Genomic DNA, 45,289 nt, shown 5'->3' on the forward strand with positions numbered 1-45,289 from the left:
CGATCGTGACACCAACACCAACGCCGATCGTGACACCAACACCAACGCCGATCGTGACACCAACACCAACGCCGATCGTGACACCAACACCAACGCCGGTCGTGACACCAACACCAACGCCGATCGTGACACCAACACCAACGCCGGTCGTGACGCCAACACCAACGCCGACTCCGTCGCCGGAAGCAACGCCAACGCCGACTCCGTCGCCGGAAGCAACGCCAACACCGACACCGTCGTCGGAAGCAACGCCAACACCGACATCGTCATCGGAAGTAACGCCAACACCGACGCCAATACCGGAGACTCCGGTGTTCCCGACACCAACACCTTCATTTGTAATTGGCACTATCGTTGTTAATGATGATCCTGTGCCGCTGGGCCCTGTAGCTTCGCCGACTCCAGCACCAGTACCGACACCAACACCAACACCGTCGAGCAACACAGAGATACTTGTTGATGATGAAGAGATTCCATTAGGACCAGTACTGACAGTAACACCAACGCCGTCACCGGAAGATATTGCTGTAGTGGATGATACAATCCCGCTAGGTAATCCACCTGTGGATGAACTTCCAAAAACGGGAGAATCAAGTCCAATCCCTTATTATGAAGCTGGTCTAGGTTTTGCGCTTATCGGATTGCTAATGAGAAATAGATTCTCGAACAAGAAATAATAAACGGTGATTGTAGCGTGAACACAAGCTATGCCGTGAAGAGTAGAAGAGCCGCTTTCGGGACATATTCCGATGGCGGTTTTATTTTGTAATGATTGTTATATTTTGGCGCACTCTAAGTAGATGCTATACTGAATTACAACAGATATGAGGAAAGGACGGGGAAGATGAATTGGTATGGTTTTTCATTATCGCTGTCATTGTTATAGGAGCTCTGATCTATGCTGGCTTTTTCTTTTATGGAATTGCTATTAAACGAGCGCCTAAGGAATTCTTGAGTAATAATCGTGATTTGAAGGTTGATCCCCCGGTTGCCGGGGCTTCTTGGGGTGAAGGTAAGGATTGGATCTCCAGTCAGAACTTTGAAAATGTTGAGATTACATCTGGGAATGGACTACAACTTAGAGGATACTTGCTCCTTTCGGATCGTGCTGAAGGACGTACAGCGATTCTAGCCCACGGTTATTCTGGAAAAGGGAAGGATATGGGGGCTTACGCCAAAATTTATTACGAGAGAATGGGCTTTAATATCCTGATTCCTGATGCCAGGGGGCATGGGGAAAGTGCTGGGAATTATATTGGTTTTGGATGGCATGAACGTAAGGATTATTTGCAGTGGATTGAATATATGATTAAAAGCACTGGACCCAGTGCTCAAGTGGTGCTTCATGGGGTCTCTATGGGTGGTGCTACAGTGCTAATGACCTCGGGAGAAAATCTCCCACCGCAGGTCAAAGCAATTGTCTCAGACTGCGCTTACAGTTCAGTTAAAGCACAATTAGCCTACCAACTACGGCGTATGTATCGCTTGCCAAGCTTCCCTTTTATCCAAAGTGCGAGTCTGGTTACTCGTCTGAAGGCAGGGTATGGTTTTAGTGAGGCGTCTGCCTTGAAACAGGTGCGTAAAGCGAAGGTGCCGATTCTTTTTATTCATGGCGATGTGGATAACTTTGTACCGTATAGTATGATGAATGAATTGTATGAGGCATGTCAAAGTCCCAAAGAGAAGTTCGTAGTGCCACAAGCAGGGCATGGGTTAGCTTATGATATGGATAAGATGGGATATATAAACGCAGTCACAGCTTTTGTGAATCGGTATGTAAATTAGCTGCCCTGAACGTAGACAGCGCCCGATATCCGCTAGGTAGCGGTTATCGGGCGCCTATATTTTTCCACACATGGCATGTGTCCTTATGTAAGGTTCGTACAGCCATGCTTTTTCGTTATATTCATCCCCCGCCGTTCGTGAGTAACGGGTGTCTTAATTCCTTGTTATTTCCAGCAGCCGTGTGGCGAGAATAATCCTTCCAATACGACAAAAGCCCTACCTCTCTTTTGCCCTTGCGGCTCCATTGACCGCGCCAGTGTGAATCGGAATGCTATATTTCGAATTTAGTCTCATAAAAAGGAAAGTTTCTGCAAGAAAACATGAAGCCTCTGTGTCCAAAATGCCGAAGTGTAAATAGTCGGCCTGACATCTTCTTGATGGGGATATTCAATATATCGAAAAACAAATACGATATAAATATAACACAGTATTGTTTAAAAGGCAAATATAATAATGAATTCCAAGATAAGGGTGGTTTGATTTAGGAGGGGAACAAGTAGAGCAAGAGAAAGTGTTTGATTCAAATATAACGTGTGCGGGATTATTTGTGGATTAATTCGGAAAAGCTAGAAAGCCAGAGTAAATGGGACTGTGGGGCTTATTTTGCGTGCCTATTTTGTGAACTGTTCTCTAAAACTTACATTAAACACCAACATTGATTGAAGGATTGAGGGTAGACCGTTATAATTAATAAGTCTGGATTTTAATTAAAAAATAAGGGAGATTTTTATGAAACGCGCAGATGTGTGGTTGATTTCCATCGTGTTGATTGCTGCGCTCGCTTTTCTCGCACCGAGATGGTTTTCGGACAATGATGATAAAGGTGGGGCCGGTAAAAATCTCGTAGCCAATGTAACTGTGGACGGCGAGTTATTTAAAACGGTAGAGCTAACGAAAGAAGAACAAACCATTGAGGTCCGTACCGATCGCGGCTACAACATCTTGAAGGTGCATGATTACGGGATTGAAATGTACGATGCCGACTGCCCGGATCAAGTATGTCTAGGTTTTGGTTTTATTACCCTGCCCAAACAGACGATTGTCTGCCTACCGCATAGAGTATTAGTGGAAATCACAAGTGCGTCGGGGGAGGATGATATAGATGCCTATGTCCAGTAGTGAATCAGCAACAGCTTTGAAAAGAACGGTAATTATTGCGATTTTTGCCGCAGTAGCGGTAGTGCTTAGTCTAATAGAGGCACAGATTCCGTTGTCAGGAATGGGGCTGGTGCCAGGCGCTAAACTAGGATTAGCTAACATCATGATTTTGACCTGTATTTACTTTTTACGTGGACGGGACGCATTCCTGCTTGTCATCCTCAAAACACTGCTTACTGCATTTCTGCTAGGTACTTTTTCAAGCTTGCTGTTCAGCTTATTCGGTTCTCTGTTTAGCTTTGTTGTAATGTTCGTGTTAATGCTGATTAGTGGCAAAGGTAAGAGTATAAGCTTGATCGGCATTAGTATAGCTGGCGGAATTGCACATAATATCGGTCAGCTGCTGGCAGCTTCTATGGTATTCTCATCTCTTAGTATTTTTTATTATCTTCCCATGCTGCTGATCACTGGAGTAGTAACAGGAATTGCCGTGGGCTATGCAGTCCGTTATTTGGTGGCTTCATTGTCAAAAATATCGTTGTTTGAAGAGTTTTTGGACTGATTAGTCACATCAGCGGAAGGATGACTAACATGAACGAATCATATGAAGGTCAAGAATTAGAGGGAGAAGGACAAGCTATCATCTCTCTGGATGGGGTATCGTTTGGTTATGATCCTGAGCATCCGATTCTTCAAAATATAACGTTATCTATCTCCCAGGGACAATGGGTTAGCTTGGTTGGTCCCAATGGCTGCGGGAAGTCTACGCTAGTTAAGCTACTGAATGCTCTGCTGCCTAAGGGTGCTGGCGAGATTGTGGTTAGTGGTATGCAGCTGAGTGAGGAAACGATTGGAAGCATTCGGCAATGCATCGGTATGGTATTCCAAAATCCAGATAATCAGTTTATTGGAGCCACTGTAGAGGAAGATATCTTATTCGGCCTGGAAGGGCTTTGTTTGTCGTATGCAGAAATGGCTGAGCGGCTGCACTCTTATACGACGAGGCTGGGAATAAATCATCTGTTGTCCAAACATCCAGGTGAGCTGTCTGGAGGCCAGAAGCAGCGTGTCGCTATTGCTTCCATTCTTGCTATGGAACCAGGCATCGTCATTTTTGACGAGGCCTCTTCTATGTTGGATGAGGGGAGCAGAAATGAGCTTCTTGGCATTTTGCAGGATATGCGAGCGGAAGGAAAGTATACGATCCTTATGATTACGCATGATGCAGATGAGATTCTGGCATCGGATCGGGTACTTGCGCTGCATGGAGGTGGTTTGGCTGCTGATGTTACACCGGCGGAGCTGTTCCGGAACGAGGAGCTTCTGCAAAAATGCCATCTGTGCGAGCCGTATCCTTGGCGTCTTGCGCGCGAGCTGCAGAATCAGGGTATTCATGTGGATGTTCCCGCCAGTGAAAAGGAGTTTATAGACACGTTATGGCCATAGAATTACAGCAAGTAAGTTACTCCTATGCTGACCGAAGCCTATGGAAGCTGACGGCGCTCCGCGATATTAACCTCAGTGTTCCACTAGGCTCCATGGTTGGTATTGCTGGGGCGACAGGCTCTGGTAAATCGACGCTGCTGCAGTTGTTTAACGGGATATTGAAACCAACGGAGGGCACGGTAAAAGTACTCGATGTAACCATCCAGGCCGGTGAGAAATCGCCTAAGCTAATGCCACTGCGCCGTAGAGTCGGATTGGTATTTCAATTTCCGGAGCAGCAAATGTTCGAAGAGACCGTCGAAAAGGATCTCATCTTCGGCCCTCTTAACTTCGGCATGAGCCTCGAAGAGGCAAAGGCACGTGCAAGACAGGCGATGCTGGATATGGGTCTGGATTTGGCGCTGCTAGAGCGGAATCCTTTTAAATTGAGCGGTGGGCAAATGCGCAAGGCAGCTATTGCATCCGTGCTAGCTATGGACCCTGAGGTCATTGTTCTGGATGAACCTACGGCTACGCTTGATCCCATCAGCCGTGCAGAGCTAATCCGCTTGCTGGAACGATTATGTCGTGAGCAGGGCAGAACGATCATTGTTGTCACGCATCGGATGGATGAGCTATTGCCTTACGCGGACAACTGGCTTGTCCTTAAAGAGGGGAGTACGGCGTTTCAGGGCAGCGTGAAGGCGCTGGCAGATGACCCTTCGATTCTAGAACAATGTGGCTTGACGGTTCCACAGTCCCTTCGTTACTGGCGTGCAGTCGCTGATCGCTTTGATCTTACGGATGAAGCTCCCCGCTTGACGGCAGAGAGCTTAGCAGAGCTGATCGCTTCGCTGCCATCGGGATCAGGCAACTCCAGCGAGCAGCACGAAGGAAAGAGGGATGACTATGAATGAGAAGCTAATCATAGGGCGTAGTATTGAGACCGGTTCATGGGTGCACAAGCTGGATGCTCGTGCCAAAATCACCGGAATGCTATTATACGTAGCCGTTATCCTGCTCTCCCGTTCGTGGATGGCTATGGCGCTGCTGGCTATTTTCTCAATAGCTGTTATGGCTTCCACTCGGATTCCGCTTAAATACTTCCTGAAAGCAGCCAAGCCTTTACGTTATTTAATGCTATTTATCTTTATCGTACAGCTGCTGTCTGTGAAGACGGGTGAGGCGGTGCTAACTCTTGGTTCGTGGTCTATCTATGAGGGAGGGCTAAGATTAGGCGCATTCTCGGTCATCCGTATGTTTTTTCTGATCACTTTCACGGCGCTACTAACATTCACCACAACGCCAGGTAAGCTGAATCAAGGATTAGAGGGGATTTTGGCTCCTTTCAAAAAGTTTGGTTTGAAGCCCGACCGTATCACACTGATGATCAGCATTTCACTTCGTTTCATTCCTACGATTCTCGACGAGTCGCAGATTATCATGAAAGCGCAGGCCTCGCGGGGTGCTGATCTGAAAGAGCTACCTTTGAAGGAAAAGGGACGAATGTTAGTATCCTTGCTGGTTCCGATTATTGCTAGTGCGTTTAGGCGTGCACAGGATCTGGTATATTCCATGGAAGCCCGTGGCTTTCGTATGGATGCTCCGCGTAGCCAGTATCACCGCCTAAGGTGGGGCATATTCGATACTATTTTTATTACTATGTTTATTGTAATGGGGATTGCAGTAGCTTTGGTGTAAAGTACAACTTGTATGGAGAGTATCAACTTGGGAGGGAACTTGAATGGCACGTTATTTTAATGGTAGAGAGATTGAATTATTAGCACCCGCAGGAACGTTTGAGATTTTCAAGGAAGTGATCCAGGCACGATGTGATGCAGTTTATTTTGGTGGGCCTGTATTGAATATGAGAATGATGCGTAAAGGATATAATCTGTCTCATGAGGAGATCGTAGAGGCACTAGATATTGCTCACCGTCTAGACAAAAAAGTGTATATCACAGTGAATAACCTATTTAGTGAAGAAGATGTGGAAGAGGCTAAAGAATATCTGCGCTTCCTTGACGGTGCTCGTCCTGATGCATTGATTGTTCAGGATATGGCCGTGCTGGAGTTAATTCGCGAGATGGAGCTTGATCTTCCTATTCACTCTTCGGTCATGATGAATGTTCACAATCTGGAAATGATCTACGCATTGCGTGATCTGGGTGTAAGTCGTGTGGTTACATCGCGGGAAATGGATCTGCAGACAGCTAAGCTACTAGGTCAGCGGAGTGGGATGGAACTGGAGTATTTTATTCACGGGGATATGTGCTCGGTTCACGGTGCGAATTGTTACTTCAGCTCCCATGTATTCGGTATGAGCAGTAACCGGGGGAAATGTATGAAGCCTTGTCGCTGGGATTATCGGGTTAAAAAAGACGGGTATGTATATCCGGCTGAATACCCCCTAGCTGTAAAAGATATGTTCATGTATGAGCATCTTCCGGAATTGATTGAATCAGGGATTACCTCCTTCAAAATAGAGGGCCGCATGCGGGATAAGGATTTTATGGTGATGCTGGCGAATAGCTACGGCGAAGCCATTGACCGGTATATCGATGATCCGATTGGCTTTGATCGTACGGTAGATACGAAAGAGCTTTATAAAAACCGTAAACGTGACTTTTCGACGGCGTATGCATTCGGCAAACCAGGACTGACTAACATTAACCGCCGTTATGAAGGAACTGGTAAATTCTATAGCACTGGAAAAGTATTCAGTACACCAACTGCAGAGCGTGAGCTGTCTGAGAAACGAGTGGAGCAGTTACGGGAAAGATTGGCTGAGGTCGAGCAGCCGCAGAAGACAAAAGCTAAGTTAGCTGTACGTGTGAATAATATGGAACAGGCACGGATGGTCTTAGAGCTTGGTGTAGATAGCCTGTACTTGCCAGGGGATGTATTTGAACCAGATAAACCTTTTACAAAGCGTGACATCAAGGAACTGGGTGAGCTAAAGGGCGATAGCAAAATCTACTTGGGTTTACCACGTATGATGACCGAGCTACATTTTGACCAATATGATCAATTGCTTGGCGGAGAACGCTTGCCGATTGACGGTATTATCGTTACAAATTTGGGAGCCATTCGTCGTTACAACAATACAGGTTATCCGTTAATTGGGGACAGTAATTTAAATGTATACAATCATCTTTCAGCGCAATTATATGCTAACTTAGGTTTGACTCAGCTTTCAGTATCGCCAGAAATGACGCTAGAGCATTTTGCTACTTTTGCCTCTCGTTGTGAAACACCTTTGGAAGTTGTTGTTCATGGTACACCTGCACTAATGTATATGGAACATGATCTTTATGAGAATACTGAGTTAATGGAGCCTATTGCTGAAGAGGATAATCAATATGTACACAATAATGTATTGGTTCTAAAGACAGACCAAGGTGAGAATCCGGTATATCGTGATCAGCACGGCCGTTGCCATCTTTTATTCGCAAAAGAGCTCTGCTATTTACCTTTATTGAGTGAGATGAATGGACTAGGGATATCAAGCTTCCGTATTGAAGGAGCAACCTATAGCGTCGAACAGCTACGTGAAATTATTATTTCATATCAACAGGCAATTAACGGATCCGATAGGAAGGATGACATGCTGGGGGGCCTTAAGCCGATCTATGCTGGCTATACTTTGGGCTCGCTGCAGTTTAATTAATTGTATTTTAATGGGAAAATAGTTACCGCTGTGTGATAGGGTGGTGCACAGGACTCTATGAATAAGTTACTATTTTCACAAAAGGAGAGAGAACCCTTCATGGAACAACAAGACTTCATCGGAAGAGAAGCAGTAGCATCTAAACGTAAGCAATATTTCTATCCTTGTACACAGCATTTTTATCGTGATGCACCTCAGCTTGTTCGTGGTTCAATGCAGTTTGTTTATGATGAGGAGGGTAAGTCCTATACGGATTTCTTTGCGGGTGTATCTGTAGTCGCATGTGGTCACTGTAATCCGGCCATAACAGTACGCACGATTGAACAACTGCAGCAGTTGCAGCATACGACAACTATTTATTTAACTCAACCAAGCGTAGATTTGGCTGAACGTTTGGAAGAGGTTATGCCGGGTGGGCTACGCCGGACCTTCTTCGTTAACAGTGGCTCTGAGGCTAACGAGGGAGCTCTGCTGCTGGCTCGGATGTATACGGGACGTAAAGGGTTTATAGCGCTGGAGAGTGGCCTACATGGCCGTACCAATCTAACTATGAGTGTGACAGGCCTGCCTATGTGGCGTACTGATAAATACTTGGATCATGACGTTGAGTTTATTCCTCGCCCTTATCATCCGGATTTATCTCTGGAGGAAGCGGCATCGTTATCCCTGGAGTCACTAGAGCGGGTGCTCGAGGAGAAGGGGAATACTATCGCTGCGATGATCGTAGAACCGATCCAAGGCAACGGCGGAATGATTATGCCAACCCGAGCCTACTTCCGTGATGTAAAAGCATTGCTCGAGAGATACGGTGTACTCCTGATTGCTGATGAAATTCAAACTGGATTTGGACGTACTGGCAAAATGTTTGCTATGGAGCATTTTGATGTTGTACCCGATATAATTAGTATGGCCAAAGCACTCGGTAACGGAATTCCAGTAGCTGCCTTTGCTACAACTGATGAGATTGCCCTTGCCCTGAACCGCCCGTCAGCGTCCACGTTTGGGGGGAATCCGGTATCTGCTGCAACAGCGCTGGCTGTGCTTGACTATATTCGAGATGAACGGCTTCCTGAACGCTCGGTACAGCTCGGTGAACGATTGAAGGCAGGTCTGAAGGCTCTTCAAACCCGTTATCCTTCGTTAATTGTTGATGTACGGGGAACTGGCCTTATGCTGGGAGCGGAGCTAGCTGGTGCAGATGCTGAAGGTGCAGCGGCACTTACAGATCAAGTGCTGGAGGCGATGAAGGACCGGGGTTATCTAATCGGCAAAAATGGCATAGGACGCAATGTACTAGCCTTCCAGCCACCGATGATTATTACGGAAGAGGATATCGACGGGATGCTTAACGTCCTGAATGAAGTCCTTGCAGACCATAATGATTAATGGACTTAAACACAGTAGTGAAGAAAGAGGAATGCACGAATGGCGATTCTAAACATATGTAAAACTGCAGGTCTAAAATTTAAAATGTTCAGCGAATTGGTAATGTTCTCTCATACGCTTTTTTCGCTGCCATTTGCTATTATATCGATGGTATGGGCCGCAGGGGGCTGGCCATCGGGACATGTAATGATCTGGGGATTGATTGCATTGATAGGCGCCCGTAATGGCGCCAATGCATTCAACCGGCTGGCGGACCGTACGTTCGATAAACAGAATCCTCGTACGGCACATCGGCATCTGCCTCAACGCTTACTGGCAGAAAAAGAAGTTGTTGTCTTTGTTATTGTTAACTATGCCATTTTCATTGTGGCTTCAGGTATGCTTAATTTACTCTGCTTGATCTTGTCACCGGTGGCTATCGTATTGATATCAACCTATTCCTACACGAAGCGATTTACCTTTCTCAGCCATTTATATTTAGGGTTTGTTATTGCTTCTGCACCGATTGGTGCATGGTTTGCCGTAACTGGAAATATCGCATTTACACCGTTTGTTATCGGAACAGTTGTTATGCTATGGATTGCTGGCTTTGATATTATTTACGGCACGCAGGATATCGAATTTGATCGGCGGCATGGGCTATGGTCTATTCCAAGCTTCTTCGGACTGGAGAATGCCCTGCGTATTGCAAAAGGTCTACATTTCATCATGATTATGCTGCTATTGTTCCTATATTTATGGCGTGATCTCGGCTGGATGTATCTGGTGGGGATTGGTATTGCGACGCTGCTCCTGATGACCGAGCATAAGATTATAAAACCATCGAATCGTAAGCTGATGAAGGTGGCCTCTTATAATCTGAATCAGGTGATCAGCATAGTGATTTTGTTGTGTACGCTGATTGATTTTTTTTATGTTAGCTAGGAAGAGTTAGTTTGATGGTTAGGAGGTTAGGAAGCTGCACTGCGTGGAATGTTGGACTGTAGGGTCGCTGTTATTCTCGGATTTCTTTGATTTGAACCGGCTGTCTGCGGTAGAAATCCGAGAATAGCGTATGCTTTCGAAGTGAGCTTTCCTACGGAAAGCTTTCGGGCGAACACTTCGTTTCTACAGTTCCAAAATTCCACTCCATTCCGTCCTAACCATTGGCGCATTGCCTCCAAGCTAACAACAAAAGACAACAGCCTATCCAAAAGAGGGTAGGCAAAGGGATCGGAAAGCTGGTTACGCGGCTTTCCTTTTTTTGTTTTGCGAGTATCTGCGAGGGGGGCTAGAGCAGTGTAAGAGGGCTGAACTTATCCAAGGCAGACTTATAGGGAAAACCTCCCTATAATCCTGAGTTTATTGAACTTTAGGGTTTGTTATAGGGAAAATCTCCCTATAATTTGGCTGATTAGTCTATAAACGATACTAATTCAGATATTTAGAGGGAGTACAAATCCCTATAATCATGGATTTCAAGCGATTATTAGCTAATTATAGGGAGGTTTTCCCTATATGTTCGATGGAGTAAAGCTTGGAAGCGAAAGAGCTAAACATACTCACGTTCCGCTGCGCTACGGTCGGCTTGTTTAGCTAACCAAACAAAAAAACGGATACCTTCCCAAGTAAGTGGGTGGTATCCGTTTTTGATTGCTGCGATAGCATATGCCTAGCGGTCGCGACCAGCAAAATACTGCAGCAGTGTATCCAGATCGGCATGTGCCGGATAGGAGGAGAGCTGCTGAACAATAGCTGCGGCTTGATCCAGATAGCTCTGACTGACCTCTTCAGAGCGTGATAGGGCATTGCTGCTCTTAATAAGGGCGAGCACATGGGCCACCTCTGCATCAGAAGAGTCAGGGCCAATTGCACGGATTACAGGTGATAGCGCTGGATCCTGTAAAGCAAAAAGTACAGGCAAGGTTACCTGACCATGACGCAGGTCGCTACCGGCTGGTTTACCGAGTACCGCCTCAGACTGCGTGAAATCCAGCAGGTCATCTTGTATTTGAAACGACATCCCTAAGGCTTCACCAAAGGTATACAAGAGGTTGGCCACTTCCTCTGAGCTTTCAGTAGATAATGCACCAACACGTAAGCAGGTAGCCATAAGAAGAGCCGTTTTGTTTAAGGACTTCTCCAGATACTGCTCCATTGTAATGTCATAATCAAAAGCATGTTCCATCTGCTGATATTCACCCAGACATAGCTGTGCGGTAGCTACCGAGGATAAGTCATGGACGTACTTATTTTTGTCACCGGTATATTTACTTAGCAGTTCAATGACTCGTGCGGACATATAATTGCCGATATGCACAGCTGGCAATGTACCCGTCTTCATATGTAAGGCGGGGCCACCCCGCCGTAACTCAGAACCGTCAATGATATCATCATGAATTAATGAGGCAACATGAATAAATTCAGCGGCAGCAGCTAATTGGAGTGCTCTGCGGCCGGTATCTTTGAGGCCAAAACGGCTGCCAACAATGACCATGAGAGGGCGAAGACGTTTACCACCTGAATTTATAAGTTCAAGAACACTCTGCGCAAGCTGAGATTTCTTAGGAACATCTTTATCACGTGCTACAAGGTTTACGATTTCGCGATTGATTTCATTTATGTCTATATTTAAGGCTTCATGAAGCTTCATTTATGAAATCCCACCTGTCAAATGGCTTTACTAGTGCGACTGCGCTGTCTGCACTCTTGAATCAAGAACTGTTCGATTCCAGCCGCTGGATCTTGTTCCGCGAAGTCTCCATTTGACCGTCTAATCTGCATTTTTTTGATCGAAGGAGCCAGGTAAGCAACTAGGTCGAGCTCACGGCATTTCACCGCGAACTGCAGGTAAAAGCTGTACAAATAATCTCCATCCAAAATGTTGCGGGTAAGGTCGGGATGATGTGGGATACATTCCATATGGCGCTCTGCTGCCAAAGTGAGAATAGTGTAAATACCCAGCAAATTGACTTTGCGGTTGTATTCCAGATCATGGCGTTCCAGTACCGAGAGTAGCTGTTCACATGCTGCCGGAGAGGGCTGAAGCTGAATCCCGGCAATAGGTGACATTTCAGTATGCAACAACCGGAGGGTATCTTCTATGAGTTGTTTGTTCACAAGATTCTCTCCTTCTTGTCGGTTTTGCCGGAAAAAACCATACCCCTGATCATCCCTACAAAACCATTCATTAAAAAGAAATAAACCATTTCCTGATATTAGGAGGGTTATTTTCTTCTTGTAAATAAGGAGAGTAATGTGTCCTAGGGACACATTACTCTGAAGTACATCCATATTTAACTTTACTGACATGTAATCTACATATGGGCTTTATAATCAGTCGGTGTATAGATACCAGCGTCTGACGATCGGAACTCTCTTCCAATGTTTCTTAAGCCAAGGAAGTACATAGTAATCTAGGCCGAACGTGCTGCCAGATCCGCCGATGCAGGCGATACCCGCACCAACATACCATAACATTTCTGTAGAAGCCATTTTGGTCGACCAGATCATGACGGACATGGCTATCGTCGCTATAGAAGCAATAGCTGTGAACAGACCAACGATGAGCATAATACCGAACACGATTTCTGCACACACCATACCGATTTGGAACCATTTCGCGAGGAAAGTATAACTTCCGTCGTTGTTGTAGAACATCAAATCCATGAACCAGTTCGTAATATCATATACGAAGCCAGGAACTGGCAATGCTTCAACCGCTTCTTTTGCAGTGGAAACTGCTGAAGCTGCAGATTGTGCGTCTACTGTTGTTTTAACTGCATCCACCGCTACGCTGGCTGCTGATGAAGCATCCGTTGCAAAAGGAGCGGCTGGAATTAGGAATATCTTATTCGGATCTTCCCATATTTTCCGTAGCTTATCTATACCTTCATATAACCACATTCCACCAAGCAGCATGCGAAGCGGAACGAGCCAGAAGTTAGGTGAACGCTTGGAGAAGTGTCCGCCCAAGAAGCTCTTACGGTTCTCGACATGGAAGAACTCATGCATCATATAAGTCCATACTTTATTGAAACCGACAACCTGTGACAGGTAGAACATATTGATAAAGTGTTTGGATAACATTGCCATAAATCCAGTAAGCATAAAGAACTTGCCTGGCAGACCAACGTTTGCTACACCGTAGCGGCTACCAATGGATACCATGGTACCGTGGAAACCTGGTTTGTAAGCTTTTTTAGCTGTGTTCTGAATGTCAGCAGCAATGTTGCCAGCAACAATCGGAGCTGCTTGTTCAGCATTCTCAACCATTTGTGGTACAGGACGAGTTTCACCTTCAGGAATGAAGAAAATGTTGTCCCCTACTACATATACGTTCTTATGATCTACACTTTCAAGGTTCTCATTCGTAACAATTCGTTTGCGTCCTTGTTGTTGTACTTCAAGTCCACCCACGATTTCAGAACCTTCAACACCTGCAGTCCAAACGATGGTTTGTGAAGCTACGACGTTTTTCTCACCCAGGGCAACACTTCCTTCGCCTACTTCAGTGATCTTAGCGCCTGTAACAATTTCCACGTTCAGCTTGCGAAGGCGAGCTTCAGCTTTTTGAATCAGCTTATCTGGAAGGATAGGCAGAATCTTCGGAGCCATATCAGCCACAATTAATCTTACTTCGGATGGGTCGATATAGAACTCCTTACATAATTCCTCACGTTGCTCAGCCATTTCCCCAACAAGCTCGACACCTGTAAAACCGGCACCAATGATAACGAAAGTTAACATTGCACGACGTACAGTTGGATTTTTCTCCATAGCGGCTTTGGTATACATGTCGCGGATTTGACGTTTCAATACTACCGCATCATCGTAAGACCAGAAGGAGAAGGTATTCTCTTCTGCACCTGGAATGCCGAAGAAGGTTGGTTTGCTACCTGTACCGATTACAAGGTAATCGTACGCATAGGTAGTTTTATTGGATTTGAGTTTCTTACCCTTGAAATCAATATTGCTGATTTCGTCAAGAACAACATTCACTTTAAGGCCAGCAAAGATTTTCTTAAGATCGATCTTGATTGAATCCTCTGGAGCACGGTTCGCAGCAACCTCATGCAGCTCAGTCAATAGAGTGTGATATGGATTCCGGTCGATCAGTGTGATTTCAACATCTTTGTTTTTCTTAAATTTCTTTGCCAGTTTCTTAGCCGTGAGTACGCCGCCGTAGCCGCCGCCCAAAATGACTATTTTTTTCAAAAGAAATTCACCTCATTCGTCTGATTAACTGCAGAAGGCTATGCGAAATTATTTCGCGCCTTCGAGTGCTTTTTCAGCAAGTGTAAAATATTCACCAACATGAATACTCACGCCGGAAATTGCATCTGTTTTTCCTTCAGCTGTAAGTTCTGGAGCAGCGCCTTTTTCAAGGTAGTATTGCTCAACTTTAGCGATCTCTTCATGCCATTCAGCTTGAGCACCGCCAGCTTTCATACCGTATTTACCGTCAACGGAGAATTGTTTTTTGTCGTCGCCAGCAGCATTTACACCGCTGAATTTAACAGCCACGATATTGCCGTTAGCAACAGTCAAGTCAACTGTGGATTTCCAACCGGAGTCTTTATCCATTTCGCCTTCAGCACGGTAGCCTCCGTCTTTGTATTGGCCAGCTTCTACAGGGCCAGCGGCCAGAGCAGCTTCAGCAGCTTTTACAAAGTCAGTAACGTGTACAGATACTCCCGAGATAGCATCAGTTTTCCCCTCAGCGTCTAAAGTTATAGCTGCTGGATCTTGTTTCTCAATCAGGAATGCTTCAGCTTTAGCTGCTTGTTCGTGCCATTCAGAAGAAGCGCCGCCAGCTTTCATGCCATACTTACCATCTTCGGATACTTTTTTCTTCAGGTCGCCTGAATTATTAACGTTAAAAGCATTCCAATCAGCTTTAGTGATTTTTCCACCTTCTACAGTCAAGAGTGCATAAGTTTGCCAGCCAGTTTTAGCATCAGCTTCAACAGTAGCGTAGTAAGCTCCATCTTTGTACTTCGCTGCTTCAGTTCCTGTGTTGCCGGAATTAGCTGCTGCATTTGTTTCAGTTGGAGCGTTTGTAGCGGCCGGAGCCTTGTCTGTGTTGTTACCACAACCTGCAAGCAAACTACCTAGAATAAGGGCAGTCGACAAGATTACTGTTGTTTTTTTCATTTGTTATGACCTCCAAAAATATAGTTTAAAATATATATATTAAAATGTAAAACATTTTAATAGTAATGCGAAGTGATAAAAATCACTTTATAAATGATATTTGTCACTTTAATCTCAGGGTTAAGAGCCGAACTCCAACACTATCATGACTTATATCGGCATACAATAGAAAAAAATTTAATGATGTTGTTTTATCTCCGAGGGCATTCTAGCACATAGAGCAAATAACTCATGTGAAAAAAATCACTTAAAAAATTAAATGTTTAATTTATACATTGATTATATCAAATTTTAAAGGATTTGAATACCTTTTTTTAAACTACTATTTGACAAATTGTGACTTTCCATAGACTCGGTAAGATTCATGGCGAAAAGGACAGGGTAATGTAACGATAACACAGGTTAGAATTCTACCCTGCTTAATTCAGCTAAGGAGATGAGCATATAATGGATAACAATGTGTTTAAAGGAAAATGGAAACAGCTCAAAGGCGAGGCGAAAAAGCAATGGGGCAAGCTTACAGATGATGATCTTGATGTGATTGATGGTGAAAAGGATAAGTTGGTAGGTAAACTACAAGAACGTTATGGCCATTCGAAAGAAGATGCGGAAAAAGAGTATCAAAGCTGGGGACGTTCCTACCGCGATTAATTCAAATTAGCTTATACTCTAAGCATCCAAATATAAAGTGCATAGGAAGAGCGCAAATCGTATACGATTTGCGCTCTTCCTATGCAACAATTAAGTGGATGGAGGTTAAGCTATGGTATTATTGTGAGATGAAATCTTTACTTTATCTTGTGCAGTAGGAGCGTATCTATGGGGTATCTTAAAATATTTTTCGGCAATACCGCAATTCTTATAGCGGTGGCCTATTTGGCTAATCTGATCTATAAAAATACAATTTCAAATGCAACTGTAGGGATAAAGAAGGCGAGCTGGGTGATCCTAGCGATCTTTGCTGGTTGGATCAGTTCTCTTTTTGGTTATAATCTGGACGACCACGTGATCTTTGATTTGCGGTTTGTACCCCTAATCATCTCGACACTGGCGTATCCTAGACCCATCACACTGATATTGATCGGTATAGGGACGGGGCTTACAAGGTTAACTTTTGGAGTGACAGAGGCAGCGGTGGCAGGAACGCTAAATCTTTTTATTTTGGGAGTTATTTGCGCGGCGCTTAGCTACTGGGTCAGACGCTCAACCTTCAGTATTGTGAATCAAGGTTTGATCGTTATTCTAATCGTTAATCTAATGAATGCTATAAACATTATGGTATTAGGCGTTATCCCTGTGGAAGAGTACATAAGAGAGATTATGCCAATTACGTTCCCTGCGGGGCTAATTTTAAGTATTTTGTTCTCATTAATTATCCGTGATTTTCAACTCGGTCTTCTAAGGAATGAGCAGATCCAGCATGCTAACGAACAGTTGTCTGCTCAGACTGAAGAATTACATAAGAACAAGCTTGATCTTGAAGAGCGTGCTAATCAGTTAATGATGGCGTCTCAATTCAAATCGGAATTTCTAGCCAACATGTCACATGAGCTTAGAACTCCACTGAATAGCATCATTAATTTATCGCAATTAATTGAAGAGAATGATGATTCGCTTACGGAAGCAGAAATTAGAGAGTATGCAACCATTACTCATCGTTCGGGTGAAGAGTTATTGATGATCATCAGCGATATTCTGGATTTATCCAAGGTAGAGGCAGGCCGATTAGATATTATAAATGAAGAATTAAACGTTAGCGAGATTCCAGATTTGCTGGCTATGCAGTTCGCTGTAACGGCCAAGCAAAAAGGACTGGAATTTAACATCTCTATGGATGAGAATGTCCCTCCAATGATTCATTCCGATCCACATCGAGTGCAGCAGATTTTGCGTAATTTGCTCTCAAATGCTTTTAAATTTACAAAGACAGGTTACGTATCGCTGCATATCCACGCGCAGGAAGGTAGGGGAGGGGATGCTGTGCAACATTGGCTTGTATTTGATGTGGAGGATAGTGGCATAGGAATCGCACCGGAGAAGCATGCCATGATCTTTGAAGCCTTTCAACAGGCAGACAGAACTACTAACCGGAAATATGGTGGAACGGGACTAGGACTTTCTATTAGTAATGATTTGGCCAGATTGCTCGGCGGGTTCATTTCTATGGAGAGTGAGGAAGAGAAGGGAAGTCGATTTTCGCTTTATCTTCCTCTTGAAATGGATAGTGAGTAAAGCTCCAATATTATTTGGTGAATTGGCGTATTGACAGTAGATTGATGCGGAGTAGAATGAAGCCAATGCCGCATCAAAGGAGTGTTATCGCCTCTATGGACAACATGGAAAATAAGCATAAGGTTACGGTTTCAAAACGTGTTCGTAAACCTTCAGTGCATCGCAGAAATCTGCGTATAGCTACGCTGGAAGGTGTACCGTCAACTATTTTTCAGGTACTGCTGCAAGGGCAGTTCCTAACGGGATTCCTACTATATCTTGGAGCCTCCTCTAGTCAAATTGGATTTGTGCTAGCGCTTACTACATTAGTTAATGTGGCACAGATTGGTGTAGCTTTTCTGATTCAGAAGCTGCCAAGTCGCAAATGGGCCATGGTTACTTTTATCGGTCTGCATAGGATACTTTGGAGTTCTACGGGTCTAATCCCGTTTATTTTTCCTAAAGAATATTGGGTTATCGCATTTATTGCCTTGTACACTACTGCTTTTATTGCCAATACCGCTGGTGGTGTGCTGTGGAGCTCTGTGATTAGCGATCTAGTTCCAGCACGTGTACGTGGACGTTATTTTGGGATTCGCAACACGGTCCTGAATGCACTAGGAAGTTTGGTTATGTATGGCGGGGGTATTATTCTGGATCGTTATCCCGGCGGTCATGGTTTTCTGATTCTATATATTGTCGTTTGGATCTTCTCGATATCTAATGTCGTAGTGTTCTTTTTTTATCCGGACGTGCCGTTCGAGAAATCAGAAGAGCATAAATTTTTACCCATGTTTAAGAAACCGCTTAAAGATACATTGTTTATGAAGTCAACCTTATTTCTGGCTGCCTGGCTGTTGTTGCAGAACCTAACGGTTCCACTATATTCTTATGTCATGTTGCAGTTACTTCATATTAATTATGAAACGTTGTCACTATTAAATGTGTCCCAAACCGTCTTTATGATGGCTAGCTTCTACGTTTGGGGTAATTTAAATGCGAAATACAGCAATAAGCGACTATTGTTCTTTACTTTGCCGATTATTGCGTTGTCTTCATTGATGTGGGGACTCTTGTCTGTAATGCCGATGCTGCTAGTGTTATTTGCGGCCCATATTGTTTTTGGTGTTGGTGTAGGCGGTTTCAACCAGCTGGCGTTTAATTTTATTATTGGAGACACTCCGAAAAAAGAACGTCCGATGTATATGGCCACATATGCTGCGCTTACGGGTTTATCGTCTTTTTTTGGCCCGCTTATTGGCGGTCAGTTATATGAAAAAATTGCGCACTGGCCGCAATGGACTCAGGTATATGGAATGCAGCTAGTGGTAGGGACGCTGATGATTGCACTTGCGTTTCTGCTAGGTCGCCGTATTCTAAAGGACGAATAGAGGTGAAGGAGGTTATTCCTTGTTAAGGATAGCGATGGTATTAGGTGCCACCGGATTGGTAGGCAAAGCGGTTACGGAGGAAGTGTTAAATCGCGATGGCTGGGAAGAAGTGAGAGTGCTTGTACGGACACCGTTAGCTATAGAACATCCTAAGCTTAAACAAATCGTTATAGATTGGGAGAACCTAAGAAACTATTCAGAATTGTTCGAAGGGGTACATTCCATCTTCTGTTGTTTAGGGACTACGATAAAAAAGGCGGGTTCCCAAGAAAAGTTCGAACGAGTCGATCTACATTATCCGCTTGATGCTGCAGCTATAGGAAGAGAAAAGGGTGTTAACCAGTTTTTGGTTGTCTCTTCGTTAGGGGCAAATGCAAAGTCCCGTAATTTTTACAGTCGAACTAAGGGGAGAGCGGAAGAAGGTTTAACCGCTATTGGCTTTCCAGGTTTGCATATATTTCGCCCTTCCTTGCTACTGGGCCAACGTGAAGAATTCAGATTAGGGGAGAAAGTCGGAGCTAGATTGATGAAAGCGCTGGATTTCGTAATGGTGGGTAAGGCGGCTCAATATCGTGCCATACCTGGCACAACAGTAGCAAGAGCTATGGTTAACATTGCGTCTGCAAATACCCATGGATTACATATTTATACGAATGAAGTGATACATGTGATTGGGAAAAGCTAAACTTTCTGGGTCTTTAATAAATTTGCATTAAGATGAGAACAGGACTTACAATGAACAATAAATGATCAGCGCATAGTGGAGAGGGGTAGTAAGATGAGCAAAAAACAAGTAGCTACAACCAAAGCACCCGGAGCAATTGGTCCCTACAGTCAGGCAATAACCACGGGGAGCTGGGTATATACTTCAGGACAACTTGGCCTGAATCCGGAAACGGGAAATTTGATGGAGGGCGTACAAGAACAAGCGCGTCAAGCGCTTAATAATGTACAAGCCATTCTTGAAGAAGCTGGTGCAACGCTTGACCATGTAGTAAAGACAACTGTATTCCTAAAGGATATGAATGATTTCGCGGCCGTTAACGAGGTTTACAGCACCTTCTTTAAAGAACCTTATCCTGCCCGCAGTGCCATTGAGGTTGCGCGTCTGCCTAAAGACGGACTTGTTGAGATTGAAGCGGTAGCTAGGAAGAAATAAGGAGTAATCCTTTTGCACTTTTATTATTTTACAAAATGGCAGGCTAAGGTGGATAACCCTAGCCTGCCATTTTTTTAATTAGAATTAGTAACTTCTGTATCTTCTGTACCTACTACGGCGCGGTTTGAACAGTAACCAAATGCTGTAGAGCAACAAGAGTCCTGCTGTAACCAGTCCCATTAAATAGACATTGCTGGCCTCCTTTTGTTCCAAGGCAATCGCGATGAAAGCCCATACGAATACGAGTGGATAGATGCTATCTCGGTAAGGATAGCTGACCACAATCGCAAGCAGAGTCCCCACGCAGAGCATGATAACGGCCCAAGTGCTACCGCTAAGGCCCCAACCCTCCCAATGATTCTTCTCCAGAACAACGCTGACGTTCACGATAGTGGCCACAGAGATCCAGCCAAGGTATATACTGAAGGGCAACTTTACCAGCCAATTCTCACCTGAAGTAGGATTTGCGATCAGGCGTGTTTTTCGATAAATGACAATCAGTGTGATTAACATCAGCACCATAGCAACCAGAGAAAGCTCAATGTATAAATACTGCCAGAGGAAGAGCCAGCTCATATTAAAAATACAGCTCAGAACAAACCATATACCAATGGCTTGTATAGAATCACGAGTGCCTGTATTTGGTCGGAATTGATAAATGACGAAGCCGGCTAGGAGTAGATAAATCAGTGACCAGATGGAGAAAGCGTAACCAGCAGGGGTCAAGTAGGTATGATATTTGTCGGAAATTTCACCGGTGCTGTTTCCACCTAATGGCAAGGTCACTGAGAGTACATTGACAATGATCACACCTAGAAAGAACAGAAGATTCCACCACTTATAAGGATTATAACGTCTCAAAGAATTCACTCCCTAGCTTTTTAATAGGGTGATGCTTACTTAGAATATACCCGCTTTCGGCATAATTAAGACTATAAACAAGAAAAGAAGTGACTAGTGAGTCATAATGTTCATGGATAGCATGGTAGTGATGCAGGGTATTTTACGATGGTGGGTAGAACTTTTATTGAAAATATGCTGAAATGAATCAAATTCGTAGGTGTTTCTATGTACTTCAACTTTATTTGCATAAAAATCTACAGAAAATATGCAGAAACGTTTTTAAATCAGCGCTTTTTCGTATAAGATGAAGAGATGAAGATTCAAGAGCAGATAAGTTTTATCCTAGTTCTTTATCCTTATATTTATTACAGGAGCGTATCTCATCTCTAAAAGGATGGAGAAACTACTTCTACTTGTATAGCTTCAAATTGTATAGCTTCAAAATTTATTTCTCGCTAAAAAGGTTGCAGTTACCACCTGATGGTGGCGGACTGGTTCTTTTTTTGCTTGCTTAAAAGACAGGAGATCACCGATGACTAAGCATCTTTATGCAATATGGTTGGGGGATGTGTTATTTTGCTTCTCTGGCGAAACTTCGGAGCCGAAGGTTGACGCTTGGACCCGAGTGGTGAAGCGTATGGAGCTGCAGGGAGGAGTTCGCCCTTTTGCGGGAGCTGCTCTGCGGCTCGCAGAAGTGAAATATCCGGCTCCTCCTGTAGAGGGGAAGCCAGCACGCCGTGGATTGCCCGGAAGAACATTCGAAGGGCTCGCCTTAGTCCCAAGCGATGCATTTGAACTGCTTCTGGCATGGGATGAGACGTTATGCCGAGATCAGGGAGTAGAGCCTGGCGGCGAATTGCGCTATTGGGCGGCGGCAGCTCGCTTTGCGCTGGAACTGATGGGTACAGGAGGAGTTACACCAGGAGCCTTGCCCCCACGCCCGGTAGGTTCACGTCGTCGTGGTGGTGAACAGGCGGCAACGGTCTGCTGGTCTCCGGCTTTTCGAAAGCAGGAGGATAAGGAGATCTTTCTGCAGCTGGCGGCGTCCATGCCGGTACTGGCCTTAGGGACGCATATCGCTGAGGCGGGGGATTTATCTTCGAGGGAAGAGGCTGGCGCCTATGTGCTTTACTCCTTTATGCAGGCAGTAATGACTGCAGAGATTAAGAAAGTGATTGCGGGTATTGAAAGTGAACTTACCCCTTACAAGGCCAATTATCGCCGGGGTTACTCCCCTTTAACTGAGCTGTGGTGGAATAGTCTTCTTACGGGTAGCCGGGATATACCCGTCCAGGGAACTCAAGCAGAGGTGACAGATCTTCTGGCTACCGTGAATGAGACAGCTGGAAGTGATGTGCCACAATCAGAGCCTGTAGAAGCGCGGAGTGGACAGCTGGGTCTTGGGCTACGTCTGGAGCCACCTGAAGATAATGATGAAATCTGGCGTTTAACCTTCTGGGCAGAGAACAAGGAAGAAGGGGAATTCTGGATTCCGGCAAACTCCATCTGGCGCAGTAAGGAACGAGAGTTTACGTTATGGGGGAAACGCTATCGCAATATACAGCAGCAGCTTCTTATTGCGCTGGGGCGAGCAGCAAGAATCTCACCAGATATTCAGCGCGCTCTTGATAAGCCTGCACCTACGGGAGCGGATTTGGAACCAGAGCGTCTTTATTTCTTCTTGAAGGAGACGGTGCAGCAGCTGCGTGAGCGGGGAATAACCGTGCAGATGCCATCGCGCTGGAGCCGTGAGGGACGCCGCCGGATTGGCATGAAGATGAAAATGCAGCCGAACGTGAGTGGAATTGATAGTCCTGCACCTGTGGCTCTTGGGATGGAAGAGCTGATTTCATTCCGCATTGAAGCTTCACTTGGGGAGAATACAATCAGCGAAGAAGAACTGAACGCATTAGTGGAGGCTGGCGTACCCTTTGTACGTTTTCGCGGGGAATGGATTGAAGTAGACCCTAAAGAAATTCGCCAGGTTCTTAGATATATGAAACGCCATGAAAATGGGGAAATGACAGCAGCCGATTGGATGCGGCTAGAGGCTGAGGATGGCGAAGAGCGGCTCTGGAAAGGGATGTCGGTCACGGGGATGGAAACATCCGGACTATTGTCATCGCTGATGCGAGGTGACATATTGCGTAATCTTCCAGTCCGATCTGTGCCTGAAGGTCTGCATGGAACTCTAAGACCTTATCAGGAGCGCGGTTATCAGTGGCTTTCAGTCCTTAGTGGCCTGGGCTTTGGAGTATGTCTGGCCGATGACATGGGTCTCGGTAAGACGGTGCAGGTCATTACCTGCCTGTTGGATCGGGCATTAAGTGCTCCGCCTGAAGAGAAGCAGGAGCCCGTGCTGATTCTATGCCCAACATCCCTTCTGGGGAACTGGCAGCGGGAATTACAGCGCTTTGCGCCTTCGCTCAAAGTTCACATTCATCATGGTGGACGCCGTGTGCGGGGGGACAGCTTTTTAGAACTGGCTGCCAGTCATGATATTGTATTGACGACCTACCACTTAGCGGGTCGTGACAGCGAAGATTTAGCGAATGTTCACTGGTCCACTGTGGTGCTGGATGAAGCTCAGTATATTAAGAATCATCGGACGAAACAGGCGCAAAGTGTGATGAAGCTATCAGCGCCGCATCGCATAGCTATGACAGGGACTCCGGTAGAGAACAGGCTAGGCGAGCTATGGTCTATTTTTCACTTTTTAAACCCGGGCTATTTAGGAACCTACCATTCCTTCCGGCAACGTTATGTGTCTGGTGAGGGTGGAGAACGTCTGCGGGAATTACATCGCTTGGTATCCCCATTCTTGTTACGGCGCCTGAAAAGTGATCCGGATATCTCTAAAGATTTACCGGAGAAGCTGGAGCTGAAGTCTTATTGTCCGCTGACGGAAACACAGGCAGCCCTGTATCAGGGTGTCGTGGATGAAATGCTTGGTGTGATCGGAGAGAGTAGTGGGATGGCTCGCAGAGGACTCGTACTGTCTTCTCTGACGAAATTGAAGCAGATTTGCAATCATCCTCAGCTATTCCGCAAAGAAGAAGGCCGGGGTCCACGAAGTGAGCATTCCGGTAAAATGGAGGTCATGTTCGAGATTCTGGACAGCATTGCGGAGGTCGGAGAATCTGTGTTGATTTTTACTCAATATGTAGCGATGGGTGAGCTCTTGGTTAGCAAGCTGACTAAGCGTTATGGAACAGCGCCGCTGTTCTTGCACGGCGGAATTCCAAAGCGGGAACGCGACGAGATGGTTCATGATTTTCAAGAGGGGAAGGGCCCATCCTTCTTCGTACTTTCTCTTAAAGCGGGTGGCGTAGGGCTGAACCTTACAAGGGCTAATCACGTGATCCATTACGACCGTTGGTGGAATCCGGCAGTTGAGAATCAGGCGACAGACCGGGCATTTCGAATTGGTCAGGACAAAAATGTTCAAGTCCATAAGCTGATTTGCCAAGGCACGTTGGAAGAGCGCATTGATGAATTGATTGAGCGTAAGAAAAATCTTTCCGAGCAAGTTGTTGGCTCTGGCGAAACATGGTTGACTGAGATGTCTAATCATGAGCTGAAGGAGCTTATTGAACTGCAGGATCAGGACTGGATGTAAGGATAGATATGAGTGTTACGGAGGGATCAAACAATGAGTGAACGGTTAGAGATGCGGTTGGAAGTTGTGCCAGGATTAGTAAAAGCAGCATGGACGGTGCTACCTGGGAAAGTGACGGGAGGGTCACGGTCAAAGGGTGAATCGAATGCCGGCGCTCCTGCTCAGGAACAACAAGCAGATCGACCTCTCTCTCTGAAGGTTCCGGTATGGCATGCTTCTCGAAGAAAAGAAATATTGCGAAGTCTAGCACTAAGTCCAGGGGAAGTATTTGCTCTGCTGCAAGGGCGTTTGACAGGTGAGCTGGCTGAACTTGAGCTTCTACCTACAGATAGAGAGCTGGAGCAAGCCCTTGGTGAGGGAGTGGAGCATAAGGCGGAGACTCTGAGGCTTATTAAAGAACGTCTTGCTGAAGAGCCACTGCTGGCGCTTTCGCTGAGAGGATTTACTAAAGGTGAGCTCTTGGACGGAATTTTTGCCCTTTGGGCTGAAGGGGATATATCTGGCGACGAAGCTGAAACAGAGGAAGAAGAAGTTTCGGTTAGTGATCTTTTTACGGAATTGGCTCGGCTTGAACGTAAGGGACCAGCCATTACCTCTGGGGAATGGTTGGCAGAAGCGGCTGCTGAAGGTTCGCTACATCAGCCTGGCCCACAATTCCATGAGATCGCGGCTAGACCGTTTCCTTCGCCGGTAATAGTAGCTGAGGTTACAGAAGACTGGGAAACGTTGCTGCCGCAGACACCCAAAGCCATTGAGGGATTAACTTTGATTATGCAGCGTGTTGCTGAATCAGCTGCGCGTCGGGCGAAGAAGGGTCTGATTAAGCAGTAAGTGGAAATACGAAAGAGGCTGTCTCAAAAGTAGTAAGTTCTACTCTTGAAACAGCCTCTTTTTTTCCCTAATGCTACCCAGCGGAAGGGGATTCCCCTTCTGAAAGCTCTAGAATTTCGCGGCGAAGACGCAGCATTTTTTGATCTAGTTCATCAGCGGCGCGCGCGGCTTCTTTCAATTCCTCGGCAACATGCGAAGGAAGTTGTTTATCGAATTTATAATACAGAATATGTTCCATGCTTGCCCAGAAGTCCATAGCGAGGGTGCGCAGCTGTATCTCAGCCTTGACCCAGCGTGTTCCTTCCAGCAGGACGAGTGGGATCCCCACAATAAGGTGAAGGCTTTGATATCCATTTGGTTTAGGATGAGCTATATAATCTTTAATCTCAAGCACGCGGATATCTTCGCGTGTACTAAGATGATCTACTAAACGGTATATATCTTTAACGAAGGCACAAACAATCCGCATCCCGGCAATATCGTGAATGTATTGTTCCATGTTCTCCAGGCTGAAACCGTAGCCTTTGCGCTCCATCTTTTGAAGAATACTCTTTGGTTCTTTGATCCGGCATTTGACATGTTCGATGGGACTGAAGCCGTCGCGGGATTGCCATTCCGTCTTGATCACATCGATTTTATTCTGAAGATCATTTAACGCGTGGCGATAGAGTGCTGGCAAAGCTTCGAACTCGTTTACCAGTTTAGCGAAATCCTCGTTGCTGTTACCTTGCCACTGTTGCAGATCCTTTACGTGTACCTGTAGCTGACTAAGCGTAAGCTGTGTGCTCTCATGTTCTTCCACTGAAACTCTCCCGATTTCGTTATTTGTGATAATTCTATTTTAACCGATGTAGAACCCTTGACGCAAAATAACATTCAAAATCAGGAAAAATAATCCATAAGTGTAAGAGTGAAGTGGTATAAATCAATTAGTATGGATTTTATAGGAACATTCTCCTCTAAATCGCGTATTAAAGCACATTAATGAATCTACTCGATACATTTGGTATGATATAAACACGTATCGCTGGAGAGGGAGGAACTGTAATGAGTTTTATCAAAAAAATTAAAGATAGCGCGAGCCGGGTTACCGAAAAAGCCCAAAACTCAGTAGAGATTGGCAAGCTGAACGGACTTATTTCCGATGTTGAGCAAGAGATGGAAGTTGAATTTACGAAAATGGGCAGACTTTTTTATGAAGGATATCGTTCAAAGGATATGTCGGTAGCTGAAGGTAAAATGGTGGAGCTGTCCCGTAACTGTTCCAAGCTTCAGGAAAAGATCGAAGTCCTGCGGACACGAATTGCTGAGCTGAAAAATGAGCGGTTATGTTCATGTGGTCATATTGTGGCGCTTGATGCAAACTTTTGTCCGAAATGCGGAAGTAAGCTGGAACAGCTGTCCACTTCAAGAAAGGTGCCTTCTACACCGGTATTCGTTCAATCTGTGAATGATGATGATGAAGAGGATCAATATTATGGCGCAGATGAGCTTACGGCTGAAGAGAAGGAACTTGCAATGAAGCTGCATCCGCAGAGTGTGGTATATACAGAGGTTCAGCATCCGGATGATGAGCTGCCACTCGAAGAATATAAGGCGAGTGAACGAGATATTGAGCGGGAACGTAAACAAGCCGAGCAGCTCGAACGTGAAAGAAAAAGACAACTTGAACTGGATCGTCGCTTCGGTGAATGGCACAAGAATGAGCATCAAGAGGAATCTGCGGTCACTGAGGACAATGGTGTACGAGATATGATCCAGTGCCAAATCTGTCGGAATGAATTGCCCAAGGGCTCCTTATGGTGTCCGCGATGTGGGTCAGAGCAAATATAGTACGGATTTCAGTCAGCTTAGGGGGACAACAAGATGGAACAGCTGCTGCTGCACCTGAGGAATTTGGGCTTCACGGAGATGGAGTCCAAAATTATGGTAGAGCTTGCGACTAAAGGTCAGGCTTCTGGCTATGAGGTTGCCAAACAGCTCGGAGTTTCAAGATCGAATGTGTATGCGGCGCTACAACGCCTTACGCAGCAGGGATATGTACGATGTGGCGAAGGAGAACCTGCGCGGTACAGTGTTCTTAATCCAGAAGAGCTCGCGACTATGATTTCGGGACGGGTTCAGGCTTCGCTGGCCTATATGGAAAGTGAGATGCCTCGCGGTGGACCTGTTAGCCCTTCGTTTTATAATGTGGAAGGTGACCGCAATGTATTGGGCGCTCTTATTCGCCAACTTAATATGGCTGAGCAAGAGATCGTAGTGGATATGTGGCGTGAGGAAGCGTCACTTCTGCGGAGTGAACTTGAACAGGCGGAGTTGCGAGGCGTTAGACTCTTATGGGCGTTTGACGGTGGCAATGCTGCTCCTGCCGCCTATCCGGTATGGCCGCCTCTCGGAGGAGATTCTCAGCGAACAGATGGACGGAAGTTCTCATTCGTGATCGATCGGAGCTGGTGTATGCTCGGGATGCGTTATGAAGATGGATCAGCGCAAGCGGTTGTAACCGAGCACCCAGTGTTAGTAGATCTGCTATTAAATCATTTTTCGCAGGAAATGGTGCTGTTCGAGCTGGAGCAGGATATCGGCGCAGAATTAGAAGAGCGTTATGGTCAACGTTACAGCAAAATTCACAGCAAATATGTGATGTATGATCAAGACGATGATGAGGAAGAACAGGCGCAGTAGCTATTACAGGGAGGTGAAAAGCATGGAATGTATCGTACATTTTGAAGTGGTGCATGAGGATGGTCCTAAGAAATTGCGTGGACTGCTGTTTCTGGATAAGGGAGCAAGTCCCGGAGAAGCAGAGCTAGTTGAAATGTTCAAGGACATGAAATTTAATGTGAGATTAGAAGACCGTGAGAAGTTGATCTTTAAGCCGGTAAATCCGGGTGATTTCTTGGAGATTCGAATTACGGGTTATGATAACGGGCAAGAAAAAAGCAAAGAGGACCATAATTTAAAATCTATCGTAGGAAATTTATTGCCACAGAAACCGACAGGTCTATAAAGTGGGGAGAAAGGATTCATTGATGGGAGAAGGAGGAGCACAATGGAGCTGTTGAGACAAAAAGTGTTAAAAGAAGGTATTGTACTCGGGCAAGGCGTGCTCAAAGTGGATTCTTTTCTGAATCATCAGATGGACCCCTTTCTAATGCGTGAGGTTGGCCGTGAGTTTACCCGCCGTTTTTCCGGCGAAGAGATTACGAAGGTACTGACGATTGAGTCTTCGGGAATTGCTCCGGGGATTATGACGGCATTAGAGCTGGAGGTTCCGCTGATTTTTGCCCGTAAGCAGAAATCGTTGACGCTGACAGAGGATATTTATGTAGAAAAGGTTTACTCCTTCACGAAGAAAGAAACGAATGAAATTACTGTTTCCAAGAAGTTCATTGCTCCGGGTGAGCGGGTTCTGATTGTCGATGATTTCTTGGCGAATGGCGAAGCCGCCTTCGGACTTGCTCGCATTGTTGAGCAGGCAGGGGGTAGTGTAGTTGGGATTGGTATTGTGATCGAAAAAGCGTTCCAGCCGGGGAATCGGCTACTTCAGGAAGCGGGTTACCGTGTAGAATCACTCGTGCGGATCGCTTCACTGGAGGACGGAAGAATCTCTTTCGTGGAAGAAGAGGAAGGGCTGCTTAGCTAAGACTCTTTAGTGTAGATTCAGAATGAGTTAACATTAAAACAGCAAGAGACAGGTTTATTAGCCTGTCTCTTGCTGTTTTTTTTGTGATGCACGGGTATGGTTTACCCGTTGCCGCCGCATGCCGCTGCAGGATCGGCGTGGCGCTGCGCGCTAACCGCCGCCAGCGGCGAGAGCACCCGCAGCGCCCCTGGCTCGCAGCGCACGGCAAGCGGCCCTTTGCCGAAGCTCTCGCCATCGCCGATCGCCGGCCGGGCCTCTGCGAAGTTGACGGCGATGCTACGTCCACGCAGCATCGACACGAAGGGCAACGCTACATGCTTGCCCTTCAGTACCGTTGGGAACAGCCGCAGCAGTTGCCCGCGGCTGCACCCATGCACGACGCAGACGTCGAGCTGGCCGTCATCGGCCTTCGCCTGCGGGCAGATCAAGAGCCCGCCGCCGTAGCTGGGCAGGTTGCAGACCGAGACCAGCCATGCCTTCTCAAAGACATGCTCCGTGCCGTCGCAGGCAACGCTCACCCGGCATGGCTTAAACGTCATCAGCGTATGCAATATGCCGATGATATAAGCCAGTTGGCCTGCGCCAATGGCATTGCACAGCCGTTTGTAACGGCTGGCATTCACATTCTCGGCCACCTGAGCATCAAAGCCGTTGGCAACGGCTGTTAAAGTCAGCCCGTTTGCGCCTGAGAGCAAATCGGTTTCGATATACCGTTCGCTAAGTGCAGCTTCCAGCGCGGCTTCAGTCGAAAGCGGAATACCGAAGCCGCGTGCGGAGTCATTACCGGAGCCAGCAGGGATGATTGCCATGGGAATATCTTTGCCGCGAAGGGCACCCAAAATGCTGTGGAGCGTGCCATCGCCACCGATGACAATCGCGGCTTTCCAGTCCTCACGGTGTATAAGTGTATTTAGAACAAGGGCTTCTGCACCCTCTGCGCTATGCGTAAACAAGGTCATATATGGCAGCATCCGCTCTTTCATGAGCGCCTCTACAGTATGCCAGGTCCTCCCGCCTGCGCCCCCTCCGGAACGTGGGTTTATGATGAATAGATACATTTAAATTCCTCCAGCCTGTAGAATTCCGTTGATGCCCGTCTTTCCATTGTAAGGAGTGGATGGGTAAAAGGGAATACTTTTCAGCGATAAGAGGTGTTAGTTCAGCGGTGTTTATAGATGCCGAATCTGACTTTCTGCGATATCCCCAACCCAAGGAAGCTTATACCATCTGCTGCTTAAAGCCTGATAGATCATAAGTAGCCATATAGCAAAGCTGCAAAGAGAAAGGATTGCACTCAACAGGGAACCGAGAAAAGGGATAAATCCGGTTAGAACATGGAGAATCATCAGCACGCCGAACGTAAGCAATGATTGCAGAGCATGGAACAGCACGAAGCGGTTGCGTTTCTCCAGAGCGAGAAAGACCACGCCGCCAATAAAAGGGAAAAAATAGCACAGCGCGCCCGCAATATTATCGGGCAATCCGGTGGATGATTTGAATGGGGACAAAGGGCTCACTCTCCTTCTACTTGGAGAAGAAGGGGGTTGGTTCGCTATTCCTTCTTCCTTAAAAGCCTATGACTTGTCAGGAAAAAGTATGTTTAGCTCATTGTGGGTATAATATACTTTTCCAGCAGCTTGCGGGGGCTCTTCCAATTGTTTGTCTTACTCTCTGCTGTAAAGACCACAACCGCATCTAACTTGGGTAGGAGAAGGATTTGCTGTCCGCCATGACCGTGGGCAAGCTTGTAGGGTTGGCCGCTCATCGTACCCATCCAGAACTGATATCCGTAATCTCCAAAAGCCGGATATCCCGTAGTCTGTGCGGTCAGTGCTTCTTGCAGCCAATGCTTCGGAATGATCTGCTGGTTCGCAAATACACCGTTATTAAGCAGACAGATACCGAATTTAGCCATATCTCTTGAGTTCAAGTACAGACCAATATGTCCCATACTGTGTCCTTCGGGACTCTGTAACCAAGCGGTATGAGCTATTTGGAGGGGGCTAAATAAATGCTCAGCAGCATAGGTGAATGCATCGAGACCTGTAGATTCACTAAGGATCATCGAAATCAGATGGGAGTCGATACTGCGGTACTGAAATTGACCGATGTGCTCCGGGATAATGTTCATACTAAGGGCAAAGGATCCCCAGCGGCGACTGCGGTGTAGGTTCCGGACGAAAGGTTCACCTAGCTTCTTGCCCGTGATCCAGCTAAATCCGGAAGTCATGGTAAGCAGATGACGGAGAGTGATTTTTGATAAATGAGGGGAGTGCAGGTATGGAACATATTTACGAAGTATTTTGGAAACTGAGACATCGATATTATGGATATCTCCCCGATCGATAGCGATTCCGGTAATTGCGCTGATAAAGCTTTTAGTCGCAGATCGAAGATCATTTAATGTCCCGGCATGATAGTTGCCGTAATAACGTTCGAAGATGAGCTTGCCATGGCGAGCAATAAGCATACTATGCATCTTTGGATATTCTTTCTGAATAGCAATATGAGCTTGTTCAAGCCCCTCCAGGCGCGTTGCAGTTTCCTCGGGTAGCGCGGTAGTCATCGCGGGAACTACGTTATAAGATGAAGTCAGTAATGGTGTAGGTTGGCCCATAAAGATCTCCTTTTCTTGCTGTAGTAAGTGATGAGTGTGGCCTGCTGTAGTACATATTGTATTTTAACCCGACACGAGCAATATGACTTACGGAGATCACTATAAAAAATAAAATTTTTCCAATTAGCACATTTTACAAGGAAAGGTGGAAGTTGGACCGGAATATGATACAATATAACGATAAGGCCCGAAAGGGGTGATTCAGTAAGTGGCTCTTCGGGTAATAAAAGTGTCAAGGAGCTTTCGTTCAACAGGCGTCCTTACTCTCAGCCCAAATCACGACGAACCTGCTTCACCGGCGAACCAGTATCTCAAGGCTTTGAAGCTTTGAATTTTACGTTTTGGCGGATAATGCAAGCCACGTATGTGTAATGGTTACTTCACTTGCATTCGAGGTTACGGCGTACTTTTCATCATGCATTCTCTACAACGGAGCATTCATTTTCAATGTTTTGGGAGGGAACTGATCATGGCAAGTAAAGGTCATAACGAAGTCAAGGAAAGTTTACGGGAAATGACACGCATTTTCCGTCCCAAAGATCCCAAGAAATTCGTAAAGGAGTACGTCCGAAAATATCGGATTACCGGAGGCTATGAAGAAGAACTGACCATGGTCGTGGAGCACGAGCTGGTAAAGATGAATTCATCCGTCTCCTAGCTAACAGATACGAATGTCACTTACATTTGACATCATTTTGAGTAATAACATCCACGAGGATTCTTATAAACCGTGCCCGAGCAGCGTTTGTTGCAGGAATCGGTTTTTTTTGTATGTACATTTATGAATAAGAAATATTATCCCTCATAAAATAGTCAAATGAATTAATAGACACATTTCACAATGAATGCGCTTTAATGATCATTTTTTATTTGGTTGCGTTTTCAAAAAAAGCGCATAAATGCAGGTGGGACAAGGAATTATTATGTCGAAAATTACAATGTGAACTAGTTGTGAACGATTGACAAAACTTTCCCTTAAACTTATATTAATAGTGATTGTTATAATTGACAGAAAAAAACAGGAACCTACGAAATCGGGAAAAGCGGGGTAGATCAATGATGAAAACGTGGCAGGCTGTAAAGCGACTCCTTCCCATGACCGCTATGTTTGGTCTCTTTCTTGCCGGGTGCGGCCGTGAGGACTTGTCAGTGCTCAGACCACAGGGACCTCAGGCGGAACTGTCTTACGGATTAATGGAGCTGTCGATCAGTATTATGATCGTCGTGTTACTGATTGTCTTTACGATTGCAGCTTATGTACTGATCCGTTTCCGTCGAAAGCCGGGTCAGAATGAAATCCCTGAGCAGGTTGAGGGTAGCATCAAGCTTGAGATTCTCTGGACGGTCATTCCGCTTATCCTCGTAGTGGTACTGGCGGTTCCAACGGTGAAAGCAGTGTTCGCCGCAGGAGATGATCATGCCAATGACAAGGATGCGATTAAGGTTAAAGTAACCGGCCACCAATATTGGTGGGAGTTTGAGTATACCGATTACAAGGTGACTACAGCGCAGGATCTGATTATTCCAGTAGGCAAGGATATTGCCTTTGAACTGGAAACTAAAGACGTGCTGCACTCCTTCTGGGTCCCTTCCCTTTCCGGTAAAATCGACACCAATCCAGCCGGTACGATTAACCGCTTCAGCTTTAGTGCACCTAATGAAGGCGTTTACCGCGGAAAATGTGCGGAGTTATGCGGACCGTCTCATGGATTCATGGAATTCAAGGTGAAATCGGTTAGTGAACAAGATTTCCAGAAGTGGATAGATTCGATGAAAGCACCTGTAGCTGTGCTGCCGGAGGATCCTGCTTTAGCTGAGAAGTTCAAAGCGGCGTGCCTGACTTGCCACGCTGTAGGTGATCAAGGGATTAATAATGCGCCGAACTTGACCGGAATTGGTTCTCGGGAGTCGATTGCAGGGATCCTGCTCAATGATGACACGAGGGAAGATGGTGCGCCAATTGAGGAGAATCTCAAAACTTGGCTTCATGATCCACAATCCGTAAAACCGGGCAATCTGATGCCTAACCCCAAAGATCTAGGCCTAAGTGATGCGGAAATTGACGGCATTGCTGAGTATCTGGCCAACTATAAGCTGGACTAATGCCTTAGCCTAAAGGCGGGCGGAACTTTCGAAAAAGGGGGGACGAACTTTGGCTCAAGCAGCGCATACCTTGAATTCATCCAAGCCTCTGGGGCATGGCCACAGTGTGAAGCGCCATACAGGACTTATGGATTGGCTAACAACCGTCGATCATAAAAAAATCGCAATTTTGTACCTATGGGCCGGAGGATTATTTTTTGGGATCGGCGGAATTGAAGCACTTTTGATTCGCTGGCAGCTCATCAAACCAATGAATGACTTTTTGGATGCCCAAACGTTTAATGAACTTATTACCATGCACGGTACGACGATGATATTCCTCGGCGTCATGCCAATCATCTTCGCCTTAATGAATGCCGTCATACCACTACAGATCGGTGCACGTGACGTAGCCTTTCCTTTTCTAAATGCACTTGGCTTCTGGACCTTCCTGTTCGGCGGGATTCTATTGAATCTCAGCTGGGTAATGGGTGGCGCTCCTGATGCCGGATGGACCGCCTACACCCCACTATCTACGAGTACATACAGCACTACACACGGTGTAGACTTTTATACGATTGGTCTTCAAATTGCCGGATTAGGTACCCTCATCGGGGGGATTAACTTTCTAGCCACGATCATTACGATGCGCGCGCCGGGAATGACCTACATGCGGATGCCGATGTTTGCTTGGACTACATTTATTACTTCCGCAATTATTTTGTTTGCATTTCCAGCAGTTACAGTAGGTTTAGTACTGCTGACATTCGACCGGATTCTTGGAGCTAATTTCTTCGAGGTTGGGGCTGGGGGTAATCCGGTGCTCTGGCAACATATCTTCTGGATATTTGGTCATCCGGAAGTATATATCCTCATTCTGCCTGCCTTCGGAATTATATCGGAGGTCATCCCGACTTTTTCACGGAAGAGACTGTTCGGGTATAGCTCAATGGTGTTTGCTACCATCCTGATTGCCTTCCTGGGCTTCATGGTTTGGGCTCACCATATGTTCACTACTGGACTTGGGCCGGTAGCTAACGCGTTGTTCTCTGTATCGACGATGTTGATTGCGGTTCCGACTGGAATCAAGATTTTTAACTGGTTGTTCACGATGTGGGGCGGGCAAGTGCGTTTCACGACGCCAAACCTGTTCGCGGCAGGATTCATTCCTACCTTTACGATGGGTGGCGTCACTGGCGTCATGCTGGCTTCTGCGCCTGCTGACTTTCAGTTCCATGATACGTATTTTGTTGTAGCGCATTTTCACTACGTTATTGTGGGCGGCTTGGTGCTTGGCCTGTTTGCAGGTCTGCATTACTGGTGGCCGAAGATGTTTGGCCGGATGCTAAGTGAAAAGCTGGGCAAATGGACCTTCTGGACGTTTATCATCGGATTCCATTTGACATTCTTTGTACAGCATTTCCTTGGACTCATGGGGATGCAACGTCGGGTATTCACGTATCTGCCGAATCAGCAATTCGATTTGCTGAATTTAGTCAGTACAATCGGTGCTGGATTGATGAGTGTGGGTACGATTATATTCTTGATCAACATCTATCTAACTTCAAGAAAGCCAGCGGATGCAGCTAATGATCCATGGGAGGATGGACGTACACTAGAATGGACGATTCCTTCACCACCACCAGAATATAACTTCAAGCAAACCCCACTTATCCGTGGTATTGATGCATTCTGGAAAGAAAAGATGGCAGGAAATAAAGGCATGACTCCGGCAGAACCGGTCGGCTCGATCCATATGCCGTCTGCAACTATATTGCCGTTTACTATGTCTGTTGGGATTTTCATCGCTGGACTTGGCTTCATGTTTAGTCGGGATGACTTCGGCAACGCCTTTATGAGCTTTATGTTTAATTATTATATTGTTACAGCCATCGGTCTTATCATCACGTTTGGATCTATGCTGTTGCGTTCGCTGTATGATGATCATGGATGGCATATTGAACCTGAAGAGCTGGAAGGAAGTGAGCGGACATGACAACGGCACATGCAGAAGCTTCTAAGGAAGAATTTCCTCACGAGCCGGAAAAAGCTACGCTCGAAGGACGAAACAAGGTTCTTGCCTTTTGGTTGTTTCTAGGTGGGGAAGCAGTATTGTTCGGCACGTTGTTCGCTACTTTTCTCGCATTGCGTAATCAGACGAATGAGGGGCCATCGGCGAATGAACTGTTTCACCTGCCGCTTGTAGCTGCTGCAACATTCATTCTTTTGGTAAGCAGTCTGACGAGTGTGTTCGCTATCCAGGCGATGCATAGAAACCGTCCGGCTGTGCTTCGTAACTGGCTTTTGGTAACTGTAGTCTTAGGGCTTGGTTTCCTGATTCTGGAGATCTATGAGTTTACTCAATATGTGAGACACGAAGACTTCGGAATGACTACAAGTGCATTTAGTTCGGCATTCTATACATTAGTAGGGTTCCACGGTGCACACGTAGCTTTCGGGATTGCATGGATCTCCATCCTGATTGGGCAACTTATGCGAAAAGGATTAACCGTAGTTACTGCACCGAAAGTGTATGTGTCAGCCATGTACTGGCATTTTATTGATGTGGTATGGGTCTTCATCTTTACGGTTGTATACCTACTTGGAAAGGTGGGCTAGACACTATGACGACAGATCAGCATGTGCCGGAGAACGATGGGTATAAGCATCGTCATCGGCATGAAGGGCCACAGAGGCATATTGTTGTCTTTATACTGTCCATTGTCTTGACCTTAATTGCTTTCGCCGCTGTTGCGGCTGGAGGCGTGAATGCCACCTTTGCGGTTATTCTACTACTGGTGATGGCAGTCATTCAGGTCATTGTGCAGATGGGCTTCTGGATGCACCTGAAAGATAAAGGAAATCTAATACCGATTATTTTCATGCTGGGTGGTTTTTTTACCGCCGGTACCTGTATTGTTATGTCACTGTATTGGGTTTGGTGGAATTAACGGACTATAAAGAAAGAGGCGGGCTGCGATGCCCCCTCTTTTTGGTGTTTCAATAGATCCTTCGCTAGGAGGTTAGGGTTATGCTGGGATTACAATACTTTAGCTTTGCTGAATTATGGAGCCCGCTTTTTCTGGCGGTTATGCTGCTGCTGACGGCGGGTTATTTCGTTTGGATTGGTCCGATTGCTGGACGTTATGCCGATTCAGTTCCGGTTCCGTTCTGGCGAAGAGCACTATTTGTGTGCGGAATGCTTGCGCTATATCTGGCACAAGGCGGTCCTGTTAGTCTATTAGGACATATGATGTTTTCCTTCCACATGGTTAGTATGGCCTTGTCATACCTAGTGGCGGTGCCGCTGATTATGCTGGGGATTCCAGATTTTATCTGGCGCAAAATATTGAAAGTAAATCCATTTCGCCGGCTGTCTTTTTTAGCCCGACCGGTGGTAGCTGCTCTAATGTTTAATGGACTATTTTCCTTGTACCATATTCCTGTTATTCATGATTATGTGATGCTGCATTTTACCGTTCACCGAATCTACTATATTGTTTTATTCCTAACAGCTGCCTTAATGTGGTGGACATTGATAAATCCGCTACCGGAGCGCCGAATGGCGAGTGGACTGGGCAAGATTGGGTTTATTTTTCTAAACATGGTATTGCTGACACCAGCATGCGGACTAATTATTTTTGCAGATCAACCGCTCTATGCTACTTACAGTGATCCGGAGACTTGGGCACTTGCCATGGGCTATTGTATCTCGGGTGATCCTTCTGCCTTACTTCAGAATTTTGGGGGTCCTGCGTTCTTTGAATTGCTGTCACCAAAAGTGGATCAGCAGGTGGGAGGCATCGCGATGAAGTTCATTCAGGAATTTATTTTTGCCTCTATGCTTGCTTATGTGTTCTATCATTGGTATAAAAAAGAGAACGGACAAGAGGTCGATGAATTATCGACGCCATCCTCAGTACTCGAGGAGAGCACCTTGACCCGTGCATAACTGGTAGACTGCCAAGGGGGAGAATCATGGATATTTTCACACTGTTTCCAACCATTAGTACTTCATTCATCGCGCTCAGCGCGGTACTCGTAGCTATTGGCTGGTGGCTCATCATTAAGGGCAAACGCGAAGCGCACAAGAAGACGATGATTGCTGCCGCTATCGCTGCGATCCTGTTTTTTATTGTTTACGTGTCCAGAACGTTATTCGTGGGAAATACCTCATGGGGCGGTCCGGATGAACTGAAGACCATTTATCAAGTGTTTCTAATCTTCCATATCGTGCTGGCAACGGTAGCTGCGGTATTCGGACTTACTACGTTAACTCTTGGATTTAAGGCGAAGTACTCCAAACACCGTAAGTGGGGCAGAGTGACATCTATAATCTGGTTCATTACTGCGATTACCGGTGTTATGGTGTATGTGTTGCTTTATGTTCTGTATCCAGGTGGACACACCAAGCCGGTGTGGGAAGTTATTTTAGGTGCTTAAGTTAGCTGCGTGGATAGAGCATGTGAATTCGTGTGAGTAGCATATGAAAAGAGTATGTGAAAATGCAAATAACATGTGAATTGAATTTGTGAGAATAGTAATGAAATAAGTCTGTGCATCTGCAATTTCCTTAATAGGGATAGTGGATGACAGGCTTTATTTTTTTCTGGAGTTTGGGGACTGAAACTAGACTGTGGAATAAATATTTTAGGGTTCTAAGTGCGGCTTGAAGGGGGATAGTGCTGAAAAGAAAAATGGAGAGGGAAATACTCAAAAGTGGTCCATCCGCTTAAATTATAGGGAAAACCTCCCTGAAAAAGATAGGTTTTGAGCACGAAAAGGCGATAATTAGGGAATTTTTCCCTGTAATTGAACGGTTTTAGCCATAACGAAGGAGATTAGCCGGATTTATAGGGATAAATTCCCTATAATCATTGATTTCTAGCTAAATTCAATAAATTATAGGGAGATTTTCCCTATATATTGATTCTACCAACAGTTGGTCATACCGCAGCTTTTAGCCCAGAGCGTAAATCCGCCTCACACCCGCATCAGCGACAACACTCACCCAGAGCCAACACCCGTCCAGCAGCAACACACGCCCAGCAACTACACCCATAAGTGCCCAGCACCCACGCCCTACAATCTACTGCTCATTAGCGAAGCAACTATAAAAATCGCCTCACTCCGCAACCTTTGTACACATACAACCTCTCCACAAGCACTACTTAATCCTCTGATTAGTTAATCCCAATAATGATCAGCATCCCATGCGTGCAAAGTCTTCTCCAAAGGGCGGGAAGCGCATGCTTCTAATCCCCTTGAATATTTTCCGTTTACAGGATTGACAATGGTAAATTAAGGACATATACTGTGTATATAGATATATACAGTAAGCACAGAGATATGAACATCTGCTTCCGCAAGACGCTGAAGACATTGTAAAGCGAGGTTAGCATTAATGAGAACATTAAAAGATTCATGGTTTATGTTGCGCTCTGATTTTCGCGGAGACAAATTAAAGATATTAGGGACCCTCGTAATAACAGTTATTTTCATGAGTTATCTTGGTGGAATGACTAGCCTGGTAGCAAATGACGTACTAGGTGAGCAGGATCGGACGATGGTAGCGGATTTTTTACTCCTTTCGCTAATGCCATTAATCGGTTTCTCCTTCTCCCGTCGTTCTATGAAATATTGGAGTGAAGACTCATACACGAGAATGCTGGCTTACTTACGATCTTTACCGATTCCCATCACTGTGGTATTAACTCGAAGAAAGTTTCAGGCGATAGGCTCCTTTGCTCTAAATGGTTTGTTGTTTTTCGGTATTGTTTACTTGGTCGGTGAGAATTTCCGAAAGGAATTGACGTTACCCTCGTATATTGCATTTGCCATTACCTGGATCGGCGTAGGGCTCATTGTTACAGGACTATATATTTTCATTGAATATCTATTTAGCGGTAAAGCTTACCTAGCACTAACCGTGCTAATCGTAGTGGCATCTTGGGGAATATCATTCCTAGTTACACTTGGGGGAGGCAATTTGTTTTTATATAGTATCTCCTATTCCAAGGAGTGGGGGCTTTTATCTCCGATCATGTGGGGGTCACTTCTGCTGGGGACAATATCTGTGCAGTTATTCTCTAAATGGACTATCCATCGACTGAAGAGTCGCGATCTCGTATAAAAAATCGGAATGGCAAGGACTGCGCTCTAGCACGCTAGAGTGGAAGGCGAGGTGTAAATAATGTGGATACCGGTACAAATCAACGAAAATAGTGCAGAGCCCCTCTATCATCAAATAGAGACTCAGCTTAGATCATTAATCATTAGCGGAGTCATTACAGAAGGTACGCTGCTGCCCTCGATTCGTGAGTTCGCAGGAGATCTGAAATGCAGTGTAATTACCGTGCGGCGCGTATATCAGGATCTGGAGAACGAAGGTTTGCTGCGAACGAGACAAGGAACAGGTACCTTTGTATCCCATGTAGGTGACGGAGCAATGGAAGAATACAAACGGGAAACGGTTGGCAAAGCACTTGAAAGTGCAGTGGATATCGGCCGATCGGTACATTGCAGCAAGGATGAACTTGAACAGATTTTTATGGAGATTGTAGAACGTAAGTATAGAGAAAAGGATTGAGAGGGGGGCGCTTACTCATATGGTACAGATGGCTATAGAATTGCGGAATGTACTTAAACGGCGGCGAAACAAGACGATAGGACCGCTGACTATGAATCTGCCTAAAGGATATATTACAGCCCTGGTAGGTCAGAATGGATCTGGCAAAAGCACGCTACTGAATCTACTGATGCAGCTGACCAATCCAGAGGAAGGCGAGATATATTGGTTTGAGAACAGGTATGATAGCGGGTTGCCTCTGGAGCTGCGGCAGACCATTGCCTATGTTCCTGAGACGTCAATTACTGAGGAGAACCACTGGAATGCAGAAGAGGCAGCTCAATTTCGACAGCATTGGTATCCGAACTGGGATGAGTCGTATTTTCAGGATCTAATGGATCGCTTTGAGGTTCCATATCATATGAGGCTTTCTAAGATGTCTAAGGGTGAACGTCGGAAATTCGAAATTGCGGCAGCACTTGCGTCACACCCAAGTCTGTTGTTACTAGATGAGCCATCTTCTGGCCTTGATCCATTTGCCTGGAAGATTATGATCGAGACACTTCTTAAATATATGGATGAGAACAATGCTACGATCATCATCTCCACACACATTGTGGAAGAGTTGCGGCGGTTGGCAGATTATATCGTGCTTATGCATAGAGGCGAACTGCTGGGTATGGCGGAGAAAGACAGTTTATTCGGTACTTGGACCGAGGTGTGGGTACAGGTTACAGATGAAGAGGAGCTTGCTGAGTTATCAGCGGAATTACCGGGAGGTATAAACTTTACCATGGAAACACCGGGTGTAGCTTCTTTTATCATAGAACAATTTTCTAAGAACGAGAAACGCATTCAGGACTTGGGCGTAAAGGTTACCAAGAGTCGCAGTTTAGAACTGGACGAAATATTAGGTTTATGGACACAGGGACATCGTCCTATCCTGATTGATCACAAGAGAGGGGACTAGAGAAATGGAAGCCTTAAAGCTGGAAAGTGTAATGAAGCAATATGGAGAAAAGACCGCTGTAAACGGAATTAACCTAACGGTTAGCAAGGGGGAAATATACGGATTACTGGGGGCAAATGGTGCAGGAAAAACAACCACAATGCGCATGGTGCTTGGCCTAATTTACCCTGATGGTGGGAATATTTTGTATAATGGAAAGCCGTATAACAGCGAACTTCAGCAAATCATGGGCTATCTACCCGAAGAAAGAGGATTGTACCCGAAGGTAAAGGTAAGCGATCAAATTGTCTACTTGGCGCGTCTGCGCGGGATGTCAGCTAGTGATGCAGATAAGAGCCTTCGCTATTGGCTTGATCGGTTTGAGGTTCCGGACTATTACAATAAGAAGATTGAAGAGCTCTCCAAAGGGAATCAGCAGAAAATGGGCTTTATCGCCGCAGTCGTTCATAAGCCGCAAATTCTCATCCTAGATGAAGCCTTCAGTGGTTTGGACCCTGTTAACGTGGAACTACTGAAAGATACGGTAAAAGAATTGCGTGAGCAAGGAACGAGTATCTTATTCTCTACTCACCGGATGGAGCATGTTGAAGAGCTTTGCCGTAATATTACGATTTTGGATCGTTCCAATACCGTCGTGCAGGGCGATATTCGAACGATTAAGAATGGGTATCCTCGTGAACAAGTATTGTTGCGTACGGAGAACGAAGTGACCGGATTAGAATCGATTACAGGTGTAACAGCAGTGCAGCGACAGGAGCGAGGTTATCTGTTGTCTATCAGTGAGATCGGCGCAGCACAGCGTATATTACAGCAGGCGATGGCGCAGGGTGAAGTGGAGCATTTTGAAATTAAGGAACCAACGTTAAATCAAATCTTTATCAGAGCGGTGGGTGAATCTCATGAATAAGATGGGGACAATTATTGGCTTTACCTTTAAAAATAAAGTAAGAACGAAATCATTCATGATTACTACGTTAATTCTAGTGTTGTTGCTCAGTATTGGGATGAATCTCCCATACATCATCGATCAGTTTAAGGGCGATTCTGCAACAAGCACAGAGACTCAAATTGCTGTAATCGCTGAGGAAGGAAATCAGGCTGCAGAGTTGTTGAAGGCATATACTTCACCTGAAGGAATGCCGCAGGCAAAAGTTGTGCAATACACTTCTGCCGATGATGCTGAGCTAAAGAAAGCATTAAATGAAGAGACTGTAGAGGGGTATGTTACTTTTGCAGAACCTACTGGCGAAGGATTTCCACCCGTTACTTACCATAGTAAAGATGGTGAATTGAACGGCGATGTACAAATCTATCTCCAAAACACCCTTCAGCAGGCCAATACACAGTTCATCGTTGGCGACAAGCTGACGCAGGAGCAGATTGCTGCTATGTCAACACCGGTGCAGATAGCTACTCAGCAGCTCAATGCTGATGGAACTGCGGGAGATAAAGATGCGTCTCAGGAATCCACTCCGGCGATTAATTACGTCATTGTATACGCCATGCTTATGCTGTTCTTCATGTCTATCATGATGACCGGTAATATGATCGCAGCTGAGATTACTTCGGAGAAGAGCTCACGGATCATGGAGATTCTGATTACAAGTGCGTCGCCTTTAGCGCAAATGTTCGGTAAAGTTATCGGTGTCTTCTTGGTAGGATTATTACAAATTGGCGTCATTATCGCAGCGGTTGTCGTCAATCTTAAGCTTCCGCATAATGCAACGATTTTGAAAGATTTAGACCTAGATTTAGGCCAGCTTAATATTAACTTATTACTTTATGGGATTGTTCTTTATATACTAGGTTATTTCCTCTATGCCTTGATGTATGCAGCTGTAGGTTCGATTGTCAGCCGTACAGAGGATCTTGGCCAAGCAGTTATGCCAATTATGATGTTAGGCTTCGTAGCATTCTATGTTCCACTATTCAGTATGTCCAATGCGGATACTCTGCTGGTTAAGGTAGCGAGCTATGTACCGTTCACCTCTCCATTGACCATGTTGCTCCGAATTGGTGTAGGTGAAGTAGCGATCTGGCAAGTCATTGTGTCATTGGCCATCCTGCTTGTTACCACCTTTATCTTTGGATGGTTGGCTGCTAAGATCTATCGCACGGGCGTATTGATGTACGGTAAACGTCCTAGTATTAAAGAGATCAGAAAAGCGATGAAGGCTTATAAGATCTAAGATTTATCATAGAAACTACAACGAAAATCCAGAAGAACGTTAATTAATCAGGGGATTTGGGTGGTTGTTGCTTTAAATTTCAAGTATTCGGAAAGTGACTTTTCATAAGGTTGGAGATCCCAACACTTAATATAGATTAGCACTTTCCGAATCGGAAATTTGGGCGAATTATGAATAAACTTGGAGATAACATTAGGTTATTAAGAAGACGGATAGGGTTAACCCAAATTGGTTTTTCCAAGCAAATTGGCATCTCACAAGGTACTTTGAGCGATATTGAACAAGGTCAGCGATGCTGTACTTGGCTTCTTTCTCATCAATTATCGCCAGCCAAATCATCCAGTCAAACGGAAGCAATCTAATGGATTTCTCGCAAGGGATGCTAACGGGGATCGGAATTGCGGGGATGTTGCTGACTATCGTAACCATTGGAAGATATAATAAGCGGAGTCAATAGTACGAACTTATAACAGGTAAAATAAGCTCATCCGATGCTGGCTGGGCTTTTTTAGTACTTATTATCAAAAGTATTACTCGGTTGATCGTCATTGTGAGATAACTTGTTGTATCGACTATTATATCACAGTTGCAGTGGAAGAAAGTATTGATAACTGTATAAACATGTAAACTGTAGTTCGAGATTTCTGACTATGAGGAGTAGAAAAAGATCTCTAGTTCGCAGTCTTTGGCTTACGTTAACTTTGTGGATCAGTAATACATTAAGTTCCTGCCGTCATAACGGGCAGTTTAATGGGATTTCAAGGTCATTAAGGAAGGTAAATATCTAGTGATAACTAATATAGTAATAAACCTTGTATGAGATGGAGATGCACTATGTGCGCCGAGAAGTTCATCACGCTGCTGTCGGTGGTGATGTTTTCGTATAATCCTTTTTTACCATGTTAGTTCATACCAAGTGTTGTATTGTTATGTTATCAATAGGAGGAGAGTTGAACACTGTTTTGATAACGGAAAGCAATTAGTAAAAGAATAAACAAATGGTATCCAGCGGATGGCTACCTTTAAGAAAGGAAGTATCTGTGCAAATAGAATCGATTATTTATAGCAATAAGTTGTGGCAAATCGTTATTGAGTATGCGCAGGAATGTTCTTGGAGAGCAGGAACCACTTTAGCGAAACAAATGAAAGAGTGCCATTTTTCAGACTGGGAAAGAGTTTTTGTGGCACTTGATGGTGATCACATTGCTGGTTATTGCGCTTTAGCAAAAACTGACTGCATACCTGATATTCCCTATACACCTTATATAGGGTTTGTTTTTGTGGGAGAGCAGTACAGAGGCAATCGATTAAGCGAAAAGTTGATTTTATCTGCCTCGGCATACGCGAAAGGGACTGGGTTTTGATAAAGTATACCTTGTCAGTGACCATGTTAATTTGTACGAAAAATATGGCTTCGTGAAGATAGATGAGAAAGAAGCACCTTGGGGAGCAATGGAGACCATCTTTATGCAACTAACGTAACGTGCTGCCATCAGCAAAGGATGGCTCTAAACCTTGCCGTTACAGACAGCGTATCGAACTGTATCAGAAAGTAAACCAGGGCACTAAGCTATACCAGCTAATAGCTTGTCAACATTACCAGTAAAGTGATTTTAAATCATGTGGTATAGTTAAAATGAGCATGCCAAAAAAACCTTCAATTT

Annotated in this window: 46 protein-coding genes; 36 read left to right on the top strand and 10 right to left on the bottom strand. The window is 45.3% G+C overall.

Going from position 1 to position 45,289, the window contains the following annotated elements:
* The 10 genes from UQ64_RS31835 to UQ64_RS28135 form a co-directional block, all read left to right on the top strand.
* A partial coding sequence (locus UQ64_RS31835; protein WP_209445897.1) for an LPXTG cell wall anchor domain-containing protein occupies positions 1 to 677 on the top strand: 677 nt, incomplete at its 5' end.
* 172 nt (positions 678 to 849) lie between these two features.
* Complete coding sequence (locus UQ64_RS28095; RefSeq protein ID WP_060626747.1) at positions 850 to 1,785, top strand: alpha/beta hydrolase; 936 nt, start codon at positions 850 to 852, stop codon at positions 1,783 to 1,785.
* A 729-nt stretch (positions 1,786 to 2,514) separates the two neighbouring features.
* Positions 2,515 to 2,904, top strand: coding sequence for a NusG domain II-containing protein (locus UQ64_RS28100; RefSeq protein WP_060626748.1), 390 nt, complete (start codon positions 2,515 to 2,517; stop codon positions 2,902 to 2,904).
* Complete coding sequence (locus UQ64_RS28105) at positions 2,888 to 3,445, top strand: Gx transporter family protein (RefSeq protein WP_042123757.1); 558 nt, start codon at positions 2,888 to 2,890, stop codon at positions 3,443 to 3,445. Before UQ64_RS28100 ends, UQ64_RS28105 begins: the two co-directional genes overlap by 17 nt.
* Before the next feature lie 29 nt (positions 3,446 to 3,474).
* Positions 3,475 to 4,329 (top strand): ATP-binding cassette domain-containing protein, encoded by an 855-nt coding sequence (locus UQ64_RS28110; RefSeq protein WP_060626749.1) that lies wholly within the window; start codon positions 3,475 to 3,477, stop codon positions 4,327 to 4,329.
* Positions 4,320 to 5,225: an energy-coupling factor transporter ATPase gene (locus UQ64_RS28115; protein WP_060626750.1), complete on the top strand. Its 906-nt coding sequence runs from the start codon at positions 4,320 to 4,322 to the stop codon at positions 5,223 to 5,225. The genes UQ64_RS28110 and UQ64_RS28115 overlap by 10 nt, the downstream gene beginning before the upstream one ends.
* On the top strand, positions 5,218 to 6,009 hold the full coding sequence (locus UQ64_RS28120; protein ID WP_042184497.1) for an energy-coupling factor transporter transmembrane component T family protein: 792 nt from the start codon (positions 5,218 to 5,220) through the stop codon (positions 6,007 to 6,009). The genes UQ64_RS28115 and UQ64_RS28120 overlap by 8 nt, the downstream gene beginning before the upstream one ends.
* 43 nt (positions 6,010 to 6,052) lie before the next feature.
* Positions 6,053 to 7,978, top strand: a complete 1,926-nt coding sequence (locus UQ64_RS28125) for a peptidase U32 family protein (protein ID WP_060626751.1) — start codon at positions 6,053 to 6,055, stop codon at positions 7,976 to 7,978.
* Between the two features lie 99 nt (positions 7,979 to 8,077).
* Positions 8,078 to 9,364 (top strand): aspartate aminotransferase family protein, encoded by a 1,287-nt coding sequence (locus UQ64_RS28130; protein ID WP_060626752.1) that lies wholly within the window; start codon positions 8,078 to 8,080, stop codon positions 9,362 to 9,364.
* Positions 9,365 to 9,403: 39 nt separating this feature from the next.
* Positions 9,404 to 10,288, top strand: a complete 885-nt coding sequence (locus UQ64_RS28135; RefSeq protein WP_060626753.1) for a UbiA-like polyprenyltransferase — start codon at positions 9,404 to 9,406, stop codon at positions 10,286 to 10,288.
* 26 nt (positions 10,289 to 10,314) lie between these two features.
* Here the strand turns inward: UQ64_RS28135 and UQ64_RS31155 are convergent, their stop codons facing one another.
* The 5 genes from UQ64_RS31155 to UQ64_RS28155 form a co-directional block, all read right to left on the bottom strand.
* Positions 10,315 to 10,527, bottom strand: coding sequence for a hypothetical protein (locus tag UQ64_RS31155; RefSeq protein WP_209445898.1), 213 nt, complete (start codon positions 10,525 to 10,527; stop codon positions 10,315 to 10,317).
* Between the two features lie 488 nt (positions 10,528 to 11,015).
* Complete coding sequence (locus UQ64_RS28140) at positions 11,016 to 11,996, bottom strand: polyprenyl synthetase family protein (RefSeq protein ID WP_060626754.1); 981 nt, start codon at positions 11,994 to 11,996, stop codon at positions 11,016 to 11,018.
* A gap of 17 nt (positions 11,997 to 12,013) precedes the next feature.
* Complete coding sequence (locus UQ64_RS28145) at positions 12,014 to 12,463, bottom strand: hypothetical protein (RefSeq protein ID WP_042123771.1); 450 nt, start codon at positions 12,461 to 12,463, stop codon at positions 12,014 to 12,016.
* A gap of 216 nt (positions 12,464 to 12,679) precedes the next feature.
* Positions 12,680 to 14,560: an FAD-dependent oxidoreductase gene (locus tag UQ64_RS28150; protein WP_060626755.1), complete on the bottom strand. Its 1,881-nt coding sequence runs from the start codon at positions 14,558 to 14,560 to the stop codon at positions 12,680 to 12,682.
* A gap of 48 nt (positions 14,561 to 14,608) precedes the next feature.
* Positions 14,609 to 15,499, bottom strand: coding sequence for a hypothetical protein (locus tag UQ64_RS28155; protein ID WP_060626756.1), 891 nt, complete (start codon positions 15,497 to 15,499; stop codon positions 14,609 to 14,611).
* Positions 15,500 to 15,946: 447 nt separating this feature from the next.
* On the opposite strand from UQ64_RS28155, the gene UQ64_RS28160 reads away from it, so the two are divergent.
* The 5 genes from UQ64_RS28160 to UQ64_RS28180 all read left to right on the top strand — a co-directional run bounded on the left by UQ64_RS28160 (position 15,947) and on the right by UQ64_RS28180 (position 20,260).
* The gene (locus UQ64_RS28160; RefSeq protein WP_042184513.1) at positions 15,947 to 16,150 is read left to right on the top strand and encodes a CsbD family protein; all 204 of its coding nucleotides are present in this window, start codon (positions 15,947 to 15,949) and stop codon (positions 16,148 to 16,150) included.
* 168 nt (positions 16,151 to 16,318) lie between these two features.
* Positions 16,319 to 17,731, top strand: a complete 1,413-nt coding sequence (locus tag UQ64_RS28165; protein WP_060626757.1) for an ATP-binding protein — start codon at positions 16,319 to 16,321, stop codon at positions 17,729 to 17,731.
* 95 nt (positions 17,732 to 17,826) lie between these two features.
* On the top strand, positions 17,827 to 19,101 hold the full coding sequence (locus tag UQ64_RS28170; RefSeq protein ID WP_082651357.1) for an MFS transporter: 1,275 nt from the start codon (positions 17,827 to 17,829) through the stop codon (positions 19,099 to 19,101).
* A 19-nt stretch (positions 19,102 to 19,120) separates the two neighbouring features.
* Positions 19,121 to 19,786, top strand: coding sequence for an oxidoreductase (locus UQ64_RS28175; protein WP_156417705.1), 666 nt, complete (start codon positions 19,121 to 19,123; stop codon positions 19,784 to 19,786).
* Positions 19,787 to 19,879: 93 nt separating this feature from the next.
* Positions 19,880 to 20,260, top strand: coding sequence for a RidA family protein (locus UQ64_RS28180; protein ID WP_060626758.1), 381 nt, complete (start codon positions 19,880 to 19,882; stop codon positions 20,258 to 20,260).
* An 84-nt stretch (positions 20,261 to 20,344) separates the two neighbouring features.
* Here UQ64_RS28180 and UQ64_RS28185 read toward each other — a convergent pair whose 3' ends face one another.
* Positions 20,345 to 21,121 carry a TspO/MBR family protein gene (locus tag UQ64_RS28185; RefSeq protein ID WP_060626759.1) on the bottom strand — a complete coding sequence of 259 codons (777 nt, stop codon included), beginning with the start codon at positions 21,119 to 21,121 and terminating at the stop codon, positions 20,345 to 20,347.
* Positions 21,122 to 21,635: 514 nt separating this feature from the next.
* Here UQ64_RS28185 and UQ64_RS28190 point away from each other — a divergent pair.
* Positions 21,636 to 24,722 (top strand): DEAD/DEAH box helicase, encoded by a 3,087-nt coding sequence (locus tag UQ64_RS28190; RefSeq protein WP_060626760.1) that lies wholly within the window; start codon positions 21,636 to 21,638, stop codon positions 24,720 to 24,722.
* Positions 24,723 to 24,755: 33 nt separating this feature from the next.
* Entirely contained in the window at positions 24,756 to 25,553 is a 798-nt protein-coding gene (locus tag UQ64_RS28195) for a hypothetical protein (RefSeq protein WP_060626761.1), read from the top strand.
* A 73-nt stretch (positions 25,554 to 25,626) separates the two neighbouring features.
* Here UQ64_RS28195 and UQ64_RS28200 read toward each other — a convergent pair whose 3' ends face one another.
* Positions 25,627 to 26,295 (bottom strand): GTP pyrophosphokinase, encoded by a 669-nt coding sequence (locus UQ64_RS28200; RefSeq protein WP_060626787.1) that lies wholly within the window; start codon positions 26,293 to 26,295, stop codon positions 25,627 to 25,629.
* Positions 26,296 to 26,600: 305 nt separating this feature from the next.
* On the opposite strand from UQ64_RS28200, the gene UQ64_RS28205 reads away from it, so the two are divergent.
* The 4 genes from UQ64_RS28205 to UQ64_RS28220 are packed head-to-tail and all read left to right on the top strand — an operon-like array spanning position 26,601 to position 29,199.
* Positions 26,601 to 27,386, top strand: a complete 786-nt coding sequence (locus UQ64_RS28205) for a zinc ribbon domain-containing protein (protein WP_060626762.1) — start codon at positions 26,601 to 26,603, stop codon at positions 27,384 to 27,386.
* A gap of 33 nt (positions 27,387 to 27,419) precedes the next feature.
* Positions 27,420 to 28,238, top strand: coding sequence for a TrmB family transcriptional regulator (locus UQ64_RS28210; RefSeq protein ID WP_060626763.1), 819 nt, complete (start codon positions 27,420 to 27,422; stop codon positions 28,236 to 28,238).
* A 22-nt stretch (positions 28,239 to 28,260) separates the two neighbouring features.
* Complete coding sequence (locus UQ64_RS28215) at positions 28,261 to 28,563, top strand: hypothetical protein (RefSeq protein WP_060626764.1); 303 nt, start codon at positions 28,261 to 28,263, stop codon at positions 28,561 to 28,563.
* A gap of 42 nt (positions 28,564 to 28,605) precedes the next feature.
* A complete protein-coding gene (locus UQ64_RS28220; RefSeq protein ID WP_042123794.1) occupies positions 28,606 to 29,199 on the top strand; it encodes a xanthine phosphoribosyltransferase in 594 nt (197 codons plus the stop codon).
* 101 nt (positions 29,200 to 29,300) lie between these two features.
* Here the strand turns inward: UQ64_RS28220 and UQ64_RS28225 are convergent, their stop codons facing one another.
* From UQ64_RS28225 to UQ64_RS28235, 3 genes are all read right to left on the bottom strand, one after another.
* A complete protein-coding gene (locus UQ64_RS28225) occupies positions 29,301 to 30,257 on the bottom strand; it encodes a diacylglycerol/lipid kinase family protein (RefSeq protein WP_060626765.1) in 957 nt (318 codons plus the stop codon).
* Between the two features lie 111 nt (positions 30,258 to 30,368).
* The gene (locus UQ64_RS28230; RefSeq protein ID WP_060626766.1) at positions 30,369 to 30,707 is read right to left on the bottom strand and encodes a DUF4870 domain-containing protein; all 339 of its coding nucleotides are present in this window, start codon (positions 30,705 to 30,707) and stop codon (positions 30,369 to 30,371) included.
* A 92-nt stretch (positions 30,708 to 30,799) separates the two neighbouring features.
* Complete coding sequence (locus tag UQ64_RS28235; protein ID WP_060626767.1) at positions 30,800 to 31,816, bottom strand: serine hydrolase domain-containing protein; 1,017 nt, start codon at positions 31,814 to 31,816, stop codon at positions 30,800 to 30,802.
* A gap of 469 nt (positions 31,817 to 32,285) precedes the next feature.
* On the opposite strand from UQ64_RS28235, the gene UQ64_RS28240 reads away from it, so the two are divergent.
* From UQ64_RS28240 to UQ64_RS28300, 15 genes are all read left to right on the top strand, one after another.
* Complete coding sequence (locus UQ64_RS28240; protein WP_042123803.1) at positions 32,286 to 32,474, top strand: hypothetical protein; 189 nt, start codon at positions 32,286 to 32,288, stop codon at positions 32,472 to 32,474.
* Positions 32,475 to 32,872: 398 nt separating this feature from the next.
* Complete coding sequence (gene coxB, locus UQ64_RS28245; RefSeq protein ID WP_060626768.1) at positions 32,873 to 33,919, top strand: cytochrome c oxidase subunit II; 1,047 nt, start codon at positions 32,873 to 32,875, stop codon at positions 33,917 to 33,919.
* A 127-nt stretch (positions 33,920 to 34,046) separates the two neighbouring features.
* On the top strand, positions 34,047 to 35,894 hold the full coding sequence (gene ctaD, locus UQ64_RS28250) for a cytochrome c oxidase subunit I (RefSeq protein WP_060626788.1): 1,848 nt from the start codon (positions 34,047 to 34,049) through the stop codon (positions 35,892 to 35,894).
* Positions 35,891 to 36,517, top strand: coding sequence for a cytochrome (ubi)quinol oxidase subunit III (locus UQ64_RS28255; protein WP_060626769.1), 627 nt, complete (start codon positions 35,891 to 35,893; stop codon positions 36,515 to 36,517). The genes ctaD and UQ64_RS28255 overlap by 4 nt, the downstream gene beginning before the upstream one ends.
* A gap of 5 nt (positions 36,518 to 36,522) precedes the next feature.
* A complete protein-coding gene (locus UQ64_RS28260; RefSeq protein WP_060626770.1) occupies positions 36,523 to 36,849 on the top strand; it encodes a cytochrome C oxidase subunit IV family protein in 327 nt (108 codons plus the stop codon).
* Positions 36,850 to 36,929: 80 nt separating this feature from the next.
* Entirely contained in the window at positions 36,930 to 37,850 is a 921-nt protein-coding gene (ctaG, locus tag UQ64_RS28265; protein ID WP_060626771.1) for a cytochrome c oxidase assembly factor CtaG, read from the top strand.
* Between the two features lie 26 nt (positions 37,851 to 37,876).
* The gene (locus UQ64_RS28270; RefSeq protein ID WP_060626772.1) at positions 37,877 to 38,341 is read left to right on the top strand and encodes a DUF420 domain-containing protein; all 465 of its coding nucleotides are present in this window, start codon (positions 37,877 to 37,879) and stop codon (positions 38,339 to 38,341) included.
* 961 nt (positions 38,342 to 39,302) lie between these two features.
* Complete coding sequence (locus UQ64_RS28275) at positions 39,303 to 40,031, top strand: hypothetical protein (RefSeq protein ID WP_060626773.1); 729 nt, start codon at positions 39,303 to 39,305, stop codon at positions 40,029 to 40,031.
* Positions 40,032 to 40,091: 60 nt separating this feature from the next.
* Positions 40,092 to 40,487 carry a GntR family transcriptional regulator gene (locus tag UQ64_RS28280; protein WP_036676688.1) on the top strand — a complete coding sequence of 132 codons (396 nt, stop codon included), beginning with the start codon at positions 40,092 to 40,094 and terminating at the stop codon, positions 40,485 to 40,487.
* A 91-nt stretch (positions 40,488 to 40,578) separates the two neighbouring features.
* A complete protein-coding gene (locus tag UQ64_RS28285; RefSeq protein WP_425339630.1) occupies positions 40,579 to 41,436 on the top strand; it encodes an ATP-binding cassette domain-containing protein in 858 nt (285 codons plus the stop codon).
* Positions 41,437 to 41,440: 4 nt separating this feature from the next.
* Positions 41,441 to 42,343, top strand: coding sequence for an ABC transporter ATP-binding protein (locus UQ64_RS28290; RefSeq protein ID WP_060626775.1), 903 nt, complete (start codon positions 41,441 to 41,443; stop codon positions 42,341 to 42,343).
* Entirely contained in the window at positions 42,336 to 43,625 is a 1,290-nt protein-coding gene (locus tag UQ64_RS28295) for an ABC transporter permease (protein ID WP_060626776.1), read from the top strand. The genes UQ64_RS28290 and UQ64_RS28295 overlap by 8 nt, the downstream gene beginning before the upstream one ends.
* Before the next feature lie 170 nt (positions 43,626 to 43,795).
* Positions 43,796 to 43,987 carry a helix-turn-helix domain-containing protein gene (locus UQ64_RS33060; RefSeq protein ID WP_082651359.1) on the top strand — a complete coding sequence of 64 codons (192 nt, stop codon included), beginning with the start codon at positions 43,796 to 43,798 and terminating at the stop codon, positions 43,985 to 43,987.
* The gene (locus UQ64_RS31440) at positions 43,918 to 44,082 is read left to right on the top strand and encodes a hypothetical protein (protein WP_167348534.1); all 165 of its coding nucleotides are present in this window, start codon (positions 43,918 to 43,920) and stop codon (positions 44,080 to 44,082) included. Before UQ64_RS33060 ends, UQ64_RS31440 begins: the two co-directional genes overlap by 70 nt.
* A 583-nt stretch (positions 44,083 to 44,665) precedes the next feature.
* On the top strand, positions 44,666 to 44,989 hold the full coding sequence (locus tag UQ64_RS28300; RefSeq protein ID WP_060626777.1) for a GNAT family N-acetyltransferase: 324 nt from the start codon (positions 44,666 to 44,668) through the stop codon (positions 44,987 to 44,989).
* Positions 44,990 to 45,289: the final 300 nt, after the last annotated feature.

Origin of the sequence: Paenibacillus etheri, from assembly GCF_001012825.1 — a bacterium.
Taxonomy (GTDB): Bacteria; Bacillota; Bacilli; order Paenibacillales; family Paenibacillaceae; genus Paenibacillus_AQ; species Paenibacillus_AQ etheri.

What these genes read in the sequence shown, in the direction of transcription:
- UQ64_RS28100 (WP_060626748.1), top strand. Translation starts at nt 2,515, where the DNA reads ATGAAACGCGCAGATGTGTGGTTGATTTCCATCGTGTTGATTGCTGCG.
- UQ64_RS28105 (WP_042123757.1), top strand. Translation starts at nt 2,888, where the DNA reads ATGCCTATGTCCAGTAGTGAATCAGCAACAGCTTTGAAAAGAACGGTA.
- UQ64_RS28110 (WP_060626749.1), top strand. Translation starts at nt 3,475, where the DNA reads ATGAACGAATCATATGAAGGTCAAGAATTAGAGGGAGAAGGACAAGCT.
- UQ64_RS28115 (WP_060626750.1), top strand. Translation starts at nt 4,320, where the DNA reads ATGGCCATAGAATTACAGCAAGTAAGTTACTCCTATGCTGACCGAAGC.
- UQ64_RS28120 (WP_042184497.1), top strand. Translation starts at nt 5,218, where the DNA reads ATGAATGAGAAGCTAATCATAGGGCGTAGTATTGAGACCGGTTCATGG.
- UQ64_RS28125 (WP_060626751.1), top strand. Translation starts at nt 6,053, where the DNA reads ATGGCACGTTATTTTAATGGTAGAGAGATTGAATTATTAGCACCCGCA.
- UQ64_RS28130 (WP_060626752.1), top strand. Translation starts at nt 8,078, where the DNA reads ATGGAACAACAAGACTTCATCGGAAGAGAAGCAGTAGCATCTAAACGT.
- UQ64_RS28135 (WP_060626753.1), top strand. Translation starts at nt 9,404, where the DNA reads ATGGCGATTCTAAACATATGTAAAACTGCAGGTCTAAAATTTAAAATG.
- UQ64_RS28140 (WP_060626754.1), bottom strand. Translation starts at nt 11,996, where the DNA reads ATGAAGCTTCATGAAGCCTTAAATATAGACATAAATGAAATCAATCGC.
- UQ64_RS28155 (WP_060626756.1), bottom strand. Translation starts at nt 15,499, where the DNA reads ATGAAAAAAACAACAGTAATCTTGTCGACTGCCCTTATTCTAGGTAGT.
- UQ64_RS28160 (WP_042184513.1), top strand. Translation starts at nt 15,947, where the DNA reads ATGGATAACAATGTGTTTAAAGGAAAATGGAAACAGCTCAAAGGCGAG.
- UQ64_RS28165 (WP_060626757.1), top strand. Translation starts at nt 16,319, where the DNA reads ATGGGGTATCTTAAAATATTTTTCGGCAATACCGCAATTCTTATAGCG.
- UQ64_RS28170 (WP_082651357.1), top strand. Translation starts at nt 17,827, where the DNA reads ATGGACAACATGGAAAATAAGCATAAGGTTACGGTTTCAAAACGTGTT.
- UQ64_RS28180 (WP_060626758.1), top strand. Translation starts at nt 19,880, where the DNA reads ATGAGCAAAAAACAAGTAGCTACAACCAAAGCACCCGGAGCAATTGGT.
- UQ64_RS28190 (WP_060626760.1), top strand. Translation starts at nt 21,636, where the DNA reads ATGACTAAGCATCTTTATGCAATATGGTTGGGGGATGTGTTATTTTGC.
- UQ64_RS28195 (WP_060626761.1), top strand. Translation starts at nt 24,756, where the DNA reads ATGAGTGAACGGTTAGAGATGCGGTTGGAAGTTGTGCCAGGATTAGTA.
- UQ64_RS28205 (WP_060626762.1), top strand. Translation starts at nt 26,601, where the DNA reads ATGAGTTTTATCAAAAAAATTAAAGATAGCGCGAGCCGGGTTACCGAA.
- UQ64_RS28210 (WP_060626763.1), top strand. Translation starts at nt 27,420, where the DNA reads ATGGAACAGCTGCTGCTGCACCTGAGGAATTTGGGCTTCACGGAGATG.
- UQ64_RS28215 (WP_060626764.1), top strand. Translation starts at nt 28,261, where the DNA reads ATGGAATGTATCGTACATTTTGAAGTGGTGCATGAGGATGGTCCTAAG.
- UQ64_RS28220 (WP_042123794.1), top strand. Translation starts at nt 28,606, where the DNA reads ATGGAGCTGTTGAGACAAAAAGTGTTAAAAGAAGGTATTGTACTCGGG.
- UQ64_RS28225 (WP_060626765.1), bottom strand. Translation starts at nt 30,257, where the DNA reads ATGTATCTATTCATCATAAACCCACGTTCCGGAGGGGGCGCAGGCGGG.
- UQ64_RS28235 (WP_060626767.1), bottom strand. Translation starts at nt 31,816, where the DNA reads ATGGGCCAACCTACACCATTACTGACTTCATCTTATAACGTAGTTCCC.
- UQ64_RS28240 (WP_042123803.1), top strand. Translation starts at nt 32,286, where the DNA reads ATGGCAAGTAAAGGTCATAACGAAGTCAAGGAAAGTTTACGGGAAATG.
- coxB (WP_060626768.1), top strand. Translation starts at nt 32,873, where the DNA reads ATGATGAAAACGTGGCAGGCTGTAAAGCGACTCCTTCCCATGACCGCT.
- ctaD (WP_060626788.1), top strand. Translation starts at nt 34,047, where the DNA reads ATGGATTGGCTAACAACCGTCGATCATAAAAAAATCGCAATTTTGTAC.
- UQ64_RS28255 (WP_060626769.1), top strand. Translation starts at nt 35,891, where the DNA reads ATGACAACGGCACATGCAGAAGCTTCTAAGGAAGAATTTCCTCACGAG.
- UQ64_RS28260 (WP_060626770.1), top strand. Translation starts at nt 36,523, where the DNA reads ATGACGACAGATCAGCATGTGCCGGAGAACGATGGGTATAAGCATCGT.
- ctaG (WP_060626771.1), top strand. Translation starts at nt 36,930, where the DNA reads ATGCTGGGATTACAATACTTTAGCTTTGCTGAATTATGGAGCCCGCTT.
- UQ64_RS28270 (WP_060626772.1), top strand. Translation starts at nt 37,877, where the DNA reads ATGGATATTTTCACACTGTTTCCAACCATTAGTACTTCATTCATCGCG.
- UQ64_RS28275 (WP_060626773.1), top strand. Translation starts at nt 39,303, where the DNA reads ATGAGAACATTAAAAGATTCATGGTTTATGTTGCGCTCTGATTTTCGC.
- UQ64_RS28280 (WP_036676688.1), top strand. Translation starts at nt 40,092, where the DNA reads ATGTGGATACCGGTACAAATCAACGAAAATAGTGCAGAGCCCCTCTAT.
- UQ64_RS28285 (WP_425339630.1), top strand. Translation starts at nt 40,579, where the DNA reads ATGAATCTGCCTAAAGGATATATTACAGCCCTGGTAGGTCAGAATGGA.
- UQ64_RS28290 (WP_060626775.1), top strand. Translation starts at nt 41,441, where the DNA reads ATGGAAGCCTTAAAGCTGGAAAGTGTAATGAAGCAATATGGAGAAAAG.
- UQ64_RS28295 (WP_060626776.1), top strand. Translation starts at nt 42,336, where the DNA reads ATGAATAAGATGGGGACAATTATTGGCTTTACCTTTAAAAATAAAGTA.
- UQ64_RS33060 (WP_082651359.1), top strand. Translation starts at nt 43,796, where the DNA reads ATGAATAAACTTGGAGATAACATTAGGTTATTAAGAAGACGGATAGGG.
- UQ64_RS31440 (WP_167348534.1), top strand. Translation starts at nt 43,918, where the DNA reads ATGCTGTACTTGGCTTCTTTCTCATCAATTATCGCCAGCCAAATCATC.